A 54,867-nucleotide genomic window follows, 5' to 3' on the forward strand; every position below is an offset into this window, starting at 1 on the left:
TTCTTCGTCTGGATCGGCACCATGTGGCGCGGCCAGATCAGCTTCGAGTCGCCGATGCTCTTCGCGATCGGCTTCATGGTGACGTTCCTCTTCGGCGGTCTCTCCGGTGTGCTGCTCGCCGCGCCGCCGATCGACTTCCATGTCTCCGACTCGTACTTCGTGATCGCGCACTTCCACTACGTGCTGTTCGGCACGATCGTGTTCGCGGTCTTCTCCGGCATCTACTTCTGGTTCCCGAAGATGTTCGGCCGGATGCTCGACGAGCGGCTCGCCAAGATTCACTTCTGGCTGACCTTCATCGGCTTCCACGCGACGTTCCTGGTGCAGCACTGGCTGGGCACGAAGGGCATGCCCCGGCGGTACGCGGACTACCTGCCGAGCGACGGGTTCACCTTCCTGAACACGTTCTCGACGATCGGCTCGTTCGTCCTCGGCCTGTCGACCCTGCCGTTCATCTACAACGTGTGGAAGTCCTACAAGGTCGGCAAGGTCACCAACGCCAACGACCCGTGGGGTCACGGCAACTCGCTCGAGTGGGCCACCACCACCCCGCCGCCGCTGCGCAACTTCGACCGGATGCCGCGGATCCGCTCCGAGCGTCCCGCCTTCGACGAGAAGTTCCCGGAGCTGGCCGCCGGTCACTCGCTCGCCGGCCCGCCCGAGGGTGGCGCCCGGCCGCTGACCGCCGAGTCCGACGGTGGCGCGACCTACAAGGAAGATCAGAGCTAGTTTTTCCTGCGACACGGGCCGGCCCTTCGGGGCCGGCCCGTTCGCGTTTCCGCCGTGTTACGTGACCCTCGTTAAACCCGGTGGTTTCTTGTCGTACCTCTGGGGGAGGATCGGCGGCGGAGGTCAGGATCGTCATGTTGCTCACGCCTTACCGGGAAACCCTCGCCCTGCCGAAGATCCCGTCGTTGCTCGTGGTCGCCACGCTCGCCCGCATCCCGATCGCGGCCGCCGCGGTGGTGCTCACGCTGCACGTCGTGACCGACCTCGGCCGGGGTTACGGTGCGGCCGGTCTGGTCGGCGCGGCCGCCACGATCGGCGGCTCGGTCGGTGCGCCGGTGATGGGCCGTCTCATCGACAGGCGTGGGCTGCGGCCGGTGCTCGTGCTCACCACCGTGGCCGAGGTGATCTATTGGCTGGTGGCGCAGTCCTTGCCGTACTGGGCACTTCTCCCGGTCGCCGTGGTCGGCGGATTCCTGGCCCTGCCGGCTTTCTCGGTGGCCCGGCAGTCGATCGCCGCCCTGACCCCCGAGTCGCATCGGCTGCCCGCCTTCGCCCTCGACTCGATCACCACCGAGATGTCGTTCATGGCCGGGCCCGCGCTCGGCGTGCTGATCGCCACCAGCGCCGGCCCGCGGGTCGCCATGCTCGCCCTGGCCGGCGGCATCCTCCTCTCCGGCCTCGGCCTCTGGCTGCTCAACCCGCCCACCCGGGCCGCGCACGAGAAGCCCGTCGCGAGCGGCGAGCAGGTGCCGCGGCGCAGCTGGCTGAGCCCGCGCTTCGTCGCCATCCTCGCCGTCACGATGGCCGCCACCCTGGTGCTCTCCGGCACCGACGTGGCGGTGGTCGCCGTGCTGCGCGAGTCCGGCGAGGTGCACTGGACAGGTGCGGTGCTCTCGCTGTGGGCGTTCTTCTCCCTGCTGGGCGGTTTCGCGTACGGGACGATCCGTCGCGGCCTGCCCGCCCTGGCCCTGTTCGCCCCGATGGCGCTGCTCACCATCCCGGTCGGCCTCGGCGGCGACCACTGGTGGTTGCTCGCCCTGCTGCTCATCCCGGCCGGCGCCCTCTGCGCCCCGACGATCACCGCCAGCTCCGACGCGATCAGCCGCATGATCCCGGCGGCGGCCCGCGGCGAGGCGATGGGCATGCACAACTCGGCCCTCACCGTCGGCGTCGCCCTGGGCGGTCCGCTGGCCGGCCTGGCGATCGACACGAAGGGCGCGGCGTGGGGTTTCGTGGCGGTGGGCGCGGTGGGCGTGCTGGTGGCCCTGGTCGTCCTGCCCGCCGAGCTCCGCCGCCGCGGCCGCGAAACCCCGGAGCCGCCCCTCCCTGAGCCGCCGGTCGTGGGGCCGGCTCACGCTGCGCCGCCGACTCTTGCGGAGCCGGCCCTCGCCGCGCCGCCGGTTGCCGCGCCGCCGGTTGCCGCGCCGCCGGTTGCCGCGCCGCCGGTTGCCGCGCCGCCGGGCGCCGGTCTCGACGACTTGCCCGCTCGCGCCGGCCTCCGTCACCACGACTGAAGTCGCCGCCTGCCGCTTTCTCGCTCTCTCTGCCGCGCCCTGGCACGCGCCTTCCGATCCGGTAACCGGCGTGCGCTACGGCTCGCGTCGGTCCGAGGGCATGTCGCGTCGGCCTGGGGGCACGTCGCCTCGGTCCGGGCACGTCTCGCTGGCGGGGGCAGGTCGCGTGGCGGAGGGCGTCGCGTTGGCCCCGAGCGCGCCTGGCGTTGGCGGGGCGGGTGGCCTCGGTCCGGGGGCGCCTGGCCTGCCTCGGTCCGAGGGCGCCTGGCGTCGGGCCGAGGACGTTCGGCCGGAGCGATCTCGGCGTGATCGTCACGCGGAGTGGCGCGATTGTTGGGCAACGAGCGGCATTGCGGAATCTGGTGGATGCTCCGGGCCCCGCCACATTCCGCACACCCCGCACTGCTTTCACCCAGCCCGTGACGCTCTGTGACGCCGGGAGCCGATCGGCCCTGGAGGGGTGCGACCCCGCAGCCCGTGTGCCGACTGGATCACCACCGGCGGGTGGCTCAGGCGGGGCGCCGCTCGATCGGGGTGTCGTTGGTCGGGGCTGTGGACCACGTGAGGATCGACGGCCACGGTCCGTAACCCGACTCGTGGTTCAGGTGTTCGGCGCCCGGCAGGATGTCCGTCGGCACGCCGAGCGGATCGCCGTACACGGCGGTGATGTCCTCCGGGAAGTACGGGTCGTTGTCGCTGCCCACCAGCCTGGTGTAGTGGGACGCCGCCCGCAGGTCGGCGGGCGTCACGGCCGGCGGGGCGAAGCCGGCGATCTCGGGGTGGCTCAGCGTGACCGACGGCGACGGCGGCGCGACCAGGACCACCCGGTCGACCGGCAGTGGCACCTCGGAGCGGGCGGCCGCGTTCAGCCAGAGCAGGCAGCCGAGGCTGTGGCAGAGGACCGTGCGCCGCGTGCCGGGCATCGCGGCGACCCGGGTACGCAGTTCGGCCAGCCATTCCTCGAGCACCGGGAAGTCCGGGTTCGGCAACTGGGGGTAGTCGACCGAGTGGCCCAGCGCGGTCAGCTCGCCGGCCAGCCAGTGCTGCCAGTGTTCGGGTGGGCGGCGGTTCTGCCAGCCGTGCAGCAGGAGGAAGCTCTGGTCGCTCATCCGTTGATCATGACGGTTGGGCGGTGCGGCGGTAGGCGCGGTTCCAGTGGTCAGGACGGCTGGCCGGTGAAGAACGGTAGGCACGGTTCCAAGCCGGTCACGGTGACCGCAGGTCGATCCTCCGACGCCCACCTGTCCCGGGACAGGCGCAGCCGGTGGGAGATCAGGGCCTCGCCGGCACGGGCGTCGATCGAGATGCCGTCCGGTTCGTACCCCAGCTTGCGGGACACCGCCTGGGAGGCGAGATTGTCCTGGAAGACATCGGTACGCGCGGACGCGGCGCCGAGGTGGTCGAAGGCGAGGGCGAGCAGCCCGGTCCGCGCCTCGGTGCCGTAACCCTTGCCGTGATGGTCCAGGCCGAGCCACGACCAGGTGGTGACCTGCCGGGCGACGGGGAAGTCGCGGGCCAGCAGGGCGACCATGCCGAGAGGCCGGCCGCCCGCGAAGACGCCGAGCGGCAGCTCCCACGAGGCGGTCTTCCAGGCGGACTGAGAACGCCACTGCCCGGTCAGCACCGCCCGGGCGCGCCCGGCCGGGGTGCCGTCGCCCCACGGTGTCAGGAACGGCTCTTCGCCCGGGCGGTAGGCGCCCCCGGCGGCCACCCCGGCGAGGGCGGTCAGTTCACCCTCGCGGGGCAGGCGCAGTTCCAGGCGTGCGGTGCGGATCACCAGGCCGAACAGCGGCCAGAGATCGACGAGGTCAAGACCGGCCGGGAGGTCAGCGCCGGCTGGAAGGCCAGCGTCGGCTGGGAGGTCAGGCGTCGACAACCGGTGAACCCGTCGTCGCGATCGAGGCGGCGTGCAGCTGCTCCAGGGCGGCCTCGGTGGTGGCCCGGGCCACTCCGGCGGTCAGTTCGAGGACCACGGTGGTGGTGAAACCGGCCGCGGCGGCGTCGAGTGCGGTAGCCCGTACGCAATGGTCTGTCGCGATGCCCACCACCTCGACGTCGGTGACTCCCTTGCCCCGCAGCCAGTCCGCGAGGGTTTCGCCGGCCTCGGTCCGGCCTTCGAAGCCGGAGTAGGCCGCCTGGTACTCGCCCTTGCGGAAGACCGCCTCGATCCGGTCGGTGGCGAGCTCCGGGTGGAAGTCGGAGCCGCCGGAGCCGGCCACGCAGTGCACCGGCCACGAGTCGACGAAGTCGGGTGTCTCGCTGAAGTGCGAGCCCGGGTCGATGTGCCAGTCCTTGGTGGCGACCACGTGGTCCCAGCGCTCGCCGGCCTTGGCGAGCACCAGCGAGATGCCCTTGGCGACCGCGGCGCCGCCGGACACGGCGAGCGAGCCGCCCTCGCAGAAGTCGTTCTGCACGTCGACGATGATCAGCGCGCGAGACATGAGAGCCCCTCTTATGCGGTAGGAACGATGACGACGGGGATGGCGGGATCGCCGGCGGAGAGCTTGAGGCCCTCCCACGGGATGGAGATCAGGCACTGCCGCAGGTGCTCGCGGGACTCGGCCAGCGTGGGCAGCGGCTGCACCTGGCCGGACGCGATGAAGGTGTGCTGCAGCAGGCGGTCGCCGGCCTGGTGGTCGGGCAGGCCCTTGGAGTAGATGATCTCCTCGATGGCGGTGCCGGTGGGCTTGTGGCGGCGGACCGCGGTCTTGCGGCCGCCGACCGTCGCCTTGTTCTCCGAGCGTTTCACGACCGGGCGGCTCTCCACCTCGACCAGCTTGTAGACCAGGCCGGCGGTGGGCGCTCCGGAGCCGGTGACGACGGCGGTGCCGGCGCCGTACATGTCGACCGGCTCGGCGGCGAGGGTGGCGATCGAGTACTCGTCCATGTCGCCCGAGACGATGATTTTGGTCTCCGTGGCGCCCAGCGAGTCGAGCAGCTCGCGGGAGTGCTGGGCCAGCACCGACAGGTCGCCGGAGTCGATCCGCACGGCCCGCAGGTCGGGACCGGCGACCGCGATCGCGTTGCGGATGCCCTGGCTGATGTCGTACGTGTCGACGAGCAGCGTGGTGTTCTTGCCGAGCGCCGCCACCTGGGAGCCGAAGGCGGTCGGCTCGTCGTCGTGCAGCAGCGTGAACGCGTGCGCGGAGGTGCCGGTGGTGGGGATGCCGTAGCACCGGCCGGCCGCGAGGTTCGACGTCGAGGCGAAACCGGCCAGGTACGCCGCCCGGGCCGCGGCGACAGCGGCGTGCTCGTGGGTCCGGCGCGAGCCCATCTCGATGATCGGCCGGCCGCGGGCCGCGGTGACCATGCGGGCCGCGCCAGCCGCGATCGCGCTGTCGTGGTTGAGCACCGACAGGATCAGCGTCTCCAGCACCACACACTCGGCGAACGTGCCGGAAACGGTCAGGATCGGTGATCCGGGGAAGAAGAGCTCACCCTCCGCGTACCCCTCGATGTCGCCGGTGAAGCGGTAGTTCGCCAGCCAGGTCGCGGTCGTCTCGTCGACCACGCCGGACGAGCGCAGATGATCCACATCGGCGGGGTCGAACCGGAAATCCTTGATCAGCTGGATCAGGCGGCCGGTGCCGGCCACCACCCCGTACCTCCGGCCGGTGGGCAGGCGCCGGGCGAAGACCTCGAAGACGCAACTCCGCGCGGCGGTGCCGTCCTTGAGCGCGGCGCTGATCATGGTCAGCTCGTAGTGATCCGTCATCAAGGCGGGGGTGCTGGTCTCCACGGCCCTACCCTATTGCGCCGGACGCGGATCTGCGGCGCGCGGGCACCGAACGGGTGTTGACCTGCGGTTCGGTGCTCCGGTTCACCGATCCGCCGAATCCGGTGGCAACATGGGGGCATGGCGTTACCACAGGTTGCTCCCGTCGAGACGCCGGAGATCAAGGAAGAACCGGCTGCTGACCGGCCTTGGGTGACGATCGTCTGGGACGATCCGGTCAACCTGATGTCGTACGTGACCTGGGTCTTTCAAAAGCTCTTCGGCTACAGCAAGGAGAAAGCGGAGCAGCTGATGATGGACGTGCACACGAAGGGCAAAGCGGTGGTCTCCACCGGTGCCCGGGAGCGCATGGAAATGGACGCCAACCAACTGCACGGATACGGTCTCTGGGCCACGGTCGACCGGGCCTGAGGTCCGACAAAGCGGGTGGGGAAGAGCATGTTCCGACGCATCGGCGGCCAGTGTGTGGCCACCTTCGAGCACGACGAGGTTCGTGTGCTGCGGAAAGTGGCGGCCGAGGTGGTGGGCCTGCTGACCGACGGCATGGACCACACCGACCCGGTGGTGTCCCGCCTCTTCCCGGACATCTATCCGGACCGGCCGGAGGACTCGAGTGAGTTCCGGCTCTACACCGAGAGCGACCTCAAGACCAGCAAGATCGATCAGGCGGGCGCGATTCTCGCGGCCCTGCCGGACGAGGGCGAGGGCGAGGTGCGGCTGGACGGTGAGGCCGCCGAGGCCTGGCTCCGTGCGATAAACGACGCCCGGCTCGCGATGGGCACCCGGCTCGAGATCCGGGCCGATACCGACCTCGCCGAGGAACTGGACGAAGCGGTCCTGGAGGACCCCGGATCCAGCCGGGTTTTCCAGCTCTCCGTCTATGCGTACCTGGGCTATCTCCAGGAGTCCCTGCTGAACGTTTTGCCGGATATGAAGTAACGCCAGGTGTGGGGACCGCCACCCCCGGTGGCCCGAAATACTTCGGTAATGTGAACGCCGTGCTGACCATCGACAAGGCGATCATCGACGCGATCGTCGCCCACGCCCGCCGGGATCACCCGGACGAGGCCTGCGGCGTCGTCGCCGGGCCGATCGGCAGTGACGTTCCCCGCCGGCACATCGCGATGGACAACGCGGCCCGCTCGATGACGTTCTACGAGTTCGACTCGATGGAGCAGTTGCGGGTCTGGCGCGAGATGGACGACAACGACGAGGAGCCGGTGGTCATCTACCACTCGCACACCGCCACGGAGGCGTTCCCGTCCCGCACCGACATCTCGTTCGCAGGTGAGCCGAACGCGCACTATCTCCTCGTCTCGACACGTGAGCCGGATGTGGAGGAGATCCGCTCGTTCCGTATCGTGGACGGTGTGGTGACCGAAGAAGAGGTCAACATCGTGGATGCGACGGTGGACGCGTGAAGGTGAGTGCCGTGCAGTCGTACATGTTCGGGCAGAGCCCGGTGTCGGTGGTCTACGAGTGTCGCTGAGCGACCGTCCCGACCCGCTTTGCCCTTCTTCGTGAACGACACTCTCTAGGAGCATTGACAGTCATGGCTATCGAAGTTCGCGTTCCCACCATCCTGCGCAGCTACACCGGCGGTTCCAAGGTCGTCGAGGGTGCGGGTGACACGCTCTCCGGCCTGATCGACGATCTGGACGCCAAGCACAACGGACTCAAGGGCCGGCTCATCACGCCCGAGGGCGGCCTGCACCGGTTCGTCAACATCTACGTGAACGACGAGGACGTCCGGTTCCTCGGCGCGCTCGACGCGAAGGTGAAGGACGGCGACTCGATCACCATCCTGCCGGCCGTCGCCGGTGGCGCCCTGGGCTTCGCGGCCGCGGCCGCGCTCTTCGGCTCTCTCTGATCCTTCCCCGCCCCTAAAACGGATTAAAGGCGGATAAAATGGCTCGTTTCGAGAGCCTGCTCGACGCGTGCGGGGGCACGCCGCTCGTCGGCCTGCCCCGGCTCTCCCCGGCGGTGCCCGAAGGGGCGCCGCCGGTGCGGCTGTGGGCCAAGCTGGAGGACCGGAACCCGACCGGAAGCATCAAGGACCGCGCCGCGCTGTTCATGGTGCGCGAGGCTGAGGAGACCGGGCACCTGCGTCCCGGCGACACCATCCTGGAGCCGACCAGCGGGAACACCGGCATCGCGCTCGCCATGGTGGCGAAACTGCGGGGGTACCGGCTGGTCTGCGTGATGCCGGAGAACGTGTCGGCGGAACGCGTCCAGCTGCTCCGCATGTACGGCGCTGAGATCATCTTCTCGCCGGCCGCCGGTGGCTCGAACCAGGCGGTGGCGACCGCGAAGCAGATCGCCGCCGAGCACCCCGACTGGAAGATGCTCTACCAGTACGGCAACCCGGCGAACGCCCGCGCGCACTACGAGACCACCGGTCCCGAGCTGCTGCACGACCTGCCGACGATCACGCACTTCGTGGCCGGCCTGGGCACCACCGGCACGCTGATGGGCACCGGCCGGTTCCTGCGGGAGAAGGTCGACGGCATCCAGATCGTCGCGGCCGAGCCACGGTACGGCGAACTCGTCTACGGCCTGCGCAACATCGACGAGGGTTACGTTCCCGAGCTGTACGACGCCTCGGTGCTGGACCGGCGGTTCTCGGTCGGCACCCGGGACGCGGTGTTGCGTACCCGTCAGCTGGTCGAGGTCGAGGGCATCTTCGCCGGGTTCTCCAGCGGCGCGATCCTGCACGCGGCGCTCGCCGTGGCGCACGAGGCGGTCCGCGAGGGCCGCCGGGCCGACGTGGCGTTCGTGATCGCCGACGGCGGCTGGAAATACCTGTCGACGGGCGCGTACGGCGGCACGCTGAACGACGCCGAAGAGGCCCTCGAAGGCCAGCTCTGGGCGTGATTTCTCCAAGCTCGCTGATCTAGGAGAACGGCACCTAGTAGGACAGGGCCACCGCCACCGCGGCGGCCATCGGCGGCGCGGCCGCGATCAGCAGCCACCACGGCAGATTCCGCTCGTGGATGGCGAGGAACGCGGCCGCTGTCAGCACGACGCTGAGCAGCGTCAGCAGTCCCAGCACCGGCAGGTACCAGCCGGGCGCGCCGCCGAAGACCGCCACCACCGCGTACAGGCCGACGCCGACGCCGGTGAGGCCGAGGGCGGTGCCGTAGAGCGCCATCGCCAGCATCCGGGCCGCGCCGGGCGGCGGATCCTCCGGCGCCGGGAAGCGGAAGACCGCCGGATCCCCGGCGAAAAGTGCGGGCGCGGCAGGGGTGGTGCGAGCCGGTTCGACCGCGGTCACGGCGCCTCCATCAGATGACCTTCGACGTACTACCCTGAGCAACGCCGACGGGTCACTGGACGTAACGAGATAATTCGTGATGACCGAGGTCACGGCGGTTGTGATGTGCGTTGTCGATTTCGCGACAAATCGATCAGTTGTTTACGCGAAGCACTGGTCGGGGCGTACGCTTCGCTCCGTGATTGACTGGTCTGACAAGTCCAGCGCGGACCGGTCGGGTGGGGCGTGGGCGACCGGGTGTTGTTCGACCCGACGTGAGTCAGAGGAAACCGCATGCGACTAACCGTTCTCGGTTGTGCCGGCAGTTTCCCCGGCCCCGAGTCGGCGTGTTCGGCCTATCTCGTGGAGGCCGAGGGGTACCGGCTCTTGATCGACTTCGGTTCCGGTTCGTTGTCCGCGTTGCAGCGGTACTCGGATATGCGCAGGGTCGACGCGATCCTTCTGACCCACCTGCACTGTGATCACATGCTCGACGCGTGTACGTACGTGGTGGTTCGCCGTTACGACCCGGCCGGGCCGCTGCCGCCGGTGCCGGTCTACGCGCCGCTGGGCGCCGCCGAGCGCATCGCGGCCGCCTACAGCACCGAGGGCGAGCCGGTCGATGACGTCTACACCTTCTACGGGTTGCAGCCCGGCACGTTCCCGATCGGCCCGCTGACGGTCACCGTCGATCGGGTCAACCACCCGGTGGAGACGTACGGGGTGCGGATCGAGCACAACGGGCGCGTGATCGCGTACTCGTCGGACACCGCGCCGTGCGAGGCCCTGCTGCGGCTCGCCGCGGGCGCCGATCTGTTCCTCTGTGAGGCGAGTTACCTCGATGGCGCGCCCAACCCCCCTGACCTGCACCTCACCGGGGGCGAAGCGGGTGAAGCGGCCACCAAGGCGGACGTCGGACGACTGCTTCTGACCCATTTGGTGCCGGCTTGGGCCAGCGAGGCATCTATTGTGGAGGCGGCCAGCGCCGCGTACGCGGGACCGGTCGAAGTCGTCCGTCCCGGGGCCAGATACGATCTCTGAGCCGATGTACGGGGGCGGGGTCGGCTGCATCGATGCACCACGTGTCGTGATCTTGGAGTTGTCGCATTGCGCATCGTTCGCCTGGCCAACTTCGTCACGGTCCACACCGGTGGCCTGCGCACCGCTCTGCGGCAGCTCGGCCGCGGCTACAAGGCCGCCGGCCACGAACCAGTCCTGATCATTCCGGGCCGTCGTCACTCGGACAAGATGACCAAGCAGGGCCGGGTCATCACCCTTCCCAGCGCCCCGCTGCCGCGCACCGGCGGCTACCGCGTCCTGGCCGGCCGCAGCGAGCTCACCCGGCTCCTGGACAGCCTGGAGCCGGACCGGATCGAGGTCTCCGACCGGACCACCCTGCGCTGGACCGGCAACTGGGCCCGGCAGCGCGGCGTGCGCTCGATGATGGTGTCCCACGAGAGCCTGGCCGGCGTGCTCGGCGTCTGGGGCATGCCGAAACGTGACGCGCTCGCCGACCGGTTCAACCGGCGCACCGCCGAGGCGTTCGACACGATCGTCTGCACCACCGGGTTCGCTGCCGCCGAGTTCCGCCGGCTGGACGTGCCGAACCTGGTCGAGGTGCCGCTCGGCGTCGATCTCAACCTGTTCCACCCGAGCCGGATGGACGTCAGCGTGCGCTCGCGGTACGCCCGGCCGGACGAGCTGCTGCTGGTCTACTGCAGCCGGCTCTCCGCGGCCAAACGGCCCGAGCTCGCTGTCGACGCGGTCGCCGCGCTGCGCAACGGCAAGATCCCGGCGGTCCTGGTGATGGCGGGGGACGGCACCCGGCGTACCGCGCTGGCGTACCGGGCGGCCCGGCTGCCGGTCCGGTTCGCCGGCCACATCTCCGATCGAGCCGACGTGGCCGCCCTGCTGGCCAGCGCGGACGTGACGATCGCGCCCGGACCGGTGGAGACGTTCGGCCTGGCCGCGCTGGAGTCACTGGCCTGCGGCACCCCGGTCGTGGTGAACGAGCAGAGCGCCCTGCCCGAGGTGGTCGGCAACGCCGGCATCGCGGTGCCGGGCACCGCCGACGCGATCGCCGACGCGGTCAGCTCCCTGATGGAGCGGCCGCGGGTGGAGCGCCGGGCCGCGGCCCGGGCCCGCGCCGAGCACTTCGGCTGGCCGGCCTCGGTGGAGGGCTTCCTGCGGGCGCACGGCGCGCTTCCGGCGGCCGTGCCGGCCGCGGCGCGGGCGGTCGTGCCGCTGCGCCCGGCGGTGCCGTGGGCGCGTTCACCGCTGCCGCCGGCCCGCAAGCCCGGGGCGGACGAAGCCGGCGCGGCCCGTTACGCATAGGGTTGGGGGCATGGCGCGACCCGACGGCCGAGCGGCCGACCAGCTGCGACCGGTGACGCTTTCCCGGCATTGGAGCATCCACCCCGAGGGCTCGGTCCTGGTGGAGTTCGGCAACACCCGGGTGCTCTGCACCGCGAGTGTCACCGAGGGGGTGCCACGCTGGCGCAAGGGCTCCGGCCTCGGCTGGGTGACCGCCGAGTACTCGATGCTCCCCCGCGCCACGAACACCCGCGGCGACCGGGAGAGCGTCAAGGGCAAGCTCGGCGGCCGGACGCAGGAGATCTCCCGCCTGATCGGCCGCAGCCTGCGCGCCTGCATCGATCTCAAGGCGCTCGGCGAGAACTCGATCGTCCTGGACTGCGACGTCCTGCAGGCCGACGGCGGCACCCGCACCGCCGCGATCACCGGGGCCTACGTCGCGCTGCACGACGCGGTGACCTGGCTGGCCGAGCGCAAGTCGCTCGCCGGCAAGGTGGAGAAGGTGCTGCACACCTCGATCCAGGCGGTCAGCGTCGGCATCATCGACGGCGAGGCGCGGCTGGACCTGATGTACGACGAGGACGTGTCCGCCGAGGTGGACATGAACGTGGTGTGCACCGCCGCCGGCGACTTCGTCGAGGTTCAGGGAACGGGGGAGAACGGCGTGTTCAAACGGGCCCAGATGGACGCCATGCTCGATCTCGGCGTGCTCGGATGCGCCGAGCTCGCCGCCGCGCAGCAGAAGGCCCTCGCATGAGCGCCCGGCTGCTGCTCGCCACCGGCAATCAGAAGAAGCTCGCCGAACTGCAGCGCATCCTGGACGCCGCGCTCGGCCTGGCCCAGGTGGAGCTGGCCGGCCTCGGTGACTTCCCCGGCTACCCGGACGTGCCGGAGACCGGTCTCACCTTCGGCGAGAACGCCCTGATCAAGGCGCGGGAGGGCGCGAAGCGGACCGGTCTGCCCACGGTGGCCGACGACTCCGGCATCGCGGTGAATGCGCTGAACGGCATGCCCGGCGTCTTCAGCGCCCGCTGGTCCGGCAAGCACGGCGACGACAAGGCCAACCTGGACCTGCTGCTGGCGCAGATCGACGACGTCCCGGACGAGCACCGGGGCGGCGCGTTCGTCTGCGCGGCCGCGCTGGTCCTGCCGAACGGCCGGGAGCACCTGGTCGAGGGCCGGCAGACCGGGCGGCTGCTGCGCAGCCGTCGCGGCGAGGGCGGCTTCGGCTACGACCCGATCTTCGTGGGCGACGGCCAGCAGCGGACCAACGCGGAGCTGAGCCCGGCCGAGAAGGACGCGATCAGCCACCGGGGCAAGGCGTTCCGCGAGCTCGCCAAGGTCATCGCCAAGGAACTGCCCCGCTAGACCCGGCGTGGGGTTGCGCCAGGCGTCCCGGTCACGCTCCCGCTCGGGTACGTGTCCCCGCCGTCCCGCAACCCCACGCCGTCGCAGATCGAAAGATCAACCCGTCGCAGATCGAAAGATCAACCCGTCGCAGATCGAAAGATCAGCCGAGCGGGCCGGTCGCTGCCTCGATCGCGGCTCGCAGGGACGGGCCGGCGATCACCTGCCGGGCCTGCTCCAGCACCGGCGCCAGGAAGACGTCCGGTCCCGGGCCGCCGGCGAACGGCTCGACCGCGGCCACCGCGGCCCGGCCCGCCGGTGACGGGGTCAGCGGCGCCCGCAGCTGCAACCCGCGCACCGCCGACAGCAGCTCGACGGCGAGCAGGCTGGTCAGGTTGTCCAGGACGGTCCGGAGCTTCTTCGTGGCCGCCCACCCCATCGAGACGTGGTCCTCCTGCATGCCGCTGGTCGGCAGCGAGTCGACCGAGGCGGGTGCGGCGAGCCGCCGGTTCTCCGCGACGATGCCGGCCGCCGTGTACTGCGCGATCATCAGACCGGAGTTGACCCCGGCGTCGGGGGAGAGGAACGGCGGCAGGTCGCGGGAGCGGGTCACGTCGAGCAGCCGGTCCACCCGGCGCTCGGCGATCGCGCCCACCTCGGCGGCGGCGATGGCCAGGTAGTCGGCGGCGAAGCCGAGCGGCGCGCCGTGGAAGTTGCCGGTGGACTCGACCCGGCCGTCCGGCAGCACCACGGGGTTGTCCACGACGGACATCAGCTCGCGCGAGCTGACCAGCTCAACGAAGTCGAGCGTGTCCCGGGCCGCGCCCGCCACCTGCGGCGCGCACCGCATCGAGTACGCGTCCTGCACCGCGTGCGCCAGGTCGTCCCGGTGCGAGTCCATGATCGCGGAGTCCTGCAGCAGCCGGTGGATGTTCGCGGCCGAGGCGGCCTGGCCGGGGTGCGGGCGGATGCTGTGCAGCTCGGGCAGGAAGGGCCGTTCGGAGCCGAGCATCGCCTCGATCGCCAGGGCCGTGGTGACGTCGGCCATCGCGAACAGATGCCGGGCGTCGGAGATCGCCAGCAGCAGCATGCCGAGCATGCCGTCGGTGCCGTTGATCAGCGCGAGGCCCTCCTTGGCGGCCAGGTCCAGCGGGCGCAGGCCGGCGGTGCGCAGCGCCTCGGCGGCGGCGATCCGGGAGCCGTCCTTGCCGAGCACCCAGCCCTCGCCGAGCAGCACGATCGCGCAGTGCGCCAGCGGCGCGAGATCGCCGGAGGCGCCGAGCGAGCCGTGTTCCGGCACCCACGGGGTGATGCCGTGGTTGAGCAGGTCGACGAGGCCCTGGGCGAGCAGCGGCCGGACCCCGGAGCGGCCCATCGCGAGCGACCGGACCCGTAGCAGCATCATCGCCCGGACCACCTCGCGCGGCATCGGCGCCCCGATGCCGGCGGCGTGCGAGCGGATCAGCGCGTGCTGGAGCTCGGCACGGCGTTCCGGGGCGATCGAGGTGCTGGCGAGCGCGCCGAACCCGGTGGAGACGCCGTAGACCGGGCGTCCGGACGCCTCGATGCCGTCGACGATGGCACGGCTGGTGGCCATCGCTTCCCGGGCGGCGGGCGAGATCTCGACGTGGGCGTCGCCACGGGCGACGGCGAGGACATCGGCGGGGGTGACCCCGGCAGGCTGAACGGTGACGATCACTGCGGCACTCCGTTGTGCAGAATGGTGCGGATCAGGGGAACACCGGGCCGGTAGGCCAGGTGCAGATGTGAGGGCGCGTCGAGCACGATCAGGTCGGCGCGGGCGCCGGTCCGGACGATGCCGAGGTCGTCGCGGCGCAGGGCAGCGGCGCCACCGGCGGTCGCCGCGAAGACGGCTTCGGCCGGGGTCATCCGCATCTCCCGCACGGCCAGGGCGATGCAGAACGGCATCGAGGACGTGTACGACGAGCCCGGGTTGCAGTCGGTGGCGAGGGCGACGGTGACACCGGCGTCCAGCAGCCGCCGGGCGTCCGGGTAGGGCGAGCGGGTGGAGAACTCGGCGCCGGGCAGCAGCGTGGCGACGGTGTCCGACCCGGCCAGGGCCGCGATGTCGGCGTCGTCCAGGTGCGTGCAGTGGTCGGCGCTGGCGGCGCCGAGCTCGACCGCGAGGCGCACGCCCGGGCCGGGGCCGAGCTGGTTGGCGTGCAGCCGCAGACCCAGGCCGCGCTTCGCGCCGGCGGTCAGGATCGCGCGGGCCTGATCAGCGTCGAACGCGCCGCGTTCGCAGAAGACGTCGACCCACTTCGCGTACGGGGTGGCGGCCTCCAGCATCTCCGAGCGGACCAGGTCCACATAGTCGTCGGCCCGTCCCGCGTATTCGGCCGGCACCACGTGTGCCCCGAGGAACGTGGTCTCTTCCACTATCTCGGCGGCGAGGCGTAGGGAACGTGCTTCTTCGGTGACGCTCAGCCCGTACCCGGACTTGATCTCAATCGTGGTCGTCCCCTGCCGCAGCGCCTCGCCGACCAGGCGCCGCGCGTTGCGGCGCAGATCGTCGTCGGACGCCGCGCGGGTGGCGGCGACGGTCGTCCGAATACCGCCGCCGGTGTACGCCTCCCCGGCCATCCGGGCCCCGAACTCGGCCGCCCGGTCGCCCGCGAAGATCAGGTGAGCGTGGCTGTCGACGAAGCCGGGAAGCACCGCGGCGCCGTCCGCGTCGAGGCGGGAGTCGGCCGCGGGCGCCTGCGAGGACGGGCCGATCCAGGCGATCCGGTCGCCCTCCACCACGACCGCCGCGTCGTGCACGATGCCGAGGTGCGGATCGTTGGTGACGAGCTCACCGATGCCGGTGACCGCGAGGCTCATGAGAACACTCCCGCTATCGCGTCGCGGAGGGCGGCTGGCACGTCGATCGACCGGTGCCGGCCCTCGGCGACGATCCGGCGTCCGTCCACGATCACGTCGGTGACGTCCGCGGCGGTCGCCGCGAAGATCAGCCCGGCCGGGTCGGTGCCGGCGGTCCGGACGCTGTCCAGCGAGACCGCGACCAGGTCGGCCCGTTTCCCGGCGGCGATCTCACCGGCGTCGGCCCAGCCCAGCGACGCGTGTCCGGCGCTGGTGGCCGCGGTCAGCAGCTCGGCGGCGGTGAAGTGCCCGCGCTGCCGGGTGGCGAGCCGCTCGTCGAGTTCGACGCCGCGCGCCTCCTCGAAGATGTCGATCACCGCGTGGCTGTCGCTGCCGAGGGTGAGGATCGCGCCCGCGTCGGCGAGGGCCCGCGCCGGGCCGATGCCGTCGGCCAGGTCCCGTTCGGTGGTGGGGCAGAAGCAGACGTACTGCTCGTCGCCGAGGATCTCGATGTCGGCGGCGCTGAGGTGGGTGGCGTGCACCGCGGTGGTCGTCGGCCGCCAGACGCCCATCGCGTCGAGCAGTTCGGCCGGGGAGCAGCCGTGCACGGCCTGGCAGGCTTCGTTCTCGGCCGGCTGCTCGGAGAGGTGCACGTGCACCGGCAGACCGTCGGTACGCTGCGCGAACGTCGCCATCCCGTCCGCCGGCGCGGCCCGTACCGAGTGCAGCGCCGCGCCGATCCGCACGCCGTCACCGCCGCGCAACTGCTCGAACCTGTGGAACCAGCCGTCGTAGCCGCCGTCGCCGAATCGCCGCTGCACGCCTTCCAGGGGCTTGCCCTCCACCGAGGCGGTCAGATAGACCGCGTCGAGCAGGGTGATCCGGATGCCGGCCTCGCGGGCGGCGGCGATGAGCGCGTGGCCCATCGCGTTCGGGTCGGCGTAGGGGACGCCGTCCGGCCCGTGGTGCAGGTAGTGGAACTCGCCGACGCTGGTGATCCCGGCGAGCGCCATCTCGCCGTAGACCGCGGTGGCGAGGGTGAAGTAACTGTCCGGGTCGAGCCGGCCGGCGACCTGGTACATCAGCTCACGCCAGGTCCAGAAGCTGCCCCGGTCGCCGTGGGTGCGGCCGCGCAGCGCCCGGTGGAACGCGTGCGAGTGGGAGTTGGCGAAGCCCGGAAGCACCAGCCCGTGCAGCGCTTCACCGCTTCGGTCCGCATTCACCGTGACACCGGTGATGCGGTCACCAGCGATGTCGATCCGGACGTTGTGCTGCACCCGCCCGCCGACCCAGGCGTGCGAAGCGTGATAGGTGCTCACGACAACTCCTCCAGCACCGTCGCCAGCGCCTCGATCCCCGCCTCGCAGTCCTCGTCGGTCGCGTGCTCGGCCGGCGCGTGCGACACCCCGGTCGGATTGCGCACGAACAGCATCGCGGTCGGCACGTGCGCGGACAGCACGCCGGCGTCATGCCCGGCGCCGGTCGGCAGGATCGGCGCGTTTCCCAATCCGGCGGCGAGCTGCTTCGCCAGCGCCTCGTCGAACGACACCTCGCCCGTCACCGACTCCGGTGTCACGGTCAGCGACGTGCCGTCCCGCCCGGCCCGCTCGGTGACCTTCCGGACCACGCCGTCGACCAGCCGGTCGAGGGTGCCGGTGTCGGCCGCGCGGGCGTCCAGCCAGCCGCGGACCAGCGACGGGATCGCGTTGGTGGCGTTCGGCTCGACCTGCACCCGGCCGACAGTGGCGTGCGCTCCGGCGAGACGCGCCTCCTTGTTCGCGGCGAGCACGGCGAACGCGAAGGTCAGCATCGGATCGTGCCGGTCGGCCATCCGGGTGGTGCCGGCGTGGTCGCCGACGCCCGCGAAGTCCATCCGCCAGCGCCCGTGCGGCCAGATCGCGCTCGCCACCCCGACCGGCGTCTCCAGCGCCCGTCCCTGCTCGACGTGCAGCTCCACGAAGGCCTTCAAGCCTGCGATCTTGGCAACCTGGGCGCCGTCCGGAACCTTGCCCAGGGCTTCCGCGAAGGAGATCCCGTCGCGATCTTTCAGGGCGCCGGCCTGCTGCGGCGCGATGGCGCCGGTCAGCAGACGAGAACCCAGGCAGGGTACGCCGAATCGCCCGCCCTCCTCCTCGCAGAAGGCCGCGATGGCGATGTCGCGGGACCGGCCGCCCTTTTCGACAAGGTCGAGAGCGAGGAACGCGCTGACGATCCCGAGCGGGCCGTCATAGCCGCCGCCATGGGGAACCGAGTCGAAATGCGAGCCGGTCAGCACCGTACCCGGGGCCCACGGTTCGCCCCGCCATGCGAACAGATTTCCGTTGCCGTCGTCGGTGACCAGCATGTCCCTTCGCGCGGCCTGCGTGCGGAACCAGTCGCGCAGCGTCAGCTCGGGTTCGGTCAGCGCGTACCGCAGGTAACCGCCGCTGTCCGCCCGCCCGACCGGCGCGATCTCGTCCCAGAGTTCCCGGAACGTGCTCATCGGGTCATCGGAATCTGCACGCCACCGGCCGAGTCCGAGTGGTAACCCGCGTCCACGTGCCGCAGCACGCCCGTCGCCGGGTCGTTGGTGAGCACCCGCTCGATCTTCTGACCGGCGAGCGCGGTGCCGTCCGCCACGCAGACCTGACCGGCGTGGATGCTGCGGCCGATGCCGACACCGCCGCCGTGGTGGATGGAGACCCAGCTGGCGCCGCTCGCCGTGTTGACCAGGGCGTTCAGCAGCGGCCAGTCGGCGATCGCGTCGGAGCCGTCGAGCATCGCCTCGGTCTCCCGGTACGGCGAGGCGACCGACCCCGAGTCGAGGTGGTCCCGGCCGATCACGATCGGCGCGGACACCTCGCCCCGGGCCACCATGTCGTTGAAGCGGACACCGGCCTTGTCGCGCTCGCCGTAACCCAGCCAGCAGATCCGGGCCGGCAATCCCTGGAACGCCACCCGCTCGCCGGCCATCTTGATCCAGCGTGCGAGCGGCTCGTTCTCCGGGAAGAGGTCGAGCACGGCCCGGTCGGTGGCGGCGATGTCGGCCGGGTCGCCGGAGAGCGCCGCCCAGCGGAACGGGCCCTTGCCCTCGGCGAAGAGCGGCCGGATGTACGCCGGCACGAACCCGGGGAACGCGAACGCCCGGTCGTACCCGGCCAGTTGCGCCTCGCCGCGGATCGAGTTGCCGTAGTCGAACACCTCGGCACCCGCGTCCATGAACCCGACCATCGCGGCGACCTGCTTCGCCATGCTGGCCCGCGACCGGTCGGTGAACTCCTCCGGCTTGGTCCGCGCCAGTTCGGCGGCGTCCGCCGGCTCCACGCCGACCGGCAGGTAGCTCAGCGGGTCGTGCGCGCTGGTCTGGTCGGTGACGATGTCGATCTCGACGCCGCGGGTGAGCAGCTCGGGGAAGACGACTGCCGCGTTGCCGACGACGCCGATCGACTTCGCGGTCCGCGCGGCCTTGGCCTCCAGCGCCAGCGCGATCGCCTGGTCCAGGTCGTCGGCGATGACGTCCAGGTACCGGGTGTCGACCCGGCGCTGCAGCCGGGTGCGGTCCACGTCGACGATCAGGCAGACGCCGCCGTTCATGGTGACCGCGAGCGGCTGCGCGCCGCCCATGCCGCCGCAGCCGCCGGTCAGCGTGAGCGTGCCGGCCAGGTCGCCGCCGAACTTCTTGGCCGCCACCGCCGCGAACGTCTCGTAGGTGCCCTGCAGGATGCCCTGGGTCCCGATGTAGATCCATGAACCGGCCGTCATCTGCCCGTACATGGTCAGGCCGAGCTGCTCCAGGCGGCGGAACTCCGGCCAGGTCGCCCAGTCGCCGACCAGGTTCGAGTTCGCGATGAGCACCCGCGGCGCCCACTCGTGGGTGCGCAGCACACCGACCGGCTTGCCGGACTGCACCAGCAGCGTCTCGTCACCCTTGAGCACGTCCAGCTCCCGCACGATCGCGTGGAACGACGGCCAGTCGCGGGCGGCCCGGCCGGTGCCGCCGTAGACCACCAGATCCTGCGGCCTCTCGGCCACGTCCGGGTCCAGGTTGTTCATCAGCATGCGCTTGGCGGCCTCCTGCGGCCACCCCTGAGCGGTGTACGACGTACCGCGCGGCGAACGAATCTCGGTCATTGTCGTCTCCTACCGTCACGCCAGAAAGATGTGCCGCTGTGCGGCTGTCGCTTCGAACTCCTCCAGGCGGCGCTGCACCGGTTCGGGCGCCGCGTCGCACATCGCCTGCAGCAGCACCATGGCCATCGCCATCGGGCCGGTGTGCAGGTCGAAGACGAGCTGGGTGCCGACCGCGGCGGGCAGCACCACGTCGGCCGACTCGGCGACCGGGCTGACCGCCGAGTCGGTGATCGCCACCACCGCGAGGCCGGCCGCTTTGGCCTCGCGGACTGCTTCCACTGTCTCGCGCGGATAGCGTGGAAGCACGATCGCCAGCATCGCACCGGCGCCGGCCGCGCGGGCCTGATCGAGCCGGTCCAGCAGGCTGGTGCCACCGCCGTCGAGCACCCGCACGTCCGGGAAGGCCTTGGCGGCGAAGTATCCGAAGTACGCCGCCAGTGGCGCCGCCGCCCGCAGCCCGAGCACCGGCAACGGCCGGCTGGCGATCAGCAGCTCGGCGGCGGCCCGGACGTCCTCCAGCCGGTCCAGCTGCTCGCCGAGCCGGCGCAGGTGCTCGGTCTCGGCGTGCACCGCCCGCTGCATGGCGTTCTGCCCAGCCGGTTCGGCCGGCTCGTCCGCGGTGACGGCGCGCAGCTCGCGTCGCAGCGCCGGGTATCCGGAGTAGCCGAGCGCCATCGCGAACCGGGTGACCGACGGCTGGCTGACCCCGGCCAGCTCGGCCACCTCCGCCGCCGACAGATAGGCAGCCGTGCCGCCGTGCTCGACGAGGCTGTGCGCGATCCGCCGCTGGGTGGGGGTGAGCCGGGCGCCCTGAAACAGCTTGACTACTCCGCCATTCACGTCGGCAGCTTATGCATAAAAACTTTCACAGCGCTAGGCCCATCACCTGTACGGACCCGTGCCTCAGGTCGCGACGACCTCGTGGTGGGTCACCGTGGTCTCCCGGTCGATCAGGAACGCGTCGTCCTCCGGGTAGAACACCGCCTGCTCGATGTCGTCACCGGCGAACCCTCGGACCACGTCCAGCGACTCCCACCAGCTCAGCGTCGTCACCTCGGATCGCCCGTCGCCGAGGTCCCGGGTCCACATCTGAGCGCCCCGGTTCCCGGGCGTCCGCCGGTACGCCGTCAGGCCGGTCTGTTCGATATAGGTCACGTATTCACCGACCCGCTCGGTCGAGACCCAGCCTCGCCACATCCGCGCAATCATGAGGGTCAGCGTAGGAGCGCGTGTGACAAGCTGCAGGACATGCGGATCGCCTCGCTTCACACGTACCCGGTCAAGGGTTGTCATCGGCTGGACCACGACGAAGCCGGCGTCGAGCCCTGGGGTCTGACCGGCGACCGCCGGTGGATGATCGTCGACGCCGACGGCGTCGGAATCACTCAGCGTGAGACGCCTCGCCTCACCCAGCTCGCCGCCCGGCCGCGTCCCGGCGGACTCACGCTCAGCGCACCGGGCCTCGGCGAGCTCGACCTGGACGAGCCGCAGCACGGCGAGAAGATCGCCGTGCGGGTGTTCAAGAACAAGACCCCGGTGCCCGCCCGCATCGCCGACACCGACTGGACCAGCGCGTTCCTCGGCCTCGACGTCCGGCTCACCTGGCAGGCCGACCCCACCAGCCGGGCCATCGCCGGGTTCGCGCAGCCGGACGACCGGGTCAGCTTCGCCGACGGTTACCCGGTGCTGCTGGCCAACACGGCATCACTCGACGCGGTCAACGACTGGCTCACCGAGGGTGGCGACGAGCCGGTGCCGATGCACGGCTTCCGCCCCAACGTGGTGGTCACCGGTGCGCCCGCCTGGGCCGAGGACGACTGGATCGGCCGGCGGCTGCGGATCGGCGACATGACGTTCCGCGCGGCCAAGTCGTGCGCCCGCTGCCGGGTCACCACGATCGATCAGGAGACCGGGGAGACCGGGCGGCAGCCGCTGCACGTGCTCGGCAAGCACCGCCGCCGCGATGGCGGCCTGCTCTTCGCGATCAACCTGATCCCCGACCTGCCCGCCGGCCGAGCTGGTCTAATTCGGACAGGTGACCCGTTCGAGGTCCTCCCGTCTTAGGGGAGTCTTAGAAGATTTGCCCGGGGCGGCGCGCGCACACCAGGATCGCCGGGTGAGCGCACATCGAAGCCCGTTCCCGATCCGATGGCTGGCCGCCGGCGGCGCCGCGGTGATCGCCGGAATCATCGGCGTCGCCCTGGTCCTGCAGACCGGCGGATCCGCCTGCGCCGCCCCGCCGAGCACCACCGCGAAATCCGGCAAGGCCACCTTCTACGACCTCGCCGGCACCTCCGGCAACTGCTCGTTCGAGGTGCCCGCCGACGATCTGTACGTGGCGCTCGGCCCGTCGCAGTACGCCGAGGGCGCGGCCTGCGGCGCATACCTCGACGTCACCGGTCCGAAGGGCAAGGTCAGGGTCAAGGTCTTCGACTCCTGCCCGGAGTGCGCGGCCGGCCACCTCGATCTGAGCCGCACCGCGTTCAAGAAGATCGGCGCCGAGATCGACGGCATCATTCCGATCAAGTACAAGCTGGTCACGAACCCGTCCGTACCCGGCCCGATCAGCGTCCGGATCAAGGAGGGCGCGTCGCAGTACTGGTTCGCCGCCCGCATCGACAACCACGCCAACCTGCTGTCCTCGGTCAAGGTGTCGAGTTCCGGCGGCAGCTTCCGAACCGCCCAGCGCACCGACTTCAACTACTGGCTGATCGACAGCGGCGCCGGTCCCGGCCCCTACAAAATCAAAATCACCGACGTGTACGGCCGGAGCAGCACGCTCACCGGCATCAAGATGAGCCCGGGAACAGTCCAGAAGACCACCGTCCGAGCCGCGGCAGCATCAGTCTCCGCAGCCAGGTCGGCGAAGTCGGCGTCCCCGAAGGCGTCACCCTCATCAACGAAGCCGTCCGCATCCGCCTCAGCCACCGTGAAGAAGGCATCCCCGAGCGCATCGTCGGCGTCCCCGCTCGTGGAGTCCGCAACGACGGGCCCGGCAACCGGCGCCGCAGTGACCGATCCCGTAGCGAGCGATCCCGCAGTCGCCCTGGCCGCCCAGGAAGCGCCCGCTTGCTGACATGCGACGAGGCCCGGGCGTCAGGCCCAGCCTCGTCGTGACTCGTGCGGAAGAGGGACTCGAACCTCGATAGCCCTGCTCAGGGGCCTGTGCCGCGCTGGTTGCCGTGGCGTACCGTCGATATCGGCGGCCGGAGTCTTGCAGCCCGGCCGCCAACCACCCTGACTGCAAGCAGGGGCGTGACGCCATGAACCCCATGACGTTCGGCGACAAACTCCGCGCGCTCCGCGAGAGCCGCGGATACACGCTGCGCCAGCTCGCCGAGAAAAGCCACCACTCCCGCAGCAAACTCAGCAACTGGGAACACCATCGGCCACCATTGCCGACCGAAGACGACGCCAAGGCGCTCGACGCCATCCTTGACGGTGACGGCCAGCTGGCGGCAGCGCTCCGCGTGCCCGGCCTCAATGGCGCCAGCGACCGGATCGCCGCCATCACCGCCGCGCCGCGCACCGTCGACGAGCCCGCCGTCACCGCGCTGGCCGGCACCCTCGGCCACATGCGCCGGCTGGAGGACTCCCTCGGCGCGCAACGCCTGCTCGTCATCACCGCCGAGCCGCTGCGCCTGGTCGAGCAGCTGGCCGACGAGGCGCGCGGCGATCTGCGGCCGGCCGTCGTTGACCTCGCCGGTCAGTGGTCGCAGTTCGCCGGCTGGCTCCGCGCCGCCGTCGGGCAGCCGGGCCAGGCCCGTGACTGGTACCGGCGGGCGCTCGAATACGCGGAGGAGGTCGACGGGACCTCGACCCTGCCGACCGGTCGGGAGTTGATCGCGACCGCCCTGTCGATGCGCGGACACCTGGCATGGTCGGCCCGGAAGCCGGGCCCGACCATCGGCATGTCGGCGGCGGCGGCGGAGAAGAGCCGCGCCCCCGGGATCCAGGCGATGGCTCTGCAGCAGAAGGCGCGCGGGCATGCCCTGGCCGGCGAGGCCAGCGAGGTGGATCCGCTGCTGGATGCCGCCGAGATCCTGATGGCTGCGGCCCGGGAGCGGCCCGAGGAAGCGCCGCCGTGGATCTACTTCTACACGCCCGGTTACCTGCAGATGCAGCGCGGCCTTGCGTACCGGCTCCTCGGCCGGGTCGGCGCCGCAGCCGACGCGTTGACGGCCGGGCTGAAGGCTGCCGGTCGAGAAGTGGCCGACGCCGAGTTCGTCGCGGTCTACAAGCTGGCCCTGGCGGAGACGCAGCTGGATGCCGGTAATCCGGACGTGGCCCGCCGCTACCTGGACGAGGCGCGGGCCACCGCGACCGCGACGGGTTCGGCGGGTCTGGCTGGTGAGGTGGCCCGGATCGAAGCGCGCCTGCCGGACTGAGCTGTCCAACCGCGTCCGGCTGTCCATGGACAGAGCGTGGACAGCAGCCTCTCCACCTGGGCCGATCCCGTGGGCGACGATCAGGTCGGCGACGGTCATGGTTCGCCTACCCCATGGGACGCCCCGCGACCGTCGCCGCCAGGACCCCCGGTGATCCAGCACGCGTGGAGGCGGCTGTGGACAAGGCGATGAGCGAGCGAGAGGCACGGCGATGGTGGCTGCTGCGACGCCGTCGCCGCATTCCAGCCGAGACGGCGGCCGCCGCCGAGCGTGCGCGGATCCTGGCTTTGGTCGCACGGGAGGGCTCGCTCGGCGAGTATCCGGCCAGCGCCTACCTCGGCGCGCCGGGGGTCGAGGGCCAATGACCAGGCGATGCGAGAACGGGCATCGGATGCGGCGCCGGTGGTGGCTGGCCGGCGGGTGGATCTGTACCGGGGCCGTCGGCACGCTGCTGCCCGGCGAGCCCGACGCCGACCTGGCCGTAGCGCTCGGTGAGTTCGCCCCTCGCTGGGCGCGGCGATGAGCCGGCGCACGATCCGGCGCCACTCCTGGCCGCTTGATCCGGCGACGGCCGTCGCCCTGCTCCAGGACGATCTGCCCGGCTGGGTCGTCACCTACCGGCCCGGCCCGACCGGCATCTACCGCGCCGAGCTGCTGCGCGACAACGGCGGGCTCACGGCGATCGAGTCAGCGCTGCCGGGTGCGGTCTACGCGACGATCGAGCAATTCTGCGACGAGGACCCGGCATGACCGGCCTCGACCCCGAGCTGATGTCGCTCGCCGACCGCAACCGCCGGGTCATCGCCGAGCGCTGCGGATGGCCGGACGGCGTCCTCGAGGAATGCGAGCGGCTGGACTACGAGCATCCTCGCATCCCGACGGAGGTGTTCGCGGCGACGGTGGCCGAGCTGGCGGAACTGATCGCCACGGTCGACGCCGAAGTCGAGGTGGCCACCGCGTACCGAAATCGGCTGTGGGGGTCGATGCGCAGCATGAGGCCCGCCCGCTGATGCCCGCCGACCCCGCCATGGCGTCTGCGGCCGACGACCTCTCGCAGCGCTGCCCCCGGTGCGGAGCCGGGCCCGGTACGCCCTGCGTCAACGTCTTCAGCGGCGCGATCAAGGCTGAGACGTGCTGGTCTCGCCGTGTCTCGTCCGGCGGCGACGTTGAGCTGTCCATCCACCTGATTGCCCCGCCCGCCGACTCGCCCCGGCCCTGACGTCACCCCAGCCCGCAACACGAAGAAGAGATCCATGGAGGAAGTCCAGCGGCTGTGGGACGGGAGAACCCCCCAGTACCGGGCGGCGGCTGACGCTGCACCGGGCGCTTGCACGATTGCGGAGGTGCTGGACTCGCCGGGGTACCCGTTCGCGGCCCGATGGATAGGCCACCGGGGTATGTGGATGCGATCACCGTGAAAGGCAATCCTAAATCCAATTTCCCTACGTGCCCCTATGACGCATCAGGCCAGGTCGCGAGACCCGGCCTGACCTGCATATCTATAGACCGATCAATGGTGCGGAAGAGGGGACTTGAACCCCCACGCCCTCTCGGGCACGGGTACCTAAAACCCGCGCGTATGCCATTTCGCCACTTCCGCCCGTTTTGCCCGCTCAGGCAAAGCGTTGTGCAGAGTCTAATCGTTCAGATCGAATCATGCCGCGCCGGTAACCACCGATCCCGTCCGGTCACGCCGAGCTCGCGACTCTCGACCCGGCTCAGGATGTCGGCCCGTGCACGAGCACGGCGCGCCGCGCACAAGCACGGCGGCCGCCTTGCGGGTTGGTTACCGCATGACGGCCGCCGTGAGTTCCGGGCTGCCCTGCCGGCCGGGTGGGCGGGTGGCGATTGCCCTCCCCATCGGCGGGGTGGGCCCGGAGTTTCAGGTTTTGCCGGACTTTTCCGGCTATTGGGAAACCGCGCCGAAGATCAGTCCAAGCCGAGGTCGCGGCGCAGCTTGGCGACATGGCCGGTGGCCTTGACGTTGTAGAAGGCGCGCTCGATGGCGCCGTTCTCGTCGATCACGAACGTGGAGCGGATCACGCCGGTCACGGTCTTGCCGTAGAGCTGCTTCTCGCCGAACGCGCCGTACGCGGCGAGCACGCTCTTGTCCGCGTCGCTGACCAGGGGGAAAGTGATGGCGTCGCGTTCCCGGAAGGTGGCCAGCTTGGCCGGCTTGTCGGGCGAGATGCCGACCACCTCGTACCCGGCGGCCTGCAGGGAGGCCAGCGAGTCGCGGAAGTCGCAGGCCTGCTTGGTGCAGCCCGGCGTCATCGCGGAGGGGTACGCGTACAGCACGACCTTGCGCCCACGCAGGTCCTTGAGCGAGAGGCTGTCCCCGTTGTCGGTGGGCAGGGTGAAGTCGGGCGCGGCGTCGCCGGTGGCCAGACGCACGTTTTCAGTCATGGAACCGACGATAGTGCCCGGTCAGGCGGCCGCTCGCTGTCCGCTCCAGAGCTGTCGCGCGGCGGTCAGGTCGCGGGGCCATTCTTCGCCGCGCCGGGACAGCGAGCGCTCGGTGATCTCGAAGTCGCCGACCAGGCGGTGGAACTCGGCGAGCACGTCGGACTCGCGGAACGGCTTGCAGGAGAAGACGTTGACGAGGACTTCGCGCAGGTGGGGATAGGTGTGCACGGCGGCGTGGGACTCGGCGAGGATCACCACCGCGGACTTGCCGGCCTTCTCCGGCGTGCCAGCCTCGGTGGCGACGAGCGGTCCGGCGATCACCGTCATGCCGATGCGGGTGACGAGGTCGCGCATGAACGTGGTGAGCGTCTGATCGTCGTCGAGAGGCCGGATGTCGCTCACTGCCGAGAGGCGGAGCGTGAGTTCGTCACCGTAATGGTCCATCGGTCCTCCCTGTTCCGTGGGGATAACTGAACGTTACCCGTCAACTCCATTCCGGAGTGTGTCAATGTTTTTGCAGGTCAGAGTCGGTGGGGAATCCGTGGAGAATGGGCTCGGCAATGGCGGAAACGGTTGCCGACCAGAAAATAGAAAGCGCTTTCGATGGTGCTCAGCGCACCGTGTCATGTACTCGGGAAGGGATCTTCAGTAGGCTTCCGGCGCAGACGTCGAGAGTGGAGATCAGGTCATGAGCGAGGCCACGAACGGGACCACCACCGTCTCCAGCGAGGTGGTGGAGAAGATCACCGTCGCGGCGGCCCGGGCGGTTCCCGGTGTCGCGGATCTGGGCGGTGACGTGGCCCGGTTCTTCAACAGCGTCCTCGACAAGGTCGGCCTGGACGAGGTCGGCGACGCGAGCCGCGGCGTGTCCGCGAAGATCAGCAACAACAACGTCACGGTCAGCGTGGTGCTGGTCCTCGAGGCCGGCCGGGTGGTCGCCGAGGTGACCGGTGAGGTTCAGCGGAAGGTGACCGAGGCGCTGACCGGTTACGGACTCAACGTCGTCGCCGTCAACGTGAACGTCGACGACATCACCGGGGTCTAGACCTCCGCGGGTTCCGCGGCGGGTGCCGGGGCCGCTGCCCGCAGTCGCAGCACCCCGGTGAGCGCGAGCCCGCTGCCGATGCCGATCGCCGCCGCCACGGCCGCGCGCGCCAGCCAGCCCGGCCCGGCGGCCGGCAGGACGGGCGCGAAGAAGACGTCGGCGCTGCCGAAACCGGCGAACGCGGCGAGCACGAAACCGGCCAGGGCCAGGAAGAACGGTGGATGCCGGTAGGCCGCCGCGACAGCGATCAGCCCGGCCAGGAGAAGAACACCCGGCAGTCCGGCGCCGTCGGCGGTACGCGCATACGCGTACCCCAAGGCGGCGAGACCACCGAGAAGCGCAAGCGGCCCGGCCGACCTCGGCCACCGGCCGGCGATGAGGGTGACCGCGAGGCCCAGCAGGGCCGCGGCCGTCCACCAGGCCCAGGTCGGCGGCGCCGGCTCGTAATCGAGGGTGCCCTGGATCTCGAAGACCCGCACCTGGTCGCGCAGCGGGATCGTCCACTCGCGCAGCCGGTGCTCGGCGTCCGGGTCGGCGGCGGCCTGCGGCGGCAGCCCGGCCTCGACCCAGCGGGCGCGCTGATCGTGCCAGCGCACCGTGGTGTCCGAGGAGGCCTTGCGCCAGACCGGCGCGGCGGTGGGATCGGCGTTCGCGGGCAGCGCGGTATCGCCACCGAGCGTCTCGTTGACGTAGGTGGCCGGCGAGTTGACGTTCTCGTAGGTGCCGTCCGGGCGCACCTCGAGGTACGGCTCGCCGGAGTACCCGAGCACCTCGATCGTCCGGCCGCTCTCGTTGCTCAGCTCCAGGCGTGCGCCGCCCTCGACGACCCGCACGCTCAGGCCGTCCGGCGCACTGCTCAGCCCGGTGACCTGGCTGCGGTACGAGCTCACCTCGGTGGTGTCGCCGGCGTGCGCGAGAGCAGGCGTCGCCGGCCCCAGGATCAGGCCGGCGACCACCAGGACCGCGGAGAGGAGACGCCTCACCCGGCCGCCTTCTCGATGGTCTGGGTGAGCAGCTCGGTCGTCGGGACGGTGTCGCCCGGCCCGGTCAGCTTCGTGCCGTCCACCATGATCGTCGGCGTTCCGGTCAGGTCGCGCGCGGAGAATTTCTCGGTCACCTCGGTCGCCCACGCCTTGTAGGTTCCCTCGTTCACGGCGTTGCCGAAAGTCTCGCTGGTCAGGCCGACCGACTTGGCCAGCTCGATCATCTTGGCGTCGTCCAGGCCGTCGCTGTTCTCGGCCGGCTGGTTGTCGTAGAGCACGTTGTGGAACTCGAGGAACTTGCCGGCCTCGGCCGCGGCGGCGGCCGCACCGGCAGAGCGGGTCGAGTACTCGGTGCCGTTGGAGAACCGGTCCAGGATCGCCACCGGGTGGATCCGCAGCGTGATCTTGCCGGCCTCGGCGAGGTTCTGCAGGGTGGCGCCGCTGGCCTGCTCGAAGCTCGCGCACGCCGGGCACATGAAGTCCTCGTAGACGTCGACCACGACCGGGCCGGTGCCGATGGCGAACGCCGTGCCGTCGTCGACCGCCGCGGCGGGGGTGACCAGCTTGCCGTCGTCCTGCTGGGACATCACGGTGTAGCCGACCAGGCCCGCGAGGAAGAGGACGAGGACCACACCGACCGAGGTCCAGAGCGTCACCCTGCGGCGGCGCTCGGCGGCCTTCTGCTTCGCGACGATCTCCCTGGCTTTGCCGGCCCGGTCCCGCTGTCCCTTGCTCATCGTTCCCCCATCAGGACGCTGTCAACTGAGAACCTGGTCCGGGGCTTCCACAGCAGGATCCCGGCGAACGCCAGGAACGCCAGATCCCGCAGGATGTCCAGCCCGTACGCGGTGTCCTTGCCCGCCGCCAGCTCACCACCGGAGCTGAAGCAACCGCAGTCGATCTGCAGACCGCGCGCCCAGGCCGAGATGATCCCCGCGATGAAGACCACCAGCAGAACCGCGGAGATGCCGGCGGTGAGCCGGGTCGCGAGACCGATCAGCAGGAGCAGCCCGAGCGCGATCTCCAGGAACGGCTGCGCCGAACCAATGATCTTGGCGGTGTCGTAGGACATCAATTGGTACGCGTTGACCGCGCGCGCCGAGGCACCGAGATCACCGACCTTGAGCGCCCCGGCGACCAGCCAGACCGCGGCCAGGGCGAGCCGAGCCGCCGTGGAGATCCACGGCCAGGTTCTTTCCATGGTCACGCCCCGTTAGACGCTCGGTGTTCCGGCCCAGTTCCCGATCATGTCTACTCCGGGACAGGCGTCACACGCAGGGCCGGAAGACCCGGAATCAGCTGGCCTGAGCCTGGGAAACGGCTGTGATCAGCTCATCACGGGCGCGGGCCACCCGCGACCGGATCGTCCCGACCGGCACCGCTTCCACCTCGGCGGCCTCCGCGTACGACAGGCCGAGCACCTGGGTCAGCACGAACGCGGTCCGCCGCTCGTCGCTCAGCCGGCTCAGCAGGTCCGCGCTGCTCAGCCGGTGTGCCGGATCGGGGGAGGGGAGCTCGGTGACGGCCTGTGCGGCGAGCCGGGCGTCGAGCCGGCGGCGGCGCACCACCGAGCGCAGATGGTCGGCGCAGGTCCGGCGGGCGATGCCGAGCAGCCAGGTGCGCACGCTGGACCGCCCGGCGAACGTGTCGAGCGCCCGGAACGCCCGCAGGTACGTTTCCTGAGTGAGGTCGTCGGCGGTGCCCGGGTCGATCAGGGCGGCGGTGAAACGCCACACCTCGGCCTGGGTGGCACGCACGAACGCGGCCTGCGCCGAGCGGTCGCCGTCACGGGCGGCAAGGGCCAGCGCGGTGGTCTCGTCCGTCTCCTGCTCACCAGCCGTCACGAGGCGAATGGTACGCGAATCGGCGGTCCCGCCCGGCATCTGGAACCATGCAAGGGCTTCCCCCACCGGAAACGGAGTGCATCTTGACTGACCGACGCCGGGTGCTGGCTGTGCTGGCCGGTTTACTGCTCGGATTCTTCGGGACGTTGCTGTCCGCCGCGCCGGCGAGCGCGCACGCGGCGCTGGTCGGCAGCGACCCGGGCATGGGCACGATCGTTCCGGACGCGCCGAACCGGGTCACGCTCACGTTCAGCGAGTCGGTGCAACTGATCCCCGGCAAGATCCGGGTGATCGCGCCGGACGGCTCCCAGGCGGATCAGGGCGACCCGTCGGTCAGCGGGGGACAGGTGACGATCCCGCTGCGGTCGGGCGGCGGCCGGGGGACGTACCTGGTCAGTTATCGGGTGATCTCAGCGGACAGCCACCCGGTGGCCGGAACCATCACCTATTCGGTGGGCGCGGCGTCGACGCCGCCGGCGGCGGCGGAAGACCAGGTGCGGGTCGATCCGGTGGTCCGCGCACTCATCCCGGTGGGCAAATACCTGGGGTACGTCGGTCTGGTGCTCCTGGTCGGCCCGGTGCTCGTGCTGGCACTGCTCTGGCCGCAGCGCCTCGACCGCAGCGGGCCGGGCCGGCTGATCTGGACCGGCATCGGCCTGGTCACCGGCAGCACGCTGCTCGGGTTGTACCTGCAGGCGCCGTACACACTGGGGGTCGGGCTCTTCGACGTCCGGGTCGGTGACCTGCGCGACGTCCTCGGCAGCACGTTCGGCGCGGTGATGCTGGTCCGGCTCGGCGTGGTGATCGCGGCCGCGTTCCTGCTCCGGCCGCTGCTCGGCGGTCCGCGCGGCGGCGGAGGCGGCGAGTCGAAGCTGGATCTGGCGCTGCTCGGCGTGCTGGGCGTGGCGGCGCTCGCCACCTGGCCGCTGACCGGGCATCCGACCGCCTCCCCGGTGGCCGGCGTCTCGGTGGTGATCGACGCGATTCACCTGGCGGCCATGGCGGTCTGGCTCGGCGGTCTGGTGATGCTCTTCGGGTTCCTGCTGCCGAAGGCGAACGGGCGTGAGCTCGGCGCGATCCTGCCGATCTGGTCGCGCTGGGCGTCCGCCGCGGTCGGTGCGCTGATCTTCGCCGGCGTGGTGCAGGCGCTGATCGAGGTGGCGTCGCTGGACGGGCTGATCAACAGCACCTACGGCCGGCTCATCCTCGCCAAGATCGGCCTGGCGGCGATCGTGATCGGGGTGGCCGCGTACTCCCGCAAGCTGGTCCGGGACCGCAGCGCCGAGGAGGCGCCCGGCCCGCTGCGCCGGATCGTCTCGATCGAGCTGGCCATCACCGCGGTCGTGCTGGCGATCACCGCGGCGCTGGTGCAGATCTCCCCGCCGCGCACTGCCGAGGCGGCCGAGACCGGCGCCACCAGCACGACGGTGACCCAGACGCTCACCGCGGAGAAGATGTCACTGCAGGTCGACATCTTCCCGGCCGCGGTCGGCAACAATTCGATCCATCTGTACGCCTACACGCCGGACAACAAGCCGCTGCCCGTGGTCGAGTGGAAGGCGACGGCGGCGCTGACCAGCAAGGGGATCGAGCCGATCGAGATCCCGCTGCTGCGGATCACCGACTTCCATGCGATCGGTGACATCGCGCTGCCGACCGCCGGCGAGTGGACGTTCAAGTTCACCGCCCGGACCAGCGACATCGACCAGTCCACGCTGACCATGACGGCGAACATCAAGTAGGAAAGCGTCCCCGCGGCCCGGCACTCCTGAGAGGGTGCCGGGCCGTTCGCATATCAATCGGGGATCACGTGACGATTCGACCATTTTGAGGTTATTTGCGTCTGTATGGTCTGCGCAGTACCGCCTGGGAAGGGGGAGAAGAGATGCGGGTGTTCCGCACGATCCTCGGCATGCTCCTACTGGCCATCGGACTGCCCGCGCTGCTGGCCGGCGCCGCGCTGTGGACGGTCATGCAACACCGCGACCCGGGCGGAGCCTTCAGCGCTGAGCTGCAGAAAGTGGCCGCTCCCGGCTACGCCGTGGTGGTGCCCGACGTCGACCGGCTGCTGCGCGACGACGCCCCGTTCACGCGGATCGGCGACACCCAGCTGCGGCTCGCCCTGGCCACCACCGACGGGCCGGCCTTCGTCGGCCTCGCGCCGTCCGCGGAGGTCGAGCACTATCTGGCGGGGGTGTCGCACACTCGCATCGACGCCGTCGACATCGGCACCGGCGTGCTCCCGGTCACCTCGACCCGGGTCACCGGGCCCCGCGCGCCGTACGGGCTCCCCGGGCAGCAGGCGTTCTGGACGCGTGCCGGGCAGGGCACGTTCAACCTCGTCCCCGGTACGCTGACCGGCTCGCACAGCCTGGTCGTGATGAGCCCCGGCGGCGCCCCGGTGAACCGCCTCGCCGCCGTCGCCGAAGTCCGGCCGAGCTGGCTCGACTCCAGCACCTGGGGCCTGATCACGCTCGGCACCCTGCTCCTGATGGCCAGCGTCGTGGTCCTGGTCTGGCCGGGCCGCCGCCGCGAGATCGTCTACGTGGTCGAGCCCAGCCAGGTCCCGGAGCTGATGCAGGCGATCGGGGCGCCGCTGCCGTTCGGCGAGGGTTCCCGCGCGGGCGGCTCCCGCCCGGGCGATTTCCGTCTCGGCGGCTCCCGCCAGGGTGTCTCCCGGCAGGGTGGCGCGCACCGCCCGCGCACGCTCGCCGATTCCCGGCCGGCCCGCCCGCCGGCGCTCCCCGAGTTCGCCTGGCCCCCGAAGGCGCCCGGCGCCCTGCCGGCGGGTGCTCTGCCCGGCGGCGCTCTGCCGGGTGGGACCTCCCCCGGCGCTCTGGCCGGCACTCCGCTCGGTTCGCCGTTCGGATCTCCACTGGGTTCGCCGCTCGCATTGCCCGGCGACACTTCGGCAGCCGAGTCCGCAGCGCCGTCTCCCTCCGGCGTCACCTCGCCGAGCACGGCGTCTTCGGGCGTCATCTCCACGGGCACCGCGCTTCTCGGTGCCGGTTCGCGAACCCCGGCACCCGGCCAACCGCTCAATCTGCTGGGCGAAACACCCGCTCTGTCCGGTATTCAGCAGCCCGCCACGATCCCCGCCCGCCGCGCGAACCGCCGCCCCGCCGCGTCCGACGACATCCCGGAGTTCCACGCCACGGCGGTGGGCGCGTGGGTAGCGGCGACCGCCCCCGAACGAGCCCGCCAGACCGAAGCCCGAGCAGCCGCCCGCTTGCGCGAGGCCGCAGCCCGCAAGGCGGCCGCAGCCGAGACCGTCCGTCCCGCGTCTCTCCCCGGCCAGTCCAGGCCCGACGAGGCGAAGGCTCCCCAGGCCCAGCCGGCCGGCAAGAAGGCGAAAGTCCCCGCCGCGTCGGAGGCACGCCCGGCCGCTGCGGAAGCCCCCGGCCTCAAGGAGTCGCGTCCAGCCACCCTCGCGGAAGCTCCCCGGCAGGGCGGCGCAGGTGGCCGGCAGGGTTCCAAGAAGCAAGCGCGCAAGAACGCCGCCCAGACCCGGACCGCCGAGCCCCAGGACGTCCAGCCTCATGGTGACCAGCCCCAGAGCGACCAGGCGAAGTCCCCGCTGCCCGTCGCTGCTCAGAAGGCGGCCCCAGCGGAAGCATCCTCGAAAACCCCGGTATCGCGCATCGCGCTGCACACCGGCCCGGCCGCCACCGACTGGACCGCGATCGGCCTGACCCGCTTGGTCAGTGACCGCAACGCCACCCCTCCGATTCCGGCAGCTCGCACGCAGGCCACCCCGGCGGCCAAACCGCCGACATGGCCCCCCACGGCGAAGCCCACCTCACCTGCTCCCGCGGATCCCACCCCGGCCGCTCCGGCGGACCCCGGCCCGGCCGCTCCCACGGATCCCACCCCGGCCGCTCCCACGGATCCCACCCCGGCCGCTCCGGCGGATCCCGGCCCGGCTGCTCAGGGAGAGGCCGCCCCAGGCGCTCCGGCGGAGCCTGCCCCGGCGAGCCCGAAGGATCCGATCCTGCCTATCCCGAGTCGCCCGGTTGACTCGCCGGAACCGCCCGAAGCCCACGCCGCCGGAATGCCGCCGGCCCTAGACCTGAAACCGGCCGCCTCGACACACGAAACCGTGACAGACACTCCGATCGAGGCCGACGCCCCAGTAACGCCGGGAAAGCCGGAAAAATCGGGAACGGGGAAGGCGGCCCGGAAAAGTAACCCGCTGGCCCGGGCGCAAAGCCGCATCACCGGAAAGCCGATGTCCGTCACACCCGGCAAAACGGGCGTCGTTCGCCGTGCTCCGGCCGCCTGGATCAAGGCTGCCGAGTCGATGGCCGCCCGAGTTTCGGAGAAAGCCGCCGACGCGCCGCGTCCGGAGACCACGTCCACTGAGGCGCCACGTCCGGAAACCGGTTCCCTCGCGGCACCGCTCCCGAAAGGCGAGCCCTCTGAGGCACAGGCGTCGAACCCGGCACGCAAACCACGCCAATCCGCCAATAAAGCCCGCCCCAAGCCGCCCTCAACCCCGCCCCAGCCGCCCGCAGCTCCGCCGGTAGGGGGCCAGCCGCCCGCACCCCAGCCGTCAGCGACCCAGCCCGCAGCCCCGCCGGCAGGGGCCCAGCTAGCCGCAGCTTCGCCAGCACCAGCCCACCCGGCAGCAACCCTCCCCACAGCTACCCCGACGCAGAACAGCGCGGCGGAACAAAGACCGGTTCAGGCAGGCGCCCCCGAGCAGAATGCACCAGGCAAGAGAACCGAGACAGCGGAGAAGGCGGCCAAACCGCTGAGCTACCGCGAGGAAGCCGCCGAACTGCTGGCCGGCACCACCGAGCGCCGTCGTCGCCGCACCGTCGCGGGCCGCCCCGCCATCGACCGCGACCGTCCACAGTCCTGATCCCGGGTGCCGGACATGTCCGGCACCCGGCCACGCCCGCACCCCGGAGCGTGTGACGTCCGCCAGTGACTACCACCCGCAGTGCTGGCAACAGAGGTCAACGCGGCGCTTCTCGGAAACTCGCGGACGTCCCAGGCCCCACAGAATGACGAAAAGCGCCAACGCTCCACGATCACCAGTCACCCACCGGGCACTCCGGTCAAAATCTGGCCGCAATCACCCCTACCGTTCCCTCATATGAGAGTTCTGTCGAACCGGGAGCTCAACCGGACCTACCTCACCCGCCAACTGCTCGCCCACCCCGCCACCCACCCCGTCGCGGACACCGTCGAGCACCTCGTGGCACTCCAGGGCCAGGAGGCCGACTCCCCGTACCTGAGCCTCCGCGCGCGCCACCCCGACTTCCGGCAGGACGACCTCACCGCGCTTCTCCACGATCGCACCGTGGTCCGCAGCGCCCTGCTCCGCGGCACCCAGCACCTCTGCACCGGCGAGGATTTCCGCTGGTTGCGGCCGACGCTGCAGCCCGGCCTGGACCGGTTCGCGGCGCGCGGCGGGCGGCTCGACGGCCTGGACCAGGCGACCCTCATCGAGGCCGCCCGGGAGATTCTCGGCGACGGTCCGATCGGCCGCCCGGAGCTCACCCGTCGTCTGATCGAGCGGTTCCCCGGCCCGGATCCGGAGTGGCTCAAACTGGTCGTACATCTGCGGTTGTCTCTGCTGCACCCGCCGCCGGCCGGGACGTGGCGGCACCGGGGGCGAGTGAGCTGTGTGCTCGCCGAGGATTGGCTCGGGCGGCCGCTGGCCGCGGAGCCGGCGCCGGAGACGCTCGTGATGCGTTACCTGGCGGCGTTCGGCCCGGCCTCGATCAAGGACATTCAGGTCTGGTCGGGAGTCACCCGCTTGCGCGGGCTGATGGCCACGCTGCGCGATCGGCTGCGGGTCTTCCGGAGCGAGGCCGGGATTGATCTGTACGACCTGACCGACGCGCCCCTTGTCGACCCGGACATGCCGGCCCCTGTCGTGTTCCTCCCGGAGTTCGACAACGCGATCCTCGGCCATGCCGACCGTGACCGAATCGTCCATCCGGGGGACCGGCCGCTGGTGACGCCGGGCTGGTCGATCGTGCGGCCTACGGTCCTGGTGGACGGCTTCGTGGCGGCCACCTGGTGGGTGAGCGGGGCATCGCTGAGCATCGCGCCTTTCCGTCCGCTGGCCGAAAAGGATCGCGCGGAGGTGGAGCGCGAGGGTGAGCGGCTGCTGGAGTTCATGGTGCCGGGGGAGAGGCCGGAGATCCATTGGGCGGAGGGGCAGCCCGGTGTTCGGTGGGGGAACAGGCCCGAAAGGGCCCTCCGTGCTGCCGACACAGAGGGCCCTTTACCGGGGGGAACGGAGTAACCGAAGGGGGGCTTCGTCCGTTAAGTTCACTTTACCCAACAATCGGCCAAGTGGGAAGTGCACCCACCAAACCGGACAAAGAGTCCCGATTCGGACCGGGGCCACTGTACGCGGCAAACGATGTCGGCGCGCCCGGCGTAGGCTGTGGCCGTGGCGGATCTTCTGGTATGGATCGACTGTGAGATGACCGGTCTCGACCTCGGCAAGGACAAGCTGATCGAGGTCGCGGCACTCGTCACCGATCCCGAACTCAACGTGCTCGGCGAAGGCGTCGACCTGGTGATTCATGCGGACGACGCGGCGCTCGACGCGATGCCGCCGGTGGTGCGTGACATGCATGCGAAATCCGGCCTGACCGATGAGGTCCGCCGGTCCACGGTCACCATGGCGGAGGCGGAGGAAGCCGTCCTCGCGTACATCAAGGAATTTGTCCCGAATCCGCGGACCGCTCCGCTCTGCGGCAATTCGATCGCCACCGACCGGGGCTTCCTGGCCCGGGACATGCCGGCGCTCGACGCGCACCTGCACTACCGCATGATCGACGTCTCCTCGATCAAGGAGTTGTGCCGCCGGTGGTACCCGCGGGTGTACTTCGGTCAGCCGGCCAAGGGTTTGTCGCACCGGGCGCTCGCCGACATCCGGGAGAGCATCCGCGAGCTGGAGTACTACCGGCGCACGGTGTTCGTGCCGCAGCCGGGCCCGGACGTGGAGGCAGCGAAGGCGATCGCTGCCGAGCTGTAGGCCCTAACCCGCTCGACAGCCCCGTCAGAGGTGTGGCTATGATTGTCCCGCAACGCAGGGTTCGCCCTGTGAGCGTGGTGGTCGTAGCTCAGTTGGTAGAGCACCTGGTTGTGGTCCAGGGGGTCGCGGGTTCAAGTCCCGTCGATCACCCCACGTAACGAAAGGCTCGGTCCTCAGGGACCGGGCCTTTTTCGTGTGCGTCAGAGCTCCGGAAAATAATTTCGGTACCCGCGCAACCTTTTGAATGCCGGAGACCACTGGGGTGTGGATCAATCCTCGTTCCCCCGGGAGACTCCCTCATGCTTGCCAAGCGCATCGTCGTACCGCTCTCGGTGCTGACCGTCGGCGCCGCGGCCGCGGTGGCCGGCGTCCTGAACGCCGACGCCGCCGAGACCGTGACCTGTTCCGTCACCTACAGCGTCGCCAGTCAGTGGAACAGCGGCTTCACCGGCGATGTGAAGATCCGTAACACCGGGGCGGCCGTCACCGGGTGGACGCTCGGCTTCACGTTCCCCTCCGGTCAGAAGATCGCGAGTGGCTGGAACGGCTCCTGGACCCAGGCCGGCGGCGCTGTCACGGTGAAGGACGCGGGCTGGAACGCCTCGATCGCGGCGGGCGGGCAGGTGGCGCTCGGCTTCAACGGCACGTGGAGCGGCAGCAATGCCGCGCCTACCGGGTTCACGCTGAACGGTGTCACCTGCGCAGCGACGGCCAGCCCGAGCGCTTCGAAAACGGCGACCGCGAGCCCGAGCGCTTCGAAAACGGCGACCGCGAGCCCGAGCGCTTCGAAAACGGCGACCGCGAGCCCGAGCGCTTCGAAAACGGCGACCGCCAGCCCGACCGCGACAAGAAGCCCGGCCACTCCGAGCGCCACGATCACCAAAGGCACGGAGAACTGCACCGACTACGCCGCCCTGGTCCGTGGCAAGTACTGGGTCAACAACAACGTCTGGGGCAGGGCCGACGGCACCGGCTCCCAGTGCGTCTGGGAGAACGGCCTCAGCGGCGACAACCTGAGCTGGGGCACGAGCTGGAACTGGACCGGCGACACCACCAAGGTCAAGTCCTACGCGAGCGCGGTGCTCGGCTGGCACTGGGGCTGGAAGGCGACCGGCACCGGACTGCCGATCCGGCTCAGCGCCGGCAAGCAGGTGAACGCGTCCTGGAACTTCCAGGTCACCCAGACCACCAGCAACATCATGAACGTCGCGTACGACCTCTGGCTGCACGACATCGCGAACCCGGACTGGCAGAACAACCCGGCCGACGAGGTCATGGTCTGGCTCTACAAGTCCGGCGGCGCGGGCCCGGTCGGCACGAAGCAGGCCACCGTGACGATCGCCGGCACCAGCTGGGACCTCTACAAGGGCAACATCGGCTGGAACGTGTACTCGTTCGTGCGTACCTCGAACACCTCGTCCGCGTCGCTGGACCTCACCGACTTCACCGACGACCTGGTCGCCCGCGGCTGGCTCGCGAAGAGCAAGTACCTGTCGAGCGTGCAGGCCGGCACCGAGATCTTCACCGGCTCGGGCCGCCTGGACACCACCGCGTACTCCGTGAAGATCGGCTGACGCCGCCCATCCCCGTGCACCCCCTGACGGTCAGGAACAGTGGCTTGTCCGAGTATGAGACCGAATATGCCTTCCGGCGTTTCTTCGACGACCATCACACCGACCTGTCCCGCCTCGCCTACCTGGTGACGGGCGACTCGCAGGCTGCCGACGACCTGGCCGCCGACGCGTTCGTGGAGGTGTGGCGGCACTGGGAGCGGGTTCAGGCAGCGCAGAGCCCGATCGCGTACGCTCGCGGCATCGTGACCAACCTGGCCCGTCAATGGATCAAGCGGCAGAGCCGGGAACGCGCCGGCATTCTGCGGCTCGGGCTGCTCCGCCGCGAGCGTGGCGAGAGCGACACCCCCGCGGTCCTCGACGTGCGGGCGGCGCTGCAGCGACTTCCGCAACGGCGTCGCGAGTGCGTCGTTCTCCGGTACGCGTTCGACGTGCCGGAGAAGGAGGTAGCGGCGATCCTGGGTATCTCGGTCGGGGCCGTGAAGAGCCACACGTCGCGTGGCGCCGCGCAACTGAGCGAGTTCCTGCGTGGCATGCCGCTGATGATGGGAGGCCTCCATGGCTGAACATCCCGACCTGAGACATCCGGACCTGAGACATCCGGATCTCGGCCGGGTGCTGCGCCAGGAAGCCGAGCGGCACGTGCCCGACCGGGACGCGATACTCACCCGGGTCGTCCGCCGCCGTGGCGAGCCGGCCCGGGGGCGCTGGGCGTTCCTCGCTCTCCGCCCGGTCGCGGCCGCCGCGTCGGTGGTGGCGACCCTGGTGGTGGGTTTCGCCGGCATCAAGCTGACCGGGGACCGGCCGGACGGGCAGGTGCCGGCGGCGACCGGAACCAGCGCCCCGGCGTCGCCCTCGGCCGCGCCTTCCCCCTCGTCCTCCGTCTCGCCCTCTCCGCGGGATCAGCCGCCTGCCACGTCGACGGTCCGTCCACATCGGCCCGCCCGGACCGGCGGGACGGCCGGCACGCCTGTCACTCCGAAGTGGACTCCCGCGGCCGGATACCTCAGTTCGGCGGCCGGGATCGACCCGCACTCGAACGACTCCTGGGCGCAGGGCAACGTGGTGCTCACCACGACCCGGACCGTCACGGCACTCGACGTGGTGGTCAGCGTCGTCCGCACCGACGGTGTCACGAGCGCCGGGCAGTGGAGTTCCGTACCCAAGGAAATGATCTTGATGTCGGTGACCGAGGAGAAGGACGCGCTGCTCTACCGGTTCACCCTGCGCGAGGGCGCGACCCTGGCGCCGGGCGGGTACACGTTCGCGGCCCAGTACCTGCACGCGGCCGGCGAGCGGGATCCGAGCGGGGACAGTTACGGCGCGGTCGCGGCGGCCGGCGACGAGAAGGTGGAGATCAACGGGGCGTTCGCGACGGATTGACCTCCGACAGCGTACGCACAGCGCGATGCTGGATGATCCTCGAATGGTTGCGGTAAGCGCTGACGACTACGCCTGGTTCACCGAGCAGTTCGCGGAACTCGCCGGTGACCACTGCCTCGCCCTGATCCGTGGGCGCACCCCGGCCGAGGTGATCGCACAGGTGGGCGGCACCAACCCGACCCGTGCCGTCGGCGCCCGCCGGCTGACCGGCTCGTCAGTCGTGGCCGCCGCCGGGGTCGGCGACTGGACTCTGCTCCTCCAGCCGGACGGCCGGGCTGCCGGGCGCGAGCTGTCCCGTGGCACGGTGCTGGTGTCGCACTCCGCGACCCGCTTCCTCTGGGCCCGCGACGGCGAGGTGGTCCTCCAGTTCGATCCGGCAGACCCGTCCCGCCGCACCGGGACCGACCCCGACGGCCTGATCGAGGTGCTCGACAGCCTGGGCTTCGACACGACCGCGGCCGGCGACGAGCCGGGGACCGGCTGGGGCGACGACGCGAGGCAGCGGGAGCGCGGCCTGGCGCTGGCGGAACAACTCACCGGCGTACGCATGACGCTCGAATCCTTCGAAGCACTGACCTTCACCCGGGCGACCGCACCGTTCCCCGTGGATCCCGGTGCGGATCCCGTGCCTCGGCCGAGAACCACCGGGTCACCGCAATCCGCGAGCCGCCGGCCGCCCGTGAAGCCGGAACGCTGGGACGAGGAATACGACGCCCCCGCCGAGGAGTGGTCCGATGCGGACACCGACGACGAGGAAGAGCCCGACACCGAAGACCGTGAGTGGCCCCGCCTGATAGCGAGAGTCCGCCGGGCCTTCACCTGACCGGCCCCGCACCCACCCGGCCGGGGCGCGGGCCTGTCATGGCGACACGGTTGTCAAGTGCGCGTCCAGCTCGGCGACCGCCTCGGCGGGCGTCAGGTGGCCGGCCAGGACGTGGACGCTCAGGCCGTCGACCATCGCGTTCAGCCGGCGGGCCGCTGACAGCTGCTGCTGCGGTGACGCGTCCGGGAGCAGGTGGCGGGTCAGGTTCTGGCAGAGCTCGGACATGCCGATCAGAATCTTGCGCTGGACCGCGGCCAGTGCCGGATCGCCGAGGCCCAGAGCCAGGAACGCGAAGGTGATCGACGCCTCGGTGTGACGTTCGGAGTCGACCGGCATGGTCTCCAGCAGCAGCGCGCGGACCATCTCCTGCGGCGTCCCCTGCGGCCGCAACGCGGTGATCCGTGCGGTCACCCGGGTGAGCACCTGCTCGCAGGCGAAGGCGAGCAGCTCGTCGCGGGTGGCGAAGTAGTGGCGCAGCGCGCCGGAGGACCAGCCTGACTCGGCGGCCACGGTCCGCATGGAGACGTGGGCCACCCCGTCCCTGGTGATCACCCGCCAGACGGCTCCGGCCAGCTCGCGGCGGCGCTCTTCATGGTCGACGACTTTCGGCACGTGCCGATTATCGCACGGCCGTGTTATAAAGGAAAAAACACGGACGTGCGAAAACGGGGGAGTAGTCATGGTCGCGCTGATCGTCGCCTGTGAGATCGGCTTCTGGGTGCTGCTGGTGCTGGGGCTGCTGGCCCGCTATGTCGCGAAGTGGCGCCGGGTTAGCGCGGCTCTGCTGATCGCGGTGCCGCTCGTCGACGTGCTGCTGCTGGCGTTCACCGCGATCGACCTGCGCAGTGGGGCGGAGGCCACGCTCGGCCACGGGCTCGCCGCGGTCTACCTCGCTGTCACGGTCGTCTTCGGCCATCGGATGATCCGGTGGGCCGACGTGCGGTTCGCCCACCGGTTCGCCGGCGGCCCCGCGCCGGAGCGGTTGCCGAAGGCCGGCCGCGAGCATGCCGCCCGGGAGCGCCGGGCGTGGTTCGACCACCTGCTGGCGTACGTGCTGGGCGCCGGCTTCCTGGGCCTCTTCACTCTGGTGGCCGGCGGCCTGGATCAGGCGGCGGGGCTGTGGCAGGTGATGGCAATGTGGACGCTGGTGCTGGGGATCGACTTCGTGATCTCGTTCAGCTACACGATCATGCCCCGGAAGGCCTGAATTCTGCTTTGCCCATTGTCACGGGCGGCGAGGACCCTCTTTCGTCGGAGGTGCGCCCCATTGCTCGTACCGGGAAAAGACCGCGGGCCTGGTCGGAAAGACCAGGCCCGCACCACATGGGGTGTTAATCCTCGATCAGAGGTAGCTGCCCTTTTTGTACTCGGCGTAGCTCATGTTCCAGTCGGTCCAGCCGTTACCGTTCTTCAGCTTGTCCTCGGTGCCGGAGACCGTGATCACGTCGCCCATCATCGTGCGGTCGAAGAGCCACTTGCCCATCGCCTCGGAGACGTTGACGCAGCCGTGCGAGACGTTGCGGCGGCCCTGCTGGCCCTCGGACCACGGCGCGGCGTGGATGAACTGGCCGCTGTAGGTGATCCGCTGAGCCCAGTCGATGTCGGTGCGGTAGCCCTCCTCGCCGTCGGTGTCGGTGGTGTCGAAGACGGTGTGCGCCTTCTTCTCCATGACGACCATGGTGCCGCTGGAGGACGGCGTGCTGGCCTTGCCGAGGCTGACCGGGAGGGTCTTGATGACCTTGCCGTCCTGCTTGACGACCATCTTCTTGGTCTTGTTGTCGACCGTCATGATCATCGAGCGGCCGATCTTCAGGTCGACCGTCAGGTCCGAGCGGCCGTACCAGCCGTCGCCGAGTTTCACGCCCTTGAGCTGGACCTTGTAGAAGACCTTGGAACCGGCCTTCCAGTAGGTCTTCGGCCGGAAGTGGACCTCGGTGGAGCTGATCCAGCGCCAGGTGCCCTCCTGCGCGGGCGTGGCGGTGACCACCATGCGGCGCTCGACCTCGGCGCGGTACTTCTCCGGGATGGCCCGGCCGAACTTCATGATCAGCGGCATGCCGACGCCGACGACGTTGCCGTCACCGAGGAAGCTCGTCACGCGAACCAGGTTCGCCGGCTTCTTCATCGTCGTGAATGTGCTGGTGGTGGTGTTGTTCTTGCCCTCGGCCTCCGGCGTGGTGACGGTGACCGTGTACTTCGTGCCCCAGGCCAGCGACTCGCTCGGCTTCCAGACGTTGTCGTCCTTGTCGAGCGTGCCCTTGACCTCGTCACCTTTCGGGCTGGTGACCTTGACCGTGGTGTTCTCCGGGTCCTCGCTGTTGTACTTCACGTCGGACCAGGCCTCGACGCCGGTCGCGTCGAGCGCGGGCGAGGTGACCGCCACGGTGCTCAGCGTCGGCTCGGGCGACGGGGCCTCGGCAGCCGGCGCGGCGCTGTTGGCGCCGCCGCCCGCCTCGCTGCCGCCCTGCCACGACGGGGAATCGTTGCCGCCACTGCACGCGGCAGTCAGCAGCAGAGTGCCCGCCAGAACCGTGACCACGGCGGCGCGCCAGCGGCGACCCGACCGATTTATACCCATGTCCATGGTCCCCTCACGGCGTCGTTCTCCGGCGCCCAATACTGCTCCAAAAATGTCTCTCGACCAATCCCGGTTTTGTGCCGTAGTACCCCGGTGGCGGGTACCGAACACTCACGGAACCTTCAACGCGCTGCCCTTGACAAACTCTTCCCAGCTGACGTCCCAGGGGGTCCAGCCGTTGCCGTAGTCCAGCTTGTCCTCGGTGCCGCGCACCGTGACCGGATCGCCGACCAGCGTCTTGTCGAACAACCAGCGTGCATTCGACGGGGACACATTGACACAACCGTGTGACACATTTCGCTCGCCCTGTGCGCCGGTGGACCACGGAGCGGAGTGAATGTACTGACCGCTCCACGTCAGTCGCTGCGCGTACTGGATCTGGGTCCGGTAACCGTCCGCGCCGTCGGTGTCAGTGGTGTCGAAGACGGTCTCCGCCATCTTCTGCATGACCACCATCGTGCCGCTGGACGACGGGGTGCTCTTCTTGCCGAGGCTCACCGGCATCGTCTTGACCGTCTCGCCGTCCTGCACGACGGTCATCTTCTTCGACTTGTTGTCGACCTTCATCTCGAGCTTCCGGCCGATCTTCACGGTCGCCGAGCGGTCCTTGTCGCCGTAGATGTTGTTGCCGGTGGGCAGGCCGCCGACGGCGATCCGGGCGGTCAGCTTCGTGCCGGGCTTCCAGTACTCCGGTGCGCGGTAGTAGGCCTGGGTGCCGCTCTCGGTCCACGACCAGGCGCCGGGCTGCGGCGGGTCGGTCCGCACGAACATCCGCTTCTGTACGGCGGCGCGGTCCTTCTTCTTGATGCCCGGGCTGAACTCCACGACGACCGGCATGGCCACGCCGTACGTGTTGCCGTCGAACAGGTAGAGACCGGTGCCCGTCCGGCGGGCCGGCTCGCCCATCGTGGTGAACGACGTGGTCTGGGTCTTGGTGGACCCGTCCTTGCCGGTGGCGACGACCTTCGCGGCGTACTTCTGCTTGGTCTTCAGCGGCTTGGCCGGCACCCACGCCGACTTGTCCTCGCGGAAGTCGCCGCTGACGGACTTGCCCTTCGCGTCGGTCAGTGTGACTGAGCTGACCTCGCCGCCGCTCACCTTCAGCCCGATCTCGGCGCTGACCGGCACGTTCTTCTTGTCCTTGGCCGGCGTGACCTCCAGCGACACCGGCTGGGCCACCGTGGTGCTCTCGGTCACCGGAGCGGAAGCGCTGCTCGCCGGCGAGGAAGCCCCGGCCGGCTCGGCGGAGGACGGTTTCGGATCGTCGCCGCACGCGGCGAGAGGGGCGATCACGGCAAGCGCCAGGATCGCCGCCAGGGAGCGGCGGAGGTCAACCATGGTTCGTGGCCCCGTTCTGGAGTTCTCAGCGCAGACATACTGACTCATGCGCGCAAGTCGCGGGTCCCCGTTGTGATGGTCGCCAACCGATTTCAAGGATCTTCAAGAGGCGTGCTAACGTTTTCCCTGTTGCACGGCAAGCGTCGCTAGCTCAACTGGCAGAGCAGCGGACTCTTAATCCGCGGGTTGTAGGTTCAAGTCCTACGCGACGCACTCGCTTTCCAGCATCAGCCCCGGCTTCCGGCCGGGGCTTTTTTCTGTCTCGTTCCGATAGTTTCGGAGCAGTGAAGATCATCATGCTCGCAGTCCCTGCGTAGGGGCTCCGAAAGTTTCGGAAACTACCGGTTGACTTGATCACGGCACGTCCGAACAATGAAACAGCGACGATCGTCAATCGATGTTTTCCCCGCTCATCGAAAGGTGATCCCCCATGCGTCGATCCCTCGCCGCGGCCGCCGTCCTGGCCGTGGCCGGAACACTGCTGTCCGGAGCACCAGCCATGGCGAAAGCAGAGACGGCCAAGGCAGAGAGAGCCAAGGCGGAGACAGCCGCGGCGGCCGCCGCCGACTGTGCCAACGGCTATGTCGCGCTGACCTACGACGACGGCCCCAACCCCGGCAACACCACCAACCTGCTCAACGCCCTGCGCTCGGCGGGCCTGCGCGCCACCATGTTCAACACCGGCCAGAACGCGGCGGCCAACCCGGGTCTCGTCGCCGCTCAGGTGTCGGCCGGCATGTGGGTGGCGAACCACAGTTACACCCACCCGCACATGCTCACTCTCAGCGCGGCACAGATGAGCTCGGAGCTCTCCCGGACGCAGTCGGCGATCTCCTCGGCCGGCGGCGGCACCCCGGTGCTGTTCCGGCCGCCCTACGGCGAGACGAACGCCACGCTGCAGTCCGCGGCGTCGGCGCTGGGCCTGCGCACGATCATCTGGGACGTCGACTCGCAGGACTGGAACGGCGCCGGCACCGCCCAGATCGTGCAGGCCGCGAGCACCCTGACCAACGGGCAGATCATGCTCATGCACGACCAGTACGCGACGACCGTCGCGGCGATCCCGCAGATCGCGGCGGGGCTGCGGAGCCGCGGCCTGTGCGCCGGGATGATCTCTCCCAGCACCGGGCGTGCAGTCGCGCCCACGTCGGGCGGGACACCGGGGACGCCGGGAGCGACGTGCACGGCCACCTACGCCGAGGGCCAGAAGTGGAGTGACCGCTTCAACGGCCAGGTGACGGTCACCGGGTCGAGCAACTGGACGGTCACCGTCACGTTCCGCTCGCCGCAGCGCGTCAGCGCGACCTGGAACGCGGCGGTGACGTGGAACTCCACCTACGTGATGACGGCCCGGCCGAACGGCGGCGGCAACACGTTCGGCTTCACCGTGATGCACGGCGGCAACTGGACCTGGCCGTCGTTGACCTGCACCGAGACCTGAGAAAACCCGCCCGCGGGCGTGGAGATCCACGCCCGCGGGTTAGGGTGATTCGTGTCGTCCATCCAGATGCTGACCAGCGATGATCTCGACGGGATCGGCCATGACGCGCTGCACGGCGGCGATCCCCGGGCCGCGATCACCGAGCTGGTCACCGCTGTCGACCAGGAGGCGCTCGCCGACCCGGCCGACGCGGGTTACGCGTTGATGCTGGCCGCCGAGATCAGCGAGAAACAGGGTGACCTGGAGCCGGCCCTCGCCCTGGTGGAGCGTGCCATCGCGACGTACCAGCGGCTCGAGGACGCGGCCGACGGGTTCGCCCGGGCGCAGCGCGGCGAGTTGTTGTCCCGGCTGGGCCGCGACGACGAGGCGATGGCCGCGTTCACCGCCCTGCGCCCCCGGCTGGTCCGCGATCCGGACGCGCCGATGTACCTCGCGGAGGCCTTGGAGGAGTGCGGCGAGGGCGCGATCGCCGAGCAGTGGCTCACGGCGGCGCTGACCACGGTCCTGGACCGGCCGGAAGACAAGATCGACGAGCGGGTGGCCTCCGCGTTGCTGCGCACCCGCCGCCGGGTCCGGCGCGACATCGGACTGCCCTCCGACGAGTACGACGAGTTCCTCGACGGGGCGCCCTCCGGAAACGGCCAGACCGTCATGTTCTGGCCGCACGACGAGTTCGACCGGGTGCAGCTGCGCTGGCCGTCGTTCGCCGACGTCTACGGGCACACCTGGGACGATCATCGCGCCGATCTGGAGAAGGCGCTGACCGTCTGGGCCGAGTCCGGGCAGTCCGGCTTCCGGCTCTTCCCGGGGTCGGCCGACGGGCTGGCCGAGCACGTGAGCCGGCACGGCGGCGACCCCTCCGACGCGGCGGTGCGAGCCGGGTACGCGCAACAGCTCGAAACCCACGTCCATCCGGTCCCGTGGCCGCCCGGCCGTAACGATCCGTGTTGGTGCGGTTCCGCGGCGAAGTACAAGAAGTGCTGCCTGCCACGGTCCCGCTGAGGCGTCGCCGACCGTGTGCTAACGTTCTTCCTCGTTGGCAAGCGCTGCTAGCTCAACTGGCAGAGCAGCGGACTCTTAATCCGCGGGTTGTAGGTTCGAGTCCTACGCGGCGCACAACAGAAGAAAAGGCCTCGCCCATCAGGGTGGGGCCTTTTCCGTTACTCCCTGTTGACCATCCGCCGGAGCGCCGGAGCAGGCCGGCGGCGCCGAGTAGGGCTGCGGCTCGTAACGGGGCGGCCCGTATCGTCGGCGCCATGACGCGCGTCCTGCTGATCTCGGGAAGCACCCGCGACGGATCACTGCACACCGCTGCCCTGCGCACCGCGGCCCGGCACGCCGCCGCGGGAATCACTGCCGACCTCTACGACGGCCTCTCCGGTCTGCCGGCGTTCGTGCCCGGCGAGCCGAACCCGCCGGCCGCCGTCACGGAGCTGCGCCACCGGGTGACCCAGGCGGACGCGTTGCTGGTCAGCACCCCGGAGTACGCCGGATCGCTGCCCGGCAGCCTGAAGAACCTCTTCGACTGGCTGGTCGACGGTGGCGAGCTGAGCCGCAAGCCGGTGGCCTGGCTCTCCGTGGTGGCGCCGGGACGCGACGACGGCGCCCGGGCGTCACTGGAGTCGGTGTTCGAGCACGGCGGCGCCCGCCTGCTGCGGCCGGCCTGTGTGCGGATCCCGCTCGAGATGGCCGCCGTCGACCCGGGCGGCCTGGTCACCGACACCCGGCTGCATGTGGCGCTGCAGGACATGGTGGGCGCGCTGGTCCGCTCGCTGAGTGAGCGGGCCAGCGCACCGCAGCCGTCGTGGCAGGCGCACTCCAGCGTCTACCCGGTGGTGCAGCGGCAGGACGCGCCGCGGGGCGCGCAGCTGCCGCCGTGGGCCCGCGGGGTCAGCTGATACCGGTCGAGGCGGCGAGGCAGGCCTCGGCCCCGGCGCACCCGGTCATCGCCTTGATCGAGGCGTGCAGCCGCGCGATCCGGTCGGCGGGCAGGGAGCCGGCCAGGTTGCGCAGCTGGTGCGGGTCGGCCCGGTTGTCGTAGTACTCCCGGGTGCCGTCGACGTATTCCACATAGGTGAAGCCGGCGGTCCGGATCGCGTCGTACGTCGGCGGGATGTTGATGCTGTCCTGCTCGTAGTCCGGGTCGGCCGGATCGGTGGCCGGATCCCGGTGCTCGATCAGCGCGGCCTCCCGCCACCGCGCCGGGGTCTCGCCGGCCAGCAGCGGCTTGAGGCTCTGCCCGTCCGCCTCCGCGGCCGCCGGCACACCGGCCAGGTCGGTGAAGGTCGGCCGCAGGTCGATGTTCGCCACCACGGCGTCGACTCTCTGCCCGGCCTTGACGCCGTGCCCGGCGGCGATCAGCGGCACGTTCACGTCGGTGTCGAACGCGGTCTGCTTGCCGGAGGGCAGGCTGTGCTCACCCATGTGATAGCCGTTGTCGGAACTGAAGATCACGACGGTCTCGTCGGCCACGCCGGCCTTCGTCAGGGTCGCCCGCAGCGCGCCGAGCATCCGGTCCACCGACACGACGGACTGGGCCCGCTTCCGGAACTCCTCGTCCATCCGGGCCTTCTGCTGCGCGTTCAGTTTCGGGTGCGGGGCGAGCCAGGCGGGCGCGTTCGCCGGCACCCTGTCGTACGCCGCCGTCCGGGGCGCCGTGAGCCCGGGGAACAGGTTCGCGTCCCGCGGCGCCGGGGTGTACGGGGCGTGCGGCGCGTACGTCGCCACCTCCAGCATGAACGGCGTGCCGGTCGCCGCCGAGGTGGTGATGAAGTCGGTCGTCCTGGCCGCCAGCACGTCGGTGAGGTAGTCCGCCGGCTTCTTGCCGTACTTCTTGACCGTCCCGTTCTCGTTCAGCGCGTAGTTGAAGTTGTCGTACGCGTTCCCGCCCACGACCCACTGGTCCCAGCCCGGCGGCACGTACGGCTTGCCGCCGCCGAAGCTGGTCGCCGGGAGGTACTCGTTGAGGTACTTGCCGAAGAACCCGGTGCGATAGCCGGCCGCCTGCAGGTCGGTCGCGAACGTCGAGCGCTCCTGGCCGCGGCTGTGGAAGAGCCGGAAGCCGCCGTCCGACCCGTGGTTCTTGAAGATGCCGGTGTTGTGCGGGAACTGTCCCTTGAGGAGCGAGGCGCGGGACGGGCAGCACAGCGAGTCGGTCACCGTGTAGTTGGCGAACGTCGTGCCCTCCTTCTGCATCTTCAGCAGGTTCGGCATGTACCGCACGAGGTTCTCGGACAGATCGTCGGTGAGCACGAAGACGATGTTCGTCCGGTTCGCCGCCGATTCGATCGTGGCCGGGCTGGCCGAGGCGGCCGGGCTCGCCGACCGGTTCGCGGTCCCCGGTGAGGATTCCGTGGTGGTGCACGCGGTCACGGCCAGTAAAGAGGCGGCGACGGCGAGCGCGCGGCGGAAAGAAGACATGGCGGGGCGGGAGCTCCATCCTTCAAGAGGCGACGACCGGAGGGTAGTCCGCCCGGGCACCCGGATCGGCCGCGGTTGCTTACCTCTCGCTGAGATGATCTTTAAGAATCCCTCAACGGAGGTGGATCCGCCCCGGCGGTGACGCATAGTCACGTCCATGCTCGCCGTCATCGCCGTCTGCTCCCAGCCCCGCCCTCGACGCCCGCGTCGTCTGGTTCCGCCGCGCCCCCGGCTGCCCCGGCGACCGCCCCGCACGCCCCGGCGGATCACCTGATCTTTCACACATCGACCGGTATCGTTGGGCAGGTGACTCAGGGCGTAGAGGTCGACTTCACCGATCCGGCGTTTCAGGCGAACCCGCACCCCGCGTACCAGAATTGGCGCCGGACCGGACCGGTCCGGCGCACCCGGCTTCCCAGCGGTTTGAGCGCCTGGCTGGTGACCCGGTACGACGACGCGCGACGCGCTCTGGCCGATCCGCGCCTCTCCAAGCAGTCCGGGTTCTCGGTCGGCTCGTCCACGGCGGCGAACCGGCCGTCGAGCCCGGCCGCGATCCTCTCCCGGCACATGCTCGCCGCCGACCCACCGGACCACACCCGGCTGCGCCGCCTGGTCTCGGCCGCCTTCACGGCCCGCCGCATGGAGAGCCTGCGCCCGCGGATCGAGGAGATCACCCGCGACCTGCTCGACGCGATCGAGGGCCGGGACGAGGCCGACCTGATCGACACGTTCGCGTTCCCGCTGCCCATCCAGGTCATCTGTGAACTGCTCGGGGTGCCGGCCGGCGACCGGGACGACTTCCGGGAATGGTCCAGCGTGATCGTCGCCGGCTCGCAGTCCGGTGACCGGCTGGAGCCGGCGATCCGCGCGATGGTGGGGTACATCCTGGCCCTGATCGCCGAGCGCCGCGCGACCCCCGGCCCGGACCTGCTCTCCGGCCTGATCCAGGTGCGCGACGAGCAGGACCGGCTCACCGAGGAGGAACTCTCCTCGATGGTGTTCCTGCTGCTGATCGCCGGTCACGAGACCACTGTGAATCTGATCGGCAACGGGGCGTACCTGCTGCTGCGCGACCGCGGGCAGTGGGAGCGGCTGCGCGCCGAGCCGTCGTTGCTGCCCACCGCCATCGAGGAGTTCCTGAGGTACGAGGGCCCGGTGGAGACCTCCACGTTCCGGGTCGCCACCGAGGACCTGGAGATCGGCGGGGTCACCGTGCGCGCCGGCGAGCCGGTCGTGGTCGTGCTGCTGTCGGCGAACCGTGACGGCGACCGCTTCCCGGACGCGGACGAACTGCGCCTGGACCGGACGCAGAACCCGCACCTGGCGTTCGGGCACGGCATCCACTACTGCCTCGGCGCGCCGCTGGCCCGGCTGGAGGCGCAGATCGCGTTCACCCAGCTGATGACCCGCCATCCGGACCTGCGGCTGGCGGTCGATCCGGAGGCCCTGCGGTGGCGTCCCGGGCTGCTCCTGCGCGGGCTGCACGAACTGCCGGTACGCCTGTAGACCTGGCATGATGGCGGCCGTGTCCGTCCCTCCTGATCCGTACTACTCGCCGACCGCCAAGCTGCCGGTCGTCAAGCCGTCCGGCGCCGGCGTCCGCCTGAGGATCCTGGGCGCGATCACGGCCGCCACGGTGGTGATCGTGTCCGTCGCGGTCTGGATCATCTCGCCGGGCTCCTCCGACGGGGACGAGACGGCGGCCGTGCCGCTCGCCGCACCCAGCACGGTCGTCACCGAGGCGTCGCCGGAATCGTCCGCCCCGGCCGAGGAGACACCCTCCGCTCCGGCGACCACCGCACCGACGCCGAAGCCGGCCACCGCCCGGCCGGCTCGTCCGGCCGAGCTGGCGACCCAGCTGATGATCGTGGTGCGGGCGCTGGAGAAGCGCGGCGAGCTCGACGACGACGGCGCCAAGGCGCTGAACCGGCGTCTGGAGCACCTGACGAGCCGGCTGCGCAAGGACCCGGGGAAGGCGTCCGGCAAGCTCGACGAGTTCGTCGAGAAGCTCGCCGACCTGCGCGAGGACGAGGACATCAGCGAGGCCGGCTTCCAGGCGCTCGCGGCCGGTGCCACCCAGATCGGCGCGCTGCTCCCGGCCGACGACTCCGATGACGACGATGACGACGGAGACGACGATGACGACGATGATGACGACGACTAGCCAGGGATCGATCGTCCCCGGATAAACGCTCCCTTCATCCCCACGGAAGAACCGGTCAAGCTGGGTTCGACGGAACGGGGAGGATGACCACATGGATCGGGCACAACTCGCCGACTTCCTGCGCACCCGCCGGGAGGCGTTGCAGCCGGAGGACGTGGGGCTGCCACGGGGAGCGAGGCGGCGTACCGGAGGGTTGCGGCGTGAGGAGGTGGCCGCGCTCGCCGGGATGTCCGCCGACTACTACGGCCGCATCGAGCAGCAGCGTGGCCCGGCGCCGTCGGAGCCGATGCTCGCCGCGCTGGCCCGGGCACTGCACCTGGGTCTGGAGGAACGCGACCACCTGTTCCGCCTGGGCGGTCACCCGGCGCCGCGGCGGTCCCTGCGCGACGACCACATCAGCCCGGGGATGATGCGCATCCTGGACCGGCTCGACGACACCCCGGCCATGGTCATCTCCCGGTGGGGCGAGACGCTGCTGCAGACCAGGCCGGCGGTCGCGCTGGTCGGCGACGAGACCGGGTTCTCCGGGCTCGCCCGCAGCGTGTGGTTCCGGTGGTTCACCGACAGGGTGTCCCGCCGGCTCTACCCCGAGGAGCACCAAATCCGGCAGGGGCGGATCTTCGCGGCGCAGCTGCGAGCGGCCTACGCCACCGAGCCGGGCGGCCGGGCCGGCGAGATCGTCGAGGCGCTGCTCGCGAGAAGCAGCGAGTTCGCCGAGATCTGGGCCGGTCACGAGGTGGGCCTCACCCACACCGAGCGCAAGACACTGATCCATCCGGAGCTCGGCGCCCTCGATCTGTACTGCCAGAACCTCTTCGATCCGGCCCAGATGCAGACGCTGCTGGTCTTCACAGCGGTCCCTGGCTCGCCGAGCCACGAAAAGCTCCAGCTTCTCGCCGCCGTCTCCGCCTGATCGGCGTCTGCACACCAGCCAATCCCGCAGAAAGGCAGCATCATGCCCAAAATCGCCCTGATCACCGGTGGCAACCGCGGACTGGGCCGGGCCACGGCCCTCGCCCTGATCGATGCCGGCACCGAAGTGATCTACACGTACCGCGCCGACCCCGGCGAGAAGATCGACGCCGTGGCGCTGCCGCTCACCGTCGGCGACCTCGCTTCCTACGACGCGTTCGCCGGCTCGCTGCGCCAGGTCCTCGCCGACCGCTACGACCGGACCGACTTCGACTTCCTGGTCAACAACGCGGGCGTCGGCTCCGCCGGTCCGATCGCCGAGACCTCGGTGGAGGCGTTCGACGAGATGATGAACGTGCACTTCCGGGGCGTCTTCTTCCTGACCCAGAAGCTGCTGCCGCTGATCGCCGACGGCGGCCGGATCGTCAACCTCTCCACCGGTCTGACCCGCTTCACCGGCGACGGCGTCTACGCGGCGTACGCCTCGATGAAGGGCGCCGTCGAGGTTTTCACGCGCTATCTGGCGAAAGAGGCCGGCCGCCGGGGCATCACCGCGAACGTGGTGGCGCCCGGCCCGGCCGGCACCGACTTCGGCGGCGGCGCGCTCCGCGACAACGAGCAGGTCCGTGCGCACATCGGCAGCGTGACGGCGCTGGGCCGGGTCGCCGAGCCGGAGGAGATCGCCGCCGTGATCACCGCGATGCTCAGCGACGGCACCGGCTGGATCACCGGCCAGCGGGTCGAGGCCTCCGGCGGCATGCTCCTCTGACTGCCCGAAGGCCTCGGCTCGACAGGGTTCAGCGGATGCCGAGCTCGGCCATCCGCCGGATCTCGGCCACCTGCTCCACCGCTGACTCATTGGCCAATTCGGACAGTCGCTCGTCCATGCCACTCCGGAGGAGATCGGCGGCCATCTGCTGGGCGCCCTTGTGGTGCTCGGTCATCATCGCGACGAACTGGCGGTCGAAGCCGGCGCCGGTGGCGGCGGTCAGCGCGGCGACCTTCTCGGCGCTCTGACCGCCGGGCATCGTGGAGTGGTCGTGCGACGGGTCCGACTCGGGCTGATTCCGGTCCTTCAACCAGGACTTCAGATAGTCGATCTCCAGTGTCTGCCCGACGCTGATCCGCTCCGCGAGCCGTTTCAGCGCACCGTTCCCGGCCCGGCTGGGCGCCAGGTTCGCCATCTCCACGGCCTGCTGGTGGTGGGCGATCATCATCTGCACGTACGCGACGTCGATCGAGTTGTAGGCGCTCCCGTCGGGCGCTTTCACCTGATCAGAATCGGACACTGCGGCAGATTCTCCGGGACGGCCCGGCAGCAGCACCGGCACCGGCGAGGATGAGGCGGCGGGCGCCTTGGCCGCCGGTGTCTCCTTCTCGGAGGTACAGGCGGACAGGGCGATCCCGCCGGCGGCCAGGACCGTCAAGGTCGCGGCCGCCAGGGTCCGGGTGTGTCGGCGATTCATCGCTTCCTTTTCGGTAAGGGTCCCCAACGCAACATTCGACAGCTATCGTAACGACCGACATCGCTGTCACCGGGGGTGCTCGCGACAAGACTCGCGGTGGGTCGCCGGTGGCTCCGTATCCGGAAGGAGCTCCATGAAGCACCCTGCCCCACAAGGGCGGTTCAAGCGCCTGTTCAGTATCGGTTCTGCGGCAGTCCTGCTCAGCTTCTTGGTCGCGGCGCCTGCGCAGGCGGCAGCGGCGGACATTCCGGGCGTCGACGAGATCCGGAGCAGCTCG

At 70.4% G+C, this 54,867-nt stretch carries 58 protein-coding genes, 4 tRNA genes and 1 pseudogene (1 of these 63 only partly in view); 39 read left to right on the forward strand and 24 right to left on the reverse strand.

Going from position 1 to position 54,867, the window contains the following annotated elements:
* Together AB0F72_RS17705 and AB0F72_RS17710 are read left to right on the forward strand one after the other, a co-directional pair.
* Positions 1-729: cbb3-type cytochrome c oxidase subunit I (locus AB0F72_RS17705; RefSeq protein ID WP_360431839.1), on the forward strand; the 729-nt coding region annotated here is incomplete at its 5' end.
* A 134-nt stretch (positions 730-863) separates the two neighbouring features.
* The gene (locus AB0F72_RS17710) at positions 864-2,243 is read left to right on the forward strand and encodes an MFS transporter (RefSeq protein ID WP_360431842.1); all 1,380 of its coding nucleotides are present in this window, start codon (positions 864-866) and stop codon (positions 2,241-2,243) included.
* A 509-nt stretch (positions 2,244-2,752) separates the two neighbouring features.
* On the opposite strand, the gene AB0F72_RS17715 is transcribed toward AB0F72_RS17710, so the two are convergent.
* The 4 genes from AB0F72_RS17715 to AB0F72_RS17730 are packed head-to-tail and all read right to left on the reverse strand — an operon-like array spanning position 2,753 to position 5,982.
* Positions 2,753-3,352 carry an alpha/beta hydrolase gene (locus AB0F72_RS17715; RefSeq protein WP_360431845.1) on the reverse strand — a complete coding sequence of 200 codons (600 nt, stop codon included), beginning with the start codon at positions 3,350-3,352 and terminating at the stop codon, positions 2,753-2,755.
* A gap of 50 nt (positions 3,353-3,402) precedes the next feature.
* On the reverse strand, positions 3,403-4,119 hold the full coding sequence (locus tag AB0F72_RS17720; RefSeq protein ID WP_360431848.1) for a GNAT family protein: 717 nt from the start codon (positions 4,117-4,119) through the stop codon (positions 3,403-3,405).
* Positions 4,106-4,684 carry an isochorismatase family protein gene (locus AB0F72_RS17725; RefSeq protein ID WP_360431851.1) on the reverse strand — a complete coding sequence of 193 codons (579 nt, stop codon included), beginning with the start codon at positions 4,682-4,684 and terminating at the stop codon, positions 4,106-4,108. The genes AB0F72_RS17720 and AB0F72_RS17725 overlap by 14 nt, the downstream gene beginning before the upstream one ends.
* A gap of 11 nt (positions 4,685-4,695) precedes the next feature.
* On the reverse strand, positions 4,696-5,982 hold the full coding sequence (locus AB0F72_RS17730) for a nicotinate phosphoribosyltransferase (protein ID WP_360431854.1): 1,287 nt from the start codon (positions 5,980-5,982) through the stop codon (positions 4,696-4,698).
* Between the two features lie 117 nt (positions 5,983-6,099).
* On the opposite strand from AB0F72_RS17730, the gene clpS reads away from it, so the two are divergent.
* From clpS to AB0F72_RS17755, 5 genes and pseudogenes are all read left to right on the forward strand, one after another.
* The gene (gene clpS, locus AB0F72_RS17735) at positions 6,100-6,390 is read left to right on the forward strand and encodes an ATP-dependent Clp protease adapter ClpS (RefSeq protein WP_360431856.1); all 291 of its coding nucleotides are present in this window, start codon (positions 6,100-6,102) and stop codon (positions 6,388-6,390) included.
* Positions 6,391-6,417: 27 nt separating this feature from the next.
* A complete protein-coding gene (locus AB0F72_RS17740) occupies positions 6,418-6,918 on the forward strand; it encodes a DUF2017 domain-containing protein (RefSeq protein WP_360431859.1) in 501 nt (166 codons plus the stop codon).
* Positions 6,919-6,977: 59 nt separating this feature from the next.
* A pseudogene (locus AB0F72_RS17745) lies at positions 6,978-7,468 on the forward strand (M67 family metallopeptidase).
* Between the two features lie 63 nt (positions 7,469-7,531).
* A complete protein-coding gene (locus AB0F72_RS17750) occupies positions 7,532-7,849 on the forward strand; it encodes a MoaD family protein (protein ID WP_360431862.1) in 318 nt (105 codons plus the stop codon).
* Positions 7,850-7,887: 38 nt separating this feature from the next.
* Complete coding sequence (locus AB0F72_RS17755; protein ID WP_360431865.1) at positions 7,888-8,853, forward strand: cysteine synthase; 966 nt, start codon at positions 7,888-7,890, stop codon at positions 8,851-8,853.
* Positions 8,854-8,887: 34 nt separating this feature from the next.
* On the opposite strand, the gene AB0F72_RS17760 is transcribed toward AB0F72_RS17755, so the two are convergent.
* Positions 8,888-9,253, reverse strand: a complete 366-nt coding sequence (locus tag AB0F72_RS17760) for a hypothetical protein (RefSeq protein ID WP_360431868.1) — start codon at positions 9,251-9,253, stop codon at positions 8,888-8,890.
* 273 nt (positions 9,254-9,526) lie between these two features.
* Between AB0F72_RS17760 and AB0F72_RS17765 the strand changes: the two genes are divergently transcribed.
* The 4 genes from AB0F72_RS17765 (at position 9,527) to rdgB (ending at position 12,913) form a co-directional block, all read left to right on the forward strand.
* On the forward strand, positions 9,527-10,273 hold the full coding sequence (locus AB0F72_RS17765; protein ID WP_014441062.1) for an MBL fold metallo-hydrolase: 747 nt from the start codon (positions 9,527-9,529) through the stop codon (positions 10,271-10,273).
* Between the two features lie 66 nt (positions 10,274-10,339).
* The gene (locus AB0F72_RS17770) at positions 10,340-11,566 is read left to right on the forward strand and encodes a glycosyltransferase (RefSeq protein ID WP_360431871.1); all 1,227 of its coding nucleotides are present in this window, start codon (positions 10,340-10,342) and stop codon (positions 11,564-11,566) included.
* A 10-nt stretch (positions 11,567-11,576) separates the two neighbouring features.
* Positions 11,577-12,302, forward strand: coding sequence for a ribonuclease PH (gene rph, locus AB0F72_RS17775; protein ID WP_360431874.1), 726 nt, complete (start codon positions 11,577-11,579; stop codon positions 12,300-12,302).
* On the forward strand, positions 12,299-12,913 hold the full coding sequence (gene rdgB, locus AB0F72_RS17780) for an RdgB/HAM1 family non-canonical purine NTP pyrophosphatase (RefSeq protein WP_360431877.1): 615 nt from the start codon (positions 12,299-12,301) through the stop codon (positions 12,911-12,913). Before rph ends, rdgB begins: the two co-directional genes overlap by 4 nt.
* A gap of 142 nt (positions 12,914-13,055) precedes the next feature.
* On the opposite strand, the gene hutH is transcribed toward rdgB, so the two are convergent.
* The 7 genes from hutH to AB0F72_RS17815 form a co-directional block, all read right to left on the reverse strand.
* Positions 13,056-14,591: a histidine ammonia-lyase gene (gene hutH / locus AB0F72_RS17785; protein WP_360431880.1), complete on the reverse strand. Its 1,536-nt coding sequence runs from the start codon at positions 14,589-14,591 to the stop codon at positions 13,056-13,058.
* A complete protein-coding gene (hutI, locus tag AB0F72_RS17790; RefSeq protein ID WP_360431883.1) occupies positions 14,588-15,736 on the reverse strand; it encodes an imidazolonepropionase in 1,149 nt (382 codons plus the stop codon). The genes hutH and hutI overlap by 4 nt, the downstream gene beginning before the upstream one ends.
* Positions 15,733-17,034 (reverse strand): formimidoylglutamate deiminase, encoded by a 1,302-nt coding sequence (locus AB0F72_RS17795; protein WP_360431886.1) that lies wholly within the window; start codon positions 17,032-17,034, stop codon positions 15,733-15,735. Before AB0F72_RS17795 ends, hutI begins: the two co-directional genes overlap by 4 nt.
* Entirely contained in the window at positions 17,031-18,197 is a 1,167-nt protein-coding gene (locus tag AB0F72_RS17800) for an allantoate amidohydrolase (RefSeq protein ID WP_360431889.1), read from the reverse strand. The genes AB0F72_RS17795 and AB0F72_RS17800 overlap by 4 nt, the downstream gene beginning before the upstream one ends.
* Positions 18,194-19,825, reverse strand: coding sequence for a urocanate hydratase (gene hutU, locus AB0F72_RS17805; protein WP_360431892.1), 1,632 nt, complete (start codon positions 19,823-19,825; stop codon positions 18,194-18,196). The genes AB0F72_RS17800 and hutU overlap by 4 nt, the downstream gene beginning before the upstream one ends.
* 15 nt (positions 19,826-19,840) lie before the next feature.
* Positions 19,841-20,665: a MurR/RpiR family transcriptional regulator gene (locus AB0F72_RS17810; protein WP_360431895.1), complete on the reverse strand. Its 825-nt coding sequence runs from the start codon at positions 20,663-20,665 to the stop codon at positions 19,841-19,843.
* Between the two features lie 63 nt (positions 20,666-20,728).
* The gene (locus tag AB0F72_RS17815; RefSeq protein ID WP_360431898.1) at positions 20,729-21,034 is read right to left on the reverse strand and encodes a hypothetical protein; all 306 of its coding nucleotides are present in this window, start codon (positions 21,032-21,034) and stop codon (positions 20,729-20,731) included.
* Between the two features lie 39 nt (positions 21,035-21,073).
* Here AB0F72_RS17815 and AB0F72_RS17820 point away from each other — a divergent pair, with 39 nt between their 5' ends.
* The 7 genes from AB0F72_RS17820 (at position 21,074) to AB0F72_RS17850 (ending at position 25,223) form a co-directional block, all read left to right on the forward strand.
* Positions 21,074-21,889, forward strand: a complete 816-nt coding sequence (locus AB0F72_RS17820) for an MOSC N-terminal beta barrel domain-containing protein (protein WP_360431901.1) — start codon at positions 21,074-21,076, stop codon at positions 21,887-21,889.
* Positions 21,890-21,941: 52 nt separating this feature from the next.
* Positions 21,942-22,901, forward strand: coding sequence for an expansin EXLX1 family cellulose-binding protein (locus AB0F72_RS17825; protein ID WP_360431903.1), 960 nt, complete (start codon positions 21,942-21,944; stop codon positions 22,899-22,901).
* Positions 22,902-23,088: 187 nt separating this feature from the next.
* The gene (locus AB0F72_RS17830) at positions 23,089-24,213 is read left to right on the forward strand and encodes a helix-turn-helix transcriptional regulator (RefSeq protein ID WP_360431906.1); all 1,125 of its coding nucleotides are present in this window, start codon (positions 23,089-23,091) and stop codon (positions 24,211-24,213) included.
* A gap of 176 nt (positions 24,214-24,389) precedes the next feature.
* On the forward strand, positions 24,390-24,578 hold the full coding sequence (locus AB0F72_RS17835) for a hypothetical protein (RefSeq protein ID WP_360431909.1): 189 nt from the start codon (positions 24,390-24,392) through the stop codon (positions 24,576-24,578).
* Positions 24,575-24,736: a hypothetical protein gene (locus AB0F72_RS17840; protein WP_360431912.1), complete on the forward strand. Its 162-nt coding sequence runs from the start codon at positions 24,575-24,577 to the stop codon at positions 24,734-24,736. Before AB0F72_RS17835 ends, AB0F72_RS17840 begins: the two co-directional genes overlap by 4 nt.
* Positions 24,733-24,963 (forward strand): hypothetical protein, encoded by a 231-nt coding sequence (locus AB0F72_RS17845; protein ID WP_360431915.1) that lies wholly within the window; start codon positions 24,733-24,735, stop codon positions 24,961-24,963. Before AB0F72_RS17840 ends, AB0F72_RS17845 begins: the two co-directional genes overlap by 4 nt.
* Positions 24,960-25,223, forward strand: a complete 264-nt coding sequence (locus tag AB0F72_RS17850; RefSeq protein WP_360431918.1) for a hypothetical protein — start codon at positions 24,960-24,962, stop codon at positions 25,221-25,223. The genes AB0F72_RS17845 and AB0F72_RS17850 overlap by 4 nt, the downstream gene beginning before the upstream one ends.
* A 504-nt stretch (positions 25,224-25,727) precedes the next feature.
* Here AB0F72_RS17850 and AB0F72_RS17855 read toward each other — a convergent pair.
* From AB0F72_RS17855 to AB0F72_RS17865, 3 genes are all read right to left on the reverse strand, one after another.
* Positions 25,728-25,813 (reverse strand) — tRNA-Leu (locus tag AB0F72_RS17855).
* Positions 25,814-26,142: 329 nt separating this feature from the next.
* Entirely contained in the window at positions 26,143-26,619 is a 477-nt protein-coding gene (bcp, locus tag AB0F72_RS17860) for a thioredoxin-dependent thiol peroxidase (protein ID WP_360431921.1), read from the reverse strand.
* Between the two features lie 21 nt (positions 26,620-26,640).
* Positions 26,641-27,063: an S-adenosylmethionine decarboxylase gene (locus tag AB0F72_RS17865; protein ID WP_360431923.1), complete on the reverse strand. Its 423-nt coding sequence runs from the start codon at positions 27,061-27,063 to the stop codon at positions 26,641-26,643.
* Positions 27,064-27,307: 244 nt separating this feature from the next.
* Here AB0F72_RS17865 and AB0F72_RS17870 point away from each other — a divergent pair, with 244 nt between their 5' ends.
* Positions 27,308-27,664, forward strand: a complete 357-nt coding sequence (locus tag AB0F72_RS17870) for an Asp23/Gls24 family envelope stress response protein (protein WP_360431926.1) — start codon at positions 27,308-27,310, stop codon at positions 27,662-27,664.
* Here the strand turns inward: AB0F72_RS17870 and AB0F72_RS17875 are convergent.
* From AB0F72_RS17875 to AB0F72_RS17890, 4 genes are all read right to left on the reverse strand, one after another.
* Positions 27,661-28,647, reverse strand: a complete 987-nt coding sequence (locus tag AB0F72_RS17875) for a hypothetical protein (protein WP_360431929.1) — start codon at positions 28,645-28,647, stop codon at positions 27,661-27,663. The genes AB0F72_RS17870 and AB0F72_RS17875 overlap by 4 nt on opposite strands.
* The gene (locus tag AB0F72_RS17880) at positions 28,644-29,384 is read right to left on the reverse strand and encodes a thioredoxin domain-containing protein (RefSeq protein ID WP_360431932.1); all 741 of its coding nucleotides are present in this window, start codon (positions 29,382-29,384) and stop codon (positions 28,644-28,646) included. The genes AB0F72_RS17875 and AB0F72_RS17880 overlap by 4 nt, the downstream gene beginning before the upstream one ends.
* Entirely contained in the window at positions 29,381-29,848 is a 468-nt protein-coding gene (locus tag AB0F72_RS17885; RefSeq protein ID WP_360431935.1) for a MauE/DoxX family redox-associated membrane protein, read from the reverse strand. Before AB0F72_RS17885 ends, AB0F72_RS17880 begins: the two co-directional genes overlap by 4 nt.
* 94 nt (positions 29,849-29,942) lie before the next feature.
* Positions 29,943-30,491, reverse strand: a complete 549-nt coding sequence (locus tag AB0F72_RS17890; RefSeq protein WP_360431938.1) for a sigma-70 family RNA polymerase sigma factor — start codon at positions 30,489-30,491, stop codon at positions 29,943-29,945.
* 47 nt (positions 30,492-30,538) lie between these two features.
* Here AB0F72_RS17890 and AB0F72_RS17895 point away from each other — a divergent pair, with 47 nt between their 5' ends.
* From AB0F72_RS17895 to AB0F72_RS17935, 9 genes are all read left to right on the forward strand, one after another.
* The gene (locus AB0F72_RS17895) at positions 30,539-32,233 is read left to right on the forward strand and encodes a copper resistance protein CopC (RefSeq protein ID WP_360431941.1); all 1,695 of its coding nucleotides are present in this window, start codon (positions 30,539-30,541) and stop codon (positions 32,231-32,233) included.
* A 143-nt stretch (positions 32,234-32,376) separates the two neighbouring features.
* On the forward strand, positions 32,377-35,355 hold the full coding sequence (locus AB0F72_RS17900) for a hypothetical protein (protein WP_360431944.1): 2,979 nt from the start codon (positions 32,377-32,379) through the stop codon (positions 35,353-35,355).
* 237 nt (positions 35,356-35,592) lie between these two features.
* Positions 35,593-36,753, forward strand: a complete 1,161-nt coding sequence (locus tag AB0F72_RS17905) for a winged helix DNA-binding domain-containing protein (RefSeq protein WP_360431947.1) — start codon at positions 35,593-35,595, stop codon at positions 36,751-36,753.
* 144 nt (positions 36,754-36,897) lie between these two features.
* On the forward strand, positions 36,898-37,494 hold the full coding sequence (gene orn, locus AB0F72_RS17910; RefSeq protein ID WP_360431950.1) for an oligoribonuclease: 597 nt from the start codon (positions 36,898-36,900) through the stop codon (positions 37,492-37,494).
* 77 nt (positions 37,495-37,571) lie between these two features.
* Positions 37,572-37,647 (forward strand) — tRNA-His (locus tag AB0F72_RS17915).
* A gap of 146 nt (positions 37,648-37,793) precedes the next feature.
* Complete coding sequence (locus tag AB0F72_RS17920) at positions 37,794-39,068, forward strand: cellulose binding domain-containing protein (protein ID WP_360431953.1); 1,275 nt, start codon at positions 37,794-37,796, stop codon at positions 39,066-39,068.
* 44 nt (positions 39,069-39,112) lie between these two features.
* Positions 39,113-39,631 (forward strand): SigE family RNA polymerase sigma factor, encoded by a 519-nt coding sequence (locus AB0F72_RS17925; RefSeq protein WP_360431956.1) that lies wholly within the window; start codon positions 39,113-39,115, stop codon positions 39,629-39,631.
* Positions 39,624-40,448 (forward strand): hypothetical protein, encoded by an 825-nt coding sequence (locus tag AB0F72_RS17930; protein ID WP_360431959.1) that lies wholly within the window; start codon positions 39,624-39,626, stop codon positions 40,446-40,448. Before AB0F72_RS17925 ends, AB0F72_RS17930 begins: the two co-directional genes overlap by 8 nt.
* A 43-nt stretch (positions 40,449-40,491) precedes the next feature.
* Positions 40,492-41,271, forward strand: a complete 780-nt coding sequence (locus tag AB0F72_RS17935; RefSeq protein WP_360431962.1) for a DUF6461 domain-containing protein — start codon at positions 40,492-40,494, stop codon at positions 41,269-41,271.
* 36 nt (positions 41,272-41,307) lie between these two features.
* Here AB0F72_RS17935 and AB0F72_RS17940 read toward each other — a convergent pair whose 3' ends face one another.
* Positions 41,308-41,883, reverse strand: coding sequence for a TetR family transcriptional regulator C-terminal domain-containing protein (locus tag AB0F72_RS17940; protein ID WP_360431965.1), 576 nt, complete (start codon positions 41,881-41,883; stop codon positions 41,308-41,310).
* Positions 41,884-41,950: 67 nt separating this feature from the next.
* Between AB0F72_RS17940 and AB0F72_RS17945 the strand changes: the two genes are divergently transcribed.
* Entirely contained in the window at positions 41,951-42,478 is a 528-nt protein-coding gene (locus tag AB0F72_RS17945) for a hypothetical protein (protein ID WP_360431968.1), read from the forward strand.
* 135 nt (positions 42,479-42,613) lie between these two features.
* On the opposite strand, the gene AB0F72_RS17950 is transcribed toward AB0F72_RS17945, so the two are convergent.
* Together AB0F72_RS17950 and AB0F72_RS17955 are read right to left on the reverse strand one after the other, a co-directional pair.
* Complete coding sequence (locus AB0F72_RS17950) at positions 42,614-43,855, reverse strand: Ig-like domain-containing protein (RefSeq protein ID WP_360431971.1); 1,242 nt, start codon at positions 43,853-43,855, stop codon at positions 42,614-42,616.
* A gap of 105 nt (positions 43,856-43,960) precedes the next feature.
* Positions 43,961-45,187 (reverse strand): Ig-like domain-containing protein, encoded by a 1,227-nt coding sequence (locus AB0F72_RS17955; RefSeq protein ID WP_360431974.1) that lies wholly within the window; start codon positions 45,185-45,187, stop codon positions 43,961-43,963.
* Between the two features lie 140 nt (positions 45,188-45,327).
* Here AB0F72_RS17955 and AB0F72_RS17960 point away from each other — a divergent pair.
* From AB0F72_RS17960 to AB0F72_RS17980, 5 genes are all read left to right on the forward strand, one after another.
* Positions 45,328-45,400: transfer RNA gene (locus AB0F72_RS17960), tRNA-Lys, on the forward strand.
* Between the two features lie 217 nt (positions 45,401-45,617).
* Positions 45,618-46,628, forward strand: a complete 1,011-nt coding sequence (locus AB0F72_RS17965; RefSeq protein WP_360431977.1) for a polysaccharide deacetylase family protein — start codon at positions 45,618-45,620, stop codon at positions 46,626-46,628.
* 51 nt (positions 46,629-46,679) lie between these two features.
* Complete coding sequence (locus tag AB0F72_RS17970) at positions 46,680-47,630, forward strand: SEC-C metal-binding domain-containing protein (protein WP_360431980.1); 951 nt, start codon at positions 46,680-46,682, stop codon at positions 47,628-47,630.
* A 41-nt stretch (positions 47,631-47,671) separates the two neighbouring features.
* Positions 47,672-47,744, forward strand: a tRNA-Lys gene (locus AB0F72_RS17975).
* Positions 47,745-47,884: 140 nt separating this feature from the next.
* A complete protein-coding gene (locus AB0F72_RS17980; RefSeq protein ID WP_360431983.1) occupies positions 47,885-48,526 on the forward strand; it encodes an NAD(P)H-dependent oxidoreductase in 642 nt (213 codons plus the stop codon).
* Here AB0F72_RS17980 and AB0F72_RS17985 read toward each other — a convergent pair.
* Positions 48,519-50,048 (reverse strand): sulfatase, encoded by a 1,530-nt coding sequence (locus AB0F72_RS17985; protein WP_360431986.1) that lies wholly within the window; start codon positions 50,046-50,048, stop codon positions 48,519-48,521. The genes AB0F72_RS17980 and AB0F72_RS17985 overlap by 8 nt on opposite strands.
* Positions 50,049-50,354: 306 nt before the next feature.
* Between AB0F72_RS17985 and AB0F72_RS17990 the strand changes: the two genes are divergently transcribed.
* The 4 genes from AB0F72_RS17990 (at position 50,355) to AB0F72_RS18005 (ending at position 53,893) form a co-directional block, all read left to right on the forward strand.
* Positions 50,355-51,554, forward strand: a complete 1,200-nt coding sequence (locus tag AB0F72_RS17990) for a cytochrome P450 (protein WP_360431989.1) — start codon at positions 50,355-50,357, stop codon at positions 51,552-51,554.
* 19 nt (positions 51,555-51,573) lie between these two features.
* Entirely contained in the window at positions 51,574-52,212 is a 639-nt protein-coding gene (locus AB0F72_RS17995) for a hypothetical protein (protein ID WP_360431992.1), read from the forward strand.
* Positions 52,213-52,303: 91 nt separating this feature from the next.
* Positions 52,304-53,125, forward strand: a complete 822-nt coding sequence (locus tag AB0F72_RS18000; protein ID WP_360431995.1) for a helix-turn-helix transcriptional regulator — start codon at positions 52,304-52,306, stop codon at positions 53,123-53,125.
* A 42-nt stretch (positions 53,126-53,167) separates the two neighbouring features.
* The gene (locus AB0F72_RS18005) at positions 53,168-53,893 is read left to right on the forward strand and encodes an SDR family oxidoreductase (protein WP_360431998.1); all 726 of its coding nucleotides are present in this window, start codon (positions 53,168-53,170) and stop codon (positions 53,891-53,893) included.
* 28 nt (positions 53,894-53,921) lie between these two features.
* On the opposite strand, the gene AB0F72_RS18010 is transcribed toward AB0F72_RS18005, so the two are convergent.
* The gene (locus AB0F72_RS18010; protein ID WP_360432001.1) at positions 53,922-54,590 is read right to left on the reverse strand and encodes a DUF305 domain-containing protein; all 669 of its coding nucleotides are present in this window, start codon (positions 54,588-54,590) and stop codon (positions 53,922-53,924) included.
* Positions 54,591-54,723: 133 nt separating this feature from the next.
* On the opposite strand from AB0F72_RS18010, the gene AB0F72_RS18015 reads away from it, so the two are divergent.
* Positions 54,724-54,867, forward strand: partial view of a hypothetical protein gene (locus AB0F72_RS18015; protein WP_360432004.1) — the 5' portion only. 1,287 nt of this gene lie beyond the right edge of the window; the window shows 144 of its 1,431 coding nt (coding positions 1-144); the start codon lies at positions 54,724-54,726; the stop codon falls past the right edge of the window.

This window comes from Actinoplanes sp. NPDC023936 (assembly GCF_040639325.1).
GTDB lineage: Bacteria > Actinomycetota > Actinomycetes > Mycobacteriales > Micromonosporaceae > Actinoplanes.

Coding starts and splice junctions, on each gene's coding strand:
- hutU (WP_360431892.1), bottom strand. CDS start 19,825: ATGACCGAGATTCGTTCGCCGCGCGGTACGTCGTACACCGCTCAGGGG.
- AB0F72_RS17845 (WP_360431915.1), top strand. CDS start 24,733: ATGAGCCGGCGCACGATCCGGCGCCACTCCTGGCCGCTTGATCCGGCG.
- rdgB (WP_360431877.1), top strand. CDS start 12,299: ATGAGCGCCCGGCTGCTGCTCGCCACCGGCAATCAGAAGAAGCTCGCC.
- AB0F72_RS18005 (WP_360431998.1), top strand. CDS start 53,168: ATGCCCAAAATCGCCCTGATCACCGGTGGCAACCGCGGACTGGGCCGG.
- AB0F72_RS18010 (WP_360432001.1), bottom strand. CDS start 54,590: ATGAATCGCCGACACACCCGGACCCTGGCGGCCGCGACCTTGACGGTC.
- AB0F72_RS17900 (WP_360431944.1), top strand. CDS start 32,377: ATGCGGGTGTTCCGCACGATCCTCGGCATGCTCCTACTGGCCATCGGA.
- AB0F72_RS17815 (WP_360431898.1), bottom strand. CDS start 21,034: ATGATTGCGCGGATGTGGCGAGGCTGGGTCTCGACCGAGCGGGTCGGT.
- AB0F72_RS17955 (WP_360431974.1), bottom strand. CDS start 45,187: ATGGTTGACCTCCGCCGCTCCCTGGCGGCGATCCTGGCGCTTGCCGTG.
- AB0F72_RS17945 (WP_360431968.1), top strand. CDS start 41,951: ATGGTCGCGCTGATCGTCGCCTGTGAGATCGGCTTCTGGGTGCTGCTG.
- AB0F72_RS17905 (WP_360431947.1), top strand. CDS start 35,593: ATGAGAGTTCTGTCGAACCGGGAGCTCAACCGGACCTACCTCACCCGC.
- AB0F72_RS18000 (WP_360431995.1), top strand. CDS start 52,304: ATGGATCGGGCACAACTCGCCGACTTCCTGCGCACCCGCCGGGAGGCG.
- AB0F72_RS17935 (WP_360431962.1), top strand. CDS start 40,492: ATGGTTGCGGTAAGCGCTGACGACTACGCCTGGTTCACCGAGCAGTTC.
- AB0F72_RS17895 (WP_360431941.1), top strand. CDS start 30,539: ATGCAAGGGCTTCCCCCACCGGAAACGGAGTGCATCTTGACTGACCGA.
- AB0F72_RS17840 (WP_360431912.1), top strand. CDS start 24,575: ATGACCAGGCGATGCGAGAACGGGCATCGGATGCGGCGCCGGTGGTGG.
- AB0F72_RS17725 (WP_360431851.1), bottom strand. CDS start 4,684: ATGTCTCGCGCGCTGATCATCGTCGACGTGCAGAACGACTTCTGCGAG.
- AB0F72_RS17885 (WP_360431935.1), bottom strand. CDS start 29,848: ATGGAAAGAACCTGGCCGTGGATCTCCACGGCGGCTCGGCTCGCCCTG.
- AB0F72_RS17950 (WP_360431971.1), bottom strand. CDS start 43,855: ATGGACATGGGTATAAATCGGTCGGGTCGCCGCTGGCGCGCCGCCGTG.
- AB0F72_RS17715 (WP_360431845.1), bottom strand. CDS start 3,352: ATGAGCGACCAGAGCTTCCTCCTGCTGCACGGCTGGCAGAACCGCCGC.
- AB0F72_RS17865 (WP_360431923.1), bottom strand. CDS start 27,063: ATGGACCATTACGGTGACGAACTCACGCTCCGCCTCTCGGCAGTGAGC.
- AB0F72_RS17820 (WP_360431901.1), top strand. CDS start 21,074: ATGCGGATCGCCTCGCTTCACACGTACCCGGTCAAGGGTTGTCATCGG.
- AB0F72_RS17850 (WP_360431918.1), top strand. CDS start 24,960: ATGACCGGCCTCGACCCCGAGCTGATGTCGCTCGCCGACCGCAACCGC.
- AB0F72_RS17870 (WP_360431926.1), top strand. CDS start 27,308: ATGAGCGAGGCCACGAACGGGACCACCACCGTCTCCAGCGAGGTGGTG.
- rph (WP_360431874.1), top strand. CDS start 11,577: ATGGCGCGACCCGACGGCCGAGCGGCCGACCAGCTGCGACCGGTGACG.
- AB0F72_RS17965 (WP_360431977.1), top strand. CDS start 45,618: ATGCGTCGATCCCTCGCCGCGGCCGCCGTCCTGGCCGTGGCCGGAACA.
- AB0F72_RS17765 (WP_014441062.1), top strand. CDS start 9,527: ATGCGACTAACCGTTCTCGGTTGTGCCGGCAGTTTCCCCGGCCCCGAG.
- clpS (WP_360431856.1), top strand. CDS start 6,100: ATGGCGTTACCACAGGTTGCTCCCGTCGAGACGCCGGAGATCAAGGAA.
- AB0F72_RS17740 (WP_360431859.1), top strand. CDS start 6,418: ATGTTCCGACGCATCGGCGGCCAGTGTGTGGCCACCTTCGAGCACGAC.
- AB0F72_RS17985 (WP_360431986.1), bottom strand. CDS start 50,048: ATGTCTTCTTTCCGCCGCGCGCTCGCCGTCGCCGCCTCTTTACTGGCC.
- AB0F72_RS17755 (WP_360431865.1), top strand. CDS start 7,888: ATGGCTCGTTTCGAGAGCCTGCTCGACGCGTGCGGGGGCACGCCGCTC.
- hutI (WP_360431883.1), bottom strand. CDS start 15,736: ATGAGCCTCGCGGTCACCGGCATCGGTGAGCTCGTCACCAACGATCCG.
- AB0F72_RS17930 (WP_360431959.1), top strand. CDS start 39,624: ATGGCTGAACATCCCGACCTGAGACATCCGGACCTGAGACATCCGGAT.
- AB0F72_RS17830 (WP_360431906.1), top strand. CDS start 23,089: ATGAACCCCATGACGTTCGGCGACAAACTCCGCGCGCTCCGCGAGAGC.
- AB0F72_RS17920 (WP_360431953.1), top strand. CDS start 37,794: ATGCTTGCCAAGCGCATCGTCGTACCGCTCTCGGTGCTGACCGTCGGC.
- AB0F72_RS17710 (WP_360431842.1), top strand. CDS start 864: ATGTTGCTCACGCCTTACCGGGAAACCCTCGCCCTGCCGAAGATCCCG.
- AB0F72_RS17880 (WP_360431932.1), bottom strand. CDS start 29,384: ATGAGCAAGGGACAGCGGGACCGGGCCGGCAAAGCCAGGGAGATCGTC.
- AB0F72_RS17800 (WP_360431889.1), bottom strand. CDS start 18,197: ATGAGCACGTTCCGGGAACTCTGGGACGAGATCGCGCCGGTCGGGCGG.
- AB0F72_RS17750 (WP_360431862.1), top strand. CDS start 7,532: ATGGCTATCGAAGTTCGCGTTCCCACCATCCTGCGCAGCTACACCGGC.
- AB0F72_RS17980 (WP_360431983.1), top strand. CDS start 47,885: ATGACGCGCGTCCTGCTGATCTCGGGAAGCACCCGCGACGGATCACTG.
- bcp (WP_360431921.1), bottom strand. CDS start 26,619: ATGACTGAAAACGTGCGTCTGGCCACCGGCGACGCCGCGCCCGACTTC.